Origin of the sequence: Pseudomonas sp. NPDC087817, from assembly GCF_044742875.1 — a bacterium.
Taxonomy (GTDB): domain Bacteria; phylum Pseudomonadota; class Gammaproteobacteria; order Pseudomonadales; family Pseudomonadaceae; genus Aquipseudomonas.
On sequence record NZ_JBIUVJ010000045.1, the window covers coordinates 1 to 44,491 of the forward strand.

Annotated in this window: 41 protein-coding genes; 20 read left to right on the plus strand and 21 right to left on the minus strand. The window is 60.0% G+C overall.

The window, feature by feature from the left end; genetic code table 11:
- The coding region (gene rpsB, locus ACIONG_RS22265; protein WP_401302755.1) for a 30S ribosomal protein S2 at positions 1-178 on the minus strand (178 nt) is incomplete at its 3' end.
- Between the two features lie 373 nt (positions 179-551).
- Here rpsB and map point away from each other — a divergent pair.
- The 4 genes from map to ACIONG_RS22285 all read left to right on the plus strand — a co-directional run bounded on the left by map (position 552) and on the right by ACIONG_RS22285 (position 6,255).
- A complete protein-coding gene (gene map, locus ACIONG_RS22270; protein WP_213027694.1) occupies positions 552-1,334 on the plus strand; it encodes a type I methionyl aminopeptidase in 783 nt (260 codons plus the stop codon).
- A gap of 41 nt (positions 1,335-1,375) precedes the next feature.
- Positions 1,376-4,078 carry a [protein-PII] uridylyltransferase gene (locus ACIONG_RS22275; RefSeq protein ID WP_103303037.1) on the plus strand — a complete coding sequence of 901 codons (2,703 nt, stop codon included), beginning with the start codon at positions 1,376-1,378 and terminating at the stop codon, positions 4,076-4,078.
- A 60-nt stretch (positions 4,079-4,138) separates the two neighbouring features.
- The gene (dapC, locus tag ACIONG_RS22280; RefSeq protein WP_401302715.1) at positions 4,139-5,341 is read left to right on the plus strand and encodes a succinyldiaminopimelate transaminase; all 1,203 of its coding nucleotides are present in this window, start codon (positions 4,139-4,141) and stop codon (positions 5,339-5,341) included.
- Positions 5,342-5,535: 194 nt separating this feature from the next.
- Complete coding sequence (locus ACIONG_RS22285) at positions 5,536-6,255, plus strand: M12 family metallopeptidase (protein WP_401302717.1); 720 nt, start codon at positions 5,536-5,538, stop codon at positions 6,253-6,255.
- Here the strand turns inward: ACIONG_RS22285 and ACIONG_RS22290 are convergent.
- Positions 6,248-7,879, minus strand: a complete 1,632-nt coding sequence (locus ACIONG_RS22290) for a Na+/H+ antiporter (protein WP_401302719.1) — start codon at positions 7,877-7,879, stop codon at positions 6,248-6,250. The genes ACIONG_RS22285 and ACIONG_RS22290 overlap by 8 nt on opposite strands.
- A gap of 293 nt (positions 7,880-8,172) precedes the next feature.
- Here ACIONG_RS22290 and ACIONG_RS22295 point away from each other — a divergent pair, with 293 nt between their 5' ends.
- From ACIONG_RS22295 to ACIONG_RS22310, 4 genes are all read left to right on the plus strand, one after another.
- Entirely contained in the window at positions 8,173-8,535 is a 363-nt protein-coding gene (locus ACIONG_RS22295) for an ArsC family reductase (protein WP_213027693.1), read from the plus strand.
- Between the two features lie 31 nt (positions 8,536-8,566).
- Complete coding sequence (gene dapD, locus ACIONG_RS22300; RefSeq protein WP_401302722.1) at positions 8,567-9,601, plus strand: 2,3,4,5-tetrahydropyridine-2,6-dicarboxylate N-succinyltransferase; 1,035 nt, start codon at positions 8,567-8,569, stop codon at positions 9,599-9,601.
- A gap of 132 nt (positions 9,602-9,733) precedes the next feature.
- Entirely contained in the window at positions 9,734-10,939 is a 1,206-nt protein-coding gene (locus ACIONG_RS22305) for an aminotransferase class V-fold PLP-dependent enzyme (protein ID WP_401302723.1), read from the plus strand.
- Complete coding sequence (locus ACIONG_RS22310) at positions 10,936-11,340, plus strand: SufE family protein (protein ID WP_401302725.1); 405 nt, start codon at positions 10,936-10,938, stop codon at positions 11,338-11,340. The genes ACIONG_RS22305 and ACIONG_RS22310 overlap by 4 nt, the downstream gene beginning before the upstream one ends.
- 115 nt (positions 11,341-11,455) lie before the next feature.
- On the opposite strand, the gene tcdA is transcribed toward ACIONG_RS22310, so the two are convergent.
- The gene (gene tcdA / locus ACIONG_RS22315; RefSeq protein ID WP_401302727.1) at positions 11,456-12,268 is read right to left on the minus strand and encodes a tRNA cyclic N6-threonylcarbamoyladenosine(37) synthase TcdA; all 813 of its coding nucleotides are present in this window, start codon (positions 12,266-12,268) and stop codon (positions 11,456-11,458) included.
- Between the two features lie 220 nt (positions 12,269-12,488).
- On the opposite strand from tcdA, the gene ACIONG_RS22320 reads away from it, so the two are divergent.
- From ACIONG_RS22320 to ACIONG_RS22335, 4 genes are all read left to right on the plus strand, one after another.
- Positions 12,489-15,080, plus strand: a complete 2,592-nt coding sequence (locus tag ACIONG_RS22320; RefSeq protein ID WP_213027690.1) for a glycosyltransferase — start codon at positions 12,489-12,491, stop codon at positions 15,078-15,080.
- Between the two features lie 213 nt (positions 15,081-15,293).
- On the plus strand, positions 15,294-16,445 hold the full coding sequence (gene dapE, locus ACIONG_RS22325; RefSeq protein ID WP_122843241.1) for a succinyl-diaminopimelate desuccinylase: 1,152 nt from the start codon (positions 15,294-15,296) through the stop codon (positions 16,443-16,445).
- The gene (locus ACIONG_RS22330) at positions 16,445-17,254 is read left to right on the plus strand and encodes a putative RNA methyltransferase (RefSeq protein WP_213027689.1); all 810 of its coding nucleotides are present in this window, start codon (positions 16,445-16,447) and stop codon (positions 17,252-17,254) included. Before dapE ends, ACIONG_RS22330 begins: the two co-directional genes overlap by 1 nt.
- A gap of 75 nt (positions 17,255-17,329) precedes the next feature.
- Positions 17,330-17,707, plus strand: coding sequence for a hypothetical protein (locus ACIONG_RS22335; RefSeq protein ID WP_103303048.1), 378 nt, complete (start codon positions 17,330-17,332; stop codon positions 17,705-17,707).
- A 110-nt stretch (positions 17,708-17,817) separates the two neighbouring features.
- On the opposite strand, the gene ACIONG_RS22340 is transcribed toward ACIONG_RS22335, so the two are convergent.
- Positions 17,818-18,027 carry a cold-shock protein gene (locus ACIONG_RS22340; protein ID WP_007908870.1) on the minus strand — a complete coding sequence of 70 codons (210 nt, stop codon included), beginning with the start codon at positions 18,025-18,027 and terminating at the stop codon, positions 17,818-17,820.
- A gap of 238 nt (positions 18,028-18,265) precedes the next feature.
- Here ACIONG_RS22340 and plsB point away from each other — a divergent pair, with 238 nt between their 5' ends.
- The 3 genes from plsB to ACIONG_RS22355 all read left to right on the plus strand — a co-directional run bounded on the left by plsB (position 18,266) and on the right by ACIONG_RS22355 (position 21,991).
- The gene (gene plsB / locus ACIONG_RS22345; protein ID WP_401302730.1) at positions 18,266-20,767 is read left to right on the plus strand and encodes a glycerol-3-phosphate 1-O-acyltransferase PlsB; all 2,502 of its coding nucleotides are present in this window, start codon (positions 18,266-18,268) and stop codon (positions 20,765-20,767) included.
- A gap of 108 nt (positions 20,768-20,875) precedes the next feature.
- Positions 20,876-21,274, plus strand: a complete 399-nt coding sequence (locus ACIONG_RS22350) for a YbaY family lipoprotein (RefSeq protein WP_123465052.1) — start codon at positions 20,876-20,878, stop codon at positions 21,272-21,274.
- 27 nt (positions 21,275-21,301) lie between these two features.
- Positions 21,302-21,991 carry a DUF4197 domain-containing protein gene (locus ACIONG_RS22355; RefSeq protein ID WP_315446075.1) on the plus strand — a complete coding sequence of 230 codons (690 nt, stop codon included), beginning with the start codon at positions 21,302-21,304 and terminating at the stop codon, positions 21,989-21,991.
- A 60-nt stretch (positions 21,992-22,051) separates the two neighbouring features.
- Here the strand turns inward: ACIONG_RS22355 and ACIONG_RS22360 are convergent, their stop codons facing one another.
- The 3 genes from ACIONG_RS22360 to ACIONG_RS22370 all read right to left on the minus strand — a co-directional run bounded on the left by ACIONG_RS22360 (position 22,052) and on the right by ACIONG_RS22370 (position 27,456).
- Positions 22,052-22,309, minus strand: coding sequence for a DUF6124 family protein (locus tag ACIONG_RS22360; protein ID WP_401302733.1), 258 nt, complete (start codon positions 22,307-22,309; stop codon positions 22,052-22,054).
- Positions 22,310-23,280: 971 nt separating this feature from the next.
- Positions 23,281-26,349, minus strand: coding sequence for an efflux RND transporter permease subunit (locus ACIONG_RS22365; RefSeq protein ID WP_401302735.1), 3,069 nt, complete (start codon positions 26,347-26,349; stop codon positions 23,281-23,283).
- 6 nt (positions 26,350-26,355) lie between these two features.
- Positions 26,356-27,456 carry an efflux RND transporter periplasmic adaptor subunit gene (locus tag ACIONG_RS22370; RefSeq protein ID WP_401302737.1) on the minus strand — a complete coding sequence of 367 codons (1,101 nt, stop codon included), beginning with the start codon at positions 27,454-27,456 and terminating at the stop codon, positions 26,356-26,358.
- Between the two features lie 94 nt (positions 27,457-27,550).
- On the opposite strand from ACIONG_RS22370, the gene ACIONG_RS22375 reads away from it, so the two are divergent.
- The gene (locus ACIONG_RS22375) at positions 27,551-28,186 is read left to right on the plus strand and encodes a TetR/AcrR family transcriptional regulator (RefSeq protein WP_103303055.1); all 636 of its coding nucleotides are present in this window, start codon (positions 27,551-27,553) and stop codon (positions 28,184-28,186) included.
- Between the two features lie 178 nt (positions 28,187-28,364).
- Here the strand turns inward: ACIONG_RS22375 and ACIONG_RS22380 are convergent, their stop codons facing one another.
- Positions 28,365-29,147, minus strand: a complete 783-nt coding sequence (locus ACIONG_RS22380) for a class I SAM-dependent methyltransferase (RefSeq protein ID WP_401302739.1) — start codon at positions 29,145-29,147, stop codon at positions 28,365-28,367.
- A gap of 93 nt (positions 29,148-29,240) precedes the next feature.
- Here ACIONG_RS22380 and ACIONG_RS22385 point away from each other — a divergent pair, with 93 nt between their 5' ends.
- Complete coding sequence (locus ACIONG_RS22385) at positions 29,241-29,861, plus strand: energy transducer TonB (protein ID WP_213027682.1); 621 nt, start codon at positions 29,241-29,243, stop codon at positions 29,859-29,861.
- A 3-nt stretch (positions 29,862-29,864) separates the two neighbouring features.
- On the opposite strand, the gene ACIONG_RS22390 is transcribed toward ACIONG_RS22385, so the two are convergent.
- The 7 genes from ACIONG_RS22390 to ppc all read right to left on the minus strand — a co-directional run bounded on the left by ACIONG_RS22390 (position 29,865) and on the right by ppc (position 37,271).
- Positions 29,865-30,557 (minus strand): extensin family protein, encoded by a 693-nt coding sequence (locus ACIONG_RS22390; RefSeq protein ID WP_401302742.1) that lies wholly within the window; start codon positions 30,555-30,557, stop codon positions 29,865-29,867.
- Positions 30,558-30,559: 2 nt separating this feature from the next.
- Positions 30,560-31,396, minus strand: coding sequence for an oxaloacetate decarboxylase (locus tag ACIONG_RS22395; protein ID WP_401302744.1), 837 nt, complete (start codon positions 31,394-31,396; stop codon positions 30,560-30,562).
- Positions 31,397-31,429: 33 nt separating this feature from the next.
- Positions 31,430-32,290 (minus strand): DUF72 domain-containing protein, encoded by an 861-nt coding sequence (locus tag ACIONG_RS22400; RefSeq protein WP_401302746.1) that lies wholly within the window; start codon positions 32,288-32,290, stop codon positions 31,430-31,432.
- Positions 32,290-32,598, minus strand: coding sequence for a hypothetical protein (locus tag ACIONG_RS22405; protein ID WP_103303061.1), 309 nt, complete (start codon positions 32,596-32,598; stop codon positions 32,290-32,292). Before ACIONG_RS22405 ends, ACIONG_RS22400 begins: the two co-directional genes overlap by 1 nt.
- A 324-nt stretch (positions 32,599-32,922) precedes the next feature.
- Positions 32,923-33,597 (minus strand): tRNA (adenosine(37)-N6)-threonylcarbamoyltransferase complex dimerization subunit type 1 TsaB, encoded by a 675-nt coding sequence (tsaB, locus tag ACIONG_RS22410; RefSeq protein ID WP_103303062.1) that lies wholly within the window; start codon positions 33,595-33,597, stop codon positions 32,923-32,925.
- Between the two features lie 94 nt (positions 33,598-33,691).
- Positions 33,692-34,339 carry an adenylate kinase gene (adk, locus tag ACIONG_RS22415; protein WP_103303063.1) on the minus strand — a complete coding sequence of 216 codons (648 nt, stop codon included), beginning with the start codon at positions 34,337-34,339 and terminating at the stop codon, positions 33,692-33,694.
- A gap of 301 nt (positions 34,340-34,640) precedes the next feature.
- Positions 34,641-37,271 (minus strand): phosphoenolpyruvate carboxylase, encoded by a 2,631-nt coding sequence (gene ppc, locus ACIONG_RS22420; RefSeq protein ID WP_401302749.1) that lies wholly within the window; start codon positions 37,269-37,271, stop codon positions 34,641-34,643.
- Between the two features lie 215 nt (positions 37,272-37,486).
- Between ppc and ACIONG_RS22425 the strand changes: the two genes are divergently transcribed.
- The 3 genes from ACIONG_RS22425 to ACIONG_RS22435 all read left to right on the plus strand — a co-directional run bounded on the left by ACIONG_RS22425 (position 37,487) and on the right by ACIONG_RS22435 (position 39,446).
- Complete coding sequence (locus ACIONG_RS22425; RefSeq protein WP_103303065.1) at positions 37,487-37,831, plus strand: pilin assembly protein; 345 nt, start codon at positions 37,487-37,489, stop codon at positions 37,829-37,831.
- A 366-nt stretch (positions 37,832-38,197) separates the two neighbouring features.
- Positions 38,198-38,602 carry a DUF4398 domain-containing protein gene (locus ACIONG_RS22430; RefSeq protein ID WP_103303066.1) on the plus strand — a complete coding sequence of 135 codons (405 nt, stop codon included), beginning with the start codon at positions 38,198-38,200 and terminating at the stop codon, positions 38,600-38,602.
- Positions 38,603-38,657: 55 nt separating this feature from the next.
- Complete coding sequence (locus tag ACIONG_RS22435) at positions 38,658-39,446, plus strand: OmpA family protein (protein WP_016983302.1); 789 nt, start codon at positions 38,658-38,660, stop codon at positions 39,444-39,446.
- A 391-nt stretch (positions 39,447-39,837) separates the two neighbouring features.
- Here ACIONG_RS22435 and ACIONG_RS22440 read toward each other — a convergent pair whose 3' ends face one another.
- From ACIONG_RS22440 to ACIONG_RS22465, 6 genes are all read right to left on the minus strand, one after another.
- On the minus strand, positions 39,838-40,167 hold the full coding sequence (locus ACIONG_RS22440) for a hypothetical protein (protein ID WP_401302751.1): 330 nt from the start codon (positions 40,165-40,167) through the stop codon (positions 39,838-39,840).
- The gene (locus ACIONG_RS22445) at positions 40,164-41,069 is read right to left on the minus strand and encodes an alpha/beta hydrolase (RefSeq protein ID WP_315448822.1); all 906 of its coding nucleotides are present in this window, start codon (positions 41,067-41,069) and stop codon (positions 40,164-40,166) included. Before ACIONG_RS22445 ends, ACIONG_RS22440 begins: the two co-directional genes overlap by 4 nt.
- Positions 41,070-41,222: 153 nt before the next feature.
- On the minus strand, positions 41,223-42,500 hold the full coding sequence (locus tag ACIONG_RS22450) for a flavohemoglobin expression-modulating QEGLA motif protein (RefSeq protein ID WP_103303069.1): 1,278 nt from the start codon (positions 42,498-42,500) through the stop codon (positions 41,223-41,225).
- 32 nt (positions 42,501-42,532) lie between these two features.
- Positions 42,533-43,087, minus strand: a complete 555-nt coding sequence (locus ACIONG_RS22455; RefSeq protein ID WP_103303070.1) for a hypothetical protein — start codon at positions 43,085-43,087, stop codon at positions 42,533-42,535.
- Positions 43,088-43,249: 162 nt separating this feature from the next.
- On the minus strand, positions 43,250-43,963 hold the full coding sequence (locus ACIONG_RS22460; protein ID WP_401302757.1) for a TetR/AcrR family transcriptional regulator: 714 nt from the start codon (positions 43,961-43,963) through the stop codon (positions 43,250-43,252).
- Between the two features lie 105 nt (positions 43,964-44,068).
- On the minus strand, positions 44,069-44,491 hold a 423-nt coding region (locus ACIONG_RS22465; protein ID WP_401302753.1), incomplete at its 5' end, for an amino acid--tRNA ligase-related protein.

The following is a 44,491-nucleotide window of genomic DNA, read 5'->3' on the forward strand; positions in this document are numbered from 1 at the left end:
GACGCTCTCCGAAAGTCAGAGCTTCGTTGAACATTGGCAGGGTTTTTTCAAGGTTGATGATGTGAATCTTGTTACGCGCGCCGAAAAGGTACTTACCCATTTTCGGATTCCAGTAACGGGTTTGGTGACCGAAGTGCACACCGGCCTTCAGCATATCGCGCATGTTGACTTGGGACATGATAGTTCCTTAATAAGTCGGGTTTGGCCTCCACGTATCCCAATGACCAACCAGTGGCATAAAGCCAAAAGCACCCAGGTCATCGTGTCGACACGTGTGTGGATTTAAGCCTTTCGGGGTATCCCCGGAAAGCGGCGCATTTTATATCACAGGGAAGGCAGAAACGGAACCCGAAATCTGCAATCGCACCAAGGACATGGGCTCGGCCCCCTTGGAATCGGCCCTGGGCGCACCATTGTATAGAGACAAGCGATACACGCAGGCGCGGATTTGCTCCTTCCGTCTGGTAGAATCGCGTTTTTCAGGGTCGCAAAACGCACAGCTGCCACCCTATCCGTATCAGCAAGCGCCGCCGAGCGCAGAGAGAGCCTGTATGACCGTCAACCTCAAAACCCCCGAGGACATCGCTGGCATGCGTGTCGCCGGCAAACTGGCCGCCGATGTGCTGGAAATGATTGCCGAACATGTCAAACCGGGCGTTACCACCGATGAGCTGAACCAGATCTGCCACGACTACATCGTCAACGTGCAGCAAGCCATCCCTGCCCCGCTCAACTACAAAGGTTACCCAAAGTCGATCTGCACCTCGATCAACCATGTGGTCTGCCACGGCATCCCGAATGACAAGCCGCTGAAAAACGGCGACACGCTGAACATCGACGTCACCGTGATCAAGGACGGTTACCACGGCGATACCAGCCGCATGTTCCACGTCGGCACCGTGCCAGTCTGGGCCGAGCGTCTGTCGCAGATCACTCAGGAATGCATGTACAAGGCCATCGAAATCGTCAAACCCGGCTGCCGTCTGGGTGACATCGGTGAAGTCATCCAGAAACACGCCGAGAAGAACGGCTTCTCGGTGGTTCGCGAGTTCTGCGGCCACGGCATCGGCAAGGTGTTCCACGAAGAGCCGCAGATCCTGCACTACGGCCGCGCCGGCACCGGCATGGAACTCAAGGCCGGCATGACCTTCACCATCGAACCGATGATCAACCAGGGCAAGGCCGACACCAAGGTATTGGGCGACGGCTGGACCGCGATCACCAAGGACCGCAAGCTTTCGGCGCAGTGGGAACACACCCTGCTGGTCACTGACACCGGCTACGAGATCTTCACCCTGCGCGCCGACGACACCATCCCGCGCATGTCGGCCTGACCCCCAGAACGCTCCCAGCCTTATAGAAGGAAAGCCAATCGATGCCGCAGGTGGATCCCGAACTCTTCGACCGCGGCCAGTTCCAGGCTGAACTGGCCCTGAAAGCGAGCCCTATCGCCGCATTCAAGAAGGCGATCCGCCAGGCCCGCGAAGTGCTCGACGCACGTTTTCGCAACGGCCGTGATATCCGTCGGCTGATCGAGGACCGTGCCTGGTTCGTCGATAACATCCTGCAAAAGGCCTGGGAGCAGTTCAACTGGAGTGAAGACGCCGACATCGCGCTGGTTGCGGTCGGCGGCTATGGCCGTGGCGAGTTACACCCCTATTCCGACATCGACTTGCTGATCCTGCTGGACAGCGCCGATCACGAAGTTTTCCGCGATTCCATCGAGCGTTTTCTGACGCTGCTGTGGGATATCGGCCTGGAAGTCGGCCAGAGCGTGCGCTCGGTCGACGAATGCGCCGAAGAGGCCCGCGCCGACCTGACAGTCGTCACCAACCTGATGGAAAGCCGCACCATCTGCGGTCCCGAGCGCCTGCGCCAACGCATGCTCGACGTCACCAGCACCGCACACATGTGGCCGGCCAAGGAGTTTTTCCTGGCCAAGCGCGCCGAACAGAAAGCTCGCCACCACAAGTACAACGACACCGAATACAACCTGGAACCCAACGTCAAAGGCTCGCCCGGCGGCCTACGGGATATCCAGACGATTCTATGGGTTGCCCGTCGCCAGTACGGCACCCTGAACCTGCGCGCCCTCGCTGGCGAAGGCTTCCTGGTCGAGAGCGAAAACGCCCTTCTCGCCTCCTCTCAGGAATTCCTCTGGAAAGTCCGCTACGCCCTGCACATGCTTGCCGGTCGCTCGGAAGACCGCCTGCTGTTCGATCATCAACGCACCATCGCCGGCCTGCTCGGCTTCGAAGGTGACGACGCCAAACAGGCTGTCGAAAACTTCATGCAACAGTATTTCCGCGTGGTGATGAGCATCGCCCAGCTAAGCGACCTGATCATCCAGCACTTCGAAGAAGTCATCCTCGCCCCTGAGGACGAAGCGCCGCCGCAGCCAATCAACTCGCGCTTCCAGTTGCACGATGGCTATATCGAGGCGCGCAACGACAACGTGTTCCGCCGCACGCCGTTCGCCATGCTCGAGATCTTCGTGCTGATGGCCCAGCAGCCGGAAATCAAAGGGGTGCGCGCCGACACCATTCGCCTGCTGCGCGAAAACCGTCATTTGATCGACGACAATTTCCGCAATGACATCCGCAACACCAGCCTGTTCATCGAGCTGTTCAAGTGCAAGATCGGCATCCACCGCAACCTGCGCCGGATGAATCGTTACGGCATTCTCGGGCGTTATTTGCCGGAGTTCGGTTTCATTGTCGGGCAGATGCAGCACGACCTGTTCCACATCTATACGGTCGATGCGCACACGCTGAACCTGATCAAGCACCTGCGTAAGCTTCAGTACACCCAGGTCTCGGAAAAATTCCCGCTGGCCGCCAAGCTCATGGCCAAACTGCCCAAGCCCGAGCTGATCTACATGGCCGGCCTGTATCACGACATCGGCAAAGGCCGGCATGGCGATCACTCGGAGATCGGCGCCGTCGATGCCGAAGCGTTCTGCCAGCGCCATCAATTACCGGTGTGGGACAGCCGCTTGATCGTCTGGCTGGTGCAAAACCATCTGGTGATGTCGACCACCGCGCAGCGCAAGGACTTGTCCGACCCGCAGGTGATTCATGACTTCGCACAAGCCGTCGGCGACGAAACCCGCCTCGACTACCTGTACGTGCTGACCGTGGCCGACATCAACGCAACCAACCCGACGCTGTGGAACTCGTGGCGTGCCAGCCTGTTGCGCCAGCTCTACACCGAGACCAAGCGTGCCCTGCGCCGTGGCCTGGAGAACCCGGTGGATCGCGAAGAGCAGATTCGCCAGACCCAGAGCGCGGCGCTGGACATTCTGGTGCGCGGCGGCACCGACCCGGACGATGTCGAACAATTGTGGGCGCAACTGGGCGATGACTATTTCCTGCGCCACACCGCTGGCGATGTGGCCTGGCACAGCGACGCGATCCTCCAGCAGCCGGCCGATGGCGGGCCGCTGGTGCTGATCAAGGAAACCACCCAGCGCGAGTTCGAGGGCGGCACGCAGATCTTCATTTACGCACCGGATCAACACGACTTCTTCGCCGTAACCGTGGCCGCAATGGATCAGCTCAACCTGAACATTCACGATGCCCGGGTCATTACCTCAAGCAGCCAATTCACCCTCGACACCTACATCGTGCTCGACAACGACGGCGAATCCATCGGCGACAACCCGGCACGGATCAAGCAGATCCGCGAGGGCCTGACCGAAGCCCTGCGCAACCCGGACGACTACCCGACGATTATTCAGCGCCGGGTACCGCGCCAGCTGAAGCACTTTGCCTTCGCACCGCAGGTGACGATCCACAACGACGCTCAGCGACCGGTGACTGTGCTGGAACTCACCGCGCCGGATCGCCCGGGACTGCTGGCGCGAATCGGCGGGATCTTCCTCGAGTTCGACCTGTCGCTGCAGAACGCCAAGATTGCGACATTGGGCGAACGGGTAGAGGACGTGTTTTTCATCACTGATGCCCACAACCAGCCGTTATCCGACCCCTTGCTGTGCAGTCGCTTGCAGGATGCGATCGTTGAACAGTTGAGCGTCAATCAGGAACCCGATATCAAGCTTTCGCGCATCAGTATCTGATCCAACAACTTCCCCCCTGTGGGAGCAGGCTTGCTCGCTCCCACATTGAACGAGGCCCCCATGAACAACGCTCTGAACCAGCTCCAGCCCTACCCGTTCGAGAAGCTCCGCGCCCTGCTCGGCAGCGTGACGCCAAACCCGGAAAAGCGTCCGATCGCGCTGTCGATCGGTGAGCCGAAACACCGTTCGCCAAGCTTCGTCGCCGAGGCGCTGGCGAACAGTCTGGATCAGATGGCCGTGTACCCGACCACCCTTGGTATTCCCGCCCTGCGCGAAGCCATCGCAGGCTGGTGCGAACGCCGCTTTGGCGTGCCAACCGGCTGGATCGATCCGGCGCGTAACGTGCTGCCGGTCAACGGTACCCGCGAAGCGTTGTTCGCGTTCACCCAGACCGTGGTCAACCGTGGCGACGACGCACTGGTGGTCAGCCCCAACCCGTTCTATCAGATCTACGAAGGCGCCGCGTTTCTCGCCGGAGCCAAGCCGCATTACCTGCCATGCCTTGATGAAAACGGCTTCAATCCTGACTTTGACGCGGTGTCGCCGGATATCTGGAAGCGCTGCCAGATCCTGTTTCTGTGCTCGCCGGGCAACCCGACCGGCGCACTGATCCCGGTCGAGACCCTGAAAAAGCTCATCGCCCTGGCCGACGAATACGACTTCGTCATCGCCGCCGACGAGTGCTACAGCGAACTGTACTTCGACGAACAGACCCCGCCACCGGGTTTGCTCACAGCCTGCGTCGAACTGGGCCGCAAGGACTTCAAACGCTGTGTGGTGTTCCACAGCTTGTCCAAGCGTTCCAACCTGCCGGGCCTGCGCTCCGGTTTCGTCGCCGGCGACGCCGACATCCTCAAGGGTTTCCTGCTGTATCGCACCTACCACGGTTGTGCGATGCCGGTACAAACGCAACTGGCCAGCGTCGCTGCGTGGAATGACGAAGTGCATGTACGCGCCAACCGTGCGTTGTATCGCGAGAAGTTCGACGCGGTGCTGGAGATTCTCAGCCCGGTGATGGACGTACAACGTCCGGATGGCAGCTTCTACTTGTGGCCGAATGTACAAGGCGACGATGCGGCGTTTTGCCGGGATCTGTTTGCCGAAGAACATGTGACTGTCGTGCCCGGCTCCTATTTGTCTCGTGACGTGGATGGGGTCAATCCGGGGGCGGGTCGAGTGCGGATGGCGTTGGTTGCGCCACTGGCGGAATGCGTTGAAGCCGCCGAACGCATTCGAAACTTCATTACCCGTCATCGCTCGTAAAACTTACATCCCGCACGGTGCAATGCCGTGCGGGAATACCCTGCTCGCTGTTTCACTCAGACGGGGATTTGTTATCAGTATCAAGTTACAACTTCGACCAGCCAAAAAAGTACAAAGCCTATTACCTTCCCTTTTCCAAACGCGACGCCTTACGGATCAAGGCACGACGTTCACAATCAATAAGGATATTGACCATGCACACCTGTCATTTTGTGAGAATGCTGGAGCCCGGCACTCGCCAGGAACAAGCCCGACAGAACCTCCCTCCGCAAACGCGCCACAGGCGTTCAGTCGCTTACTCAAACAGCTTCTGGGAAAACGCCAGTACGGTGACCTTCTCGTTCAAAGAGGACGTACCGGCCAATCTAAGGGTAAGGATAGAATTCTGCCTCAGGCGATGGGAGCCCTTTATCAGCCTGGCGCTCGAACTGGTCGATGACGGCGACGGCCAGATACGCATTGCAGTGGAAGGCAACGACAGTTACTCGGCCATTGGCACGTGGGCCCTGCAAGAGGATCCGGACGAGCCCACCCTGGTGATAGGCAAAAGCCCTGATGATCGTTTTTTTGAGCAAACGATCCTGCATGAATTCGGCCATGCGCTGGGATTTCATCATGCGCATCTGCATCCCGACGCTAACATCCCGTGGGACAAACCCGCCGCCTATGACTTTTTCAAAAAGAACCATGGCTGGAGCAAAGCCCAGGTTGATCACAACTTCTTCAACCTTGACTCCAGGCAGTCGGCATTCCTCGGCAGCTACGACAGACACTCGATCATGCATTACCCGACTCCTGAATTTCTCACCTACAAGAAATGGGATATCGGCGACAACATGACCCTCAGCGAAGGGGACAAACTCTTCGCCAGACAAGCTTATCCCGCCCTTGACTACTGGCAACTGCCTACTTGACCTGCCCCAGATTCGCTTCACTCAGGTCAAGGTCAGCCAATACTTCCCTGAGCACGTCATCACCAATCTCATGTTGACGGCTGAGGCTGTACAGCTCCAGGCGTTGCGCGCGCAGCGCCTTCAAGCGTAAACGGCGTTCCAGCAGATCCATCTGGAACGCCAGCGCCTGGGCTTCGGCGGAATCGTTGAAGACGTCGAGTTGATGGCGGTACTCGGACATGATCCGCGCCTTCAATTCTGCCGACAGCGCCGCTTGCGCGGCATCCTGCGGGCCGACCTCTTCGGTTTCCAGCGCATGGATCGCCGCTTCGGCGGTCTTGCGCCAGGCGTCGCGAACTTCCTGACGGCGTTTATCGTCAGGGCTTTTTTCGATGCCGCGCAACAGCAATGGCAAGGCGATACATGCCGAGACCAGTGACAGCAGAATCACTCCGGCGGCAATGAAAATCAGCAGGTCACGCTCGGGAAATGCCTCACTCCCCATCAACATCGGCACCGACATCACACCCGCCAGCGTTACCGCGCCGCGTACACCGCCGACTGTCAGCAGCCAGCAGGAGCGGGCGGTCGGGACTTGCGTCAGATCTCCCTTGCCGCGCAATCGTCGCAACAGCACTGACAAACGCCAGATGCTTTGCACCCAGATAAATCGCAGCAGCACTAACGCGAGGTAAATCGCCAGCACATCGAGGCAGCGATACAGCAGCGTTGGCCACAGCGTCGGCTCATGGCTGACCACGGCTTTGATGATGTCCGGCAGTTGCAGACCCAGCAACAGAAAAATCAAACCGTTGAAAGCAAACTCCAGCAGCGACCAGACGCTCCGGTTAAGCAGGCGCGTGCTGGTCTGGCGCGGCAACAGATCGAGCCAGCTCTGCATCATTCCCGCCGCGACCGCCGACAGGATGCCCGATACACCGAGACGCTCGGCCAGTACATAGGCGGCAAACGGCAACAACAGCATGAACACCACGTGAGTCGCCGGGTCATCCCAGCCTCGGGCGATCATCCATGCCCGCAATCGCCCGACCAGCCAGCTCAACGCGACGCCGACCGCCAAGCCTCCAAGTGCCACGACCACAAAGGTCAGGCTGGCGTTGGTCAGCGAGAAAACGCCCGTCACGGCGGCAGCCAAGGCAAACTTGAACGTCACCAGACCGGACGCGTCGTTCATCAACGCCTCGCCTTGCAACATATGCATCAACGGCGTGGGCAAACGGTTTTGCGAGATGGCCGACACCGCCACAGCGTCCGTTGGCGACAGCACAGCGGCCAACGCGAAAGCCACCGGCAGTGGAATTGTCGGCAGCAGCCAATGGATGAAGTACCCGGCGCCCACCACCGTAAACAGCACCAGCCCGACCGCGAGCGTCAGAATCGGTCCGCGCAAATGCCAGAGTTCACGTTTGGGCATGCGCCAACCGTCGGAAAACAGCAGCGGCGGCAAGAACAGAAACAGGAAAAGTTCGGGATCAAGGGCGACATGCAGACCCAGCGTCGGCCAGGCCAGCAAGGCACCGGCGGCGATCTGGACCAAAGGCAGCGGCAGCGGGATGACCCGTCCGACCAGACGGGAGACGCTGACCAGCATCAGCAGGATCAGGACGGTGTAGGCAGTTTGCATAAAGCGGAAATCTCAGACAATCGACAGCGTTGAACTGCCATATTAGCCGCTTAGGCTGTGCCTGACCGTTGCACCTATGTCGCAGCCCTGCCACAAATCCCTTCTAGGAGTGAGCCTGCTCGCGATAACGGTTTAACATTCAACAATGCCAGTGGCAGGTAAATCGCCATCGCGAGCAGGCTCACTCCTACAGGGTTTTGCGGTGGGAAATCGACCTCAGGCGCCGCGAAACCGTTTGGTCATGGCATAATCCGACACCATTTTTCTCCAGCACCTGTAAAGGGGGCGATTCCTTGACGGTTTCAAGTAAAACGTTGCACCTTTTCGGCATCAAAGCCTGCGACACCATGAAAAAGGCGCGCACCTGGCTCGATGAACACGCTGTCAGCTACGACTTTCACGATTACAAAACCGCCGGTATCGACCGTGAACACCTGACCCAATGGTGTGACGAGCACGGCTGGCAAACGGTGTTGAACCGTGCAGGCACGACCTTTCGCAAACTCGACGACGAACGCAAAGCCGATCTCGACCAAGCGAAAGCCATCGAACTGATGCTCGCTCAACCCTCGATGATCAAGCGCCCGGTGCTCGATCTCGGTGACCGAACCCTGATTGGCTTCAAGCCAGATATCTACGCGGCCGCTCTGAAGTAAGCAGCCCGTCACTCTTTGTAGAGGTATTCACATGTCCAACTCCCTGTTCAGCATCGCCTTCGGTGTCGGCACGCAAAACCGTCAAGGCGCCTGGCTCGAAGTGTTCTACGCACAGCCACTGCTCAACCCTTCGGCCGAACTGGTCGCCGCCGTTGCGCCGATCCTCGGCTACACCGAAGGCAACCAGGCCATCACCTTCACCACCGCACAGGCTGCGCAACTGGCTGAAGCAGTGAAAGGCATCGACGCCGTTCAAGGCAAATTGCTGACCCGCCTGGCCGAGAGCCACAAGCCGCTGGTCGCCACCCTGCTGGCCGAAGACACACAGCTGACTTCCACGCCTGAGGCGTACCTGAAGCTGCACCTGCTGTCCCATCGCCTGGTCAAGCCGCACGGCGTGAGCTTGGCCGGGATCTTCCCGCTGCTGCCGAACGTAGCGTGGACCAGCCAGGGTGCGATCGACCTGAGCGAACTGGCCGAGCTGCAACTCGAAGCCCGTCTGCGTGGCGAGCTGCTGGAAGTGTTCTCGGTGGACAAGTTCCCGAAAATGACTGATTACGTTGTCCCTGCTGGTGTGCGTATCGCTGACGCCGCGCGTCTGCGTCTGGGCGCCTACGTGGGCGAAGGCACCACCGTGATGCACGAAGGCTTCATCAACTTCAACGCCGGCACCGAAGGCCCGGGCATGATCGAAGGCCGCGTATCGGCTGGCGTTTTCGTCGGCAAGGGTTCGGACCTGGGCGGCGGTTGCTCGACCATGGGCACCCTGTCGGGCGGCGGCAACATCGTGATCAAGGTCGGCGAAGGCTGCCTGATCGGCGCCAACGCCGGTATCGGTATTCCGCTGGGCGACCGCAACACCGTCGAGTCTGGCCTGTACGTGACCGCCGGCACCAAGGTGGCGCTGCTGGACGAGAACAACAATCTGGTCAAAGTTGTGAAAGCGCGTGAGCTGGCCGGTCAGACTGACCTGCTGTTCCGTCGCAATTCGGAAACCGGTGCCGTGGAATGCAAAACCCACAAATCGGCGATCGAACTGAACGAAGCGCTGCACGCTCACAACTGAGTGCTTGGATAATCCATTGTAGGAGTGAGCCTGCTCGCGATGCTTTTAGCGCCCTCACGGACGCCATCGCGATCAGGCTCACTCCTACAGGATTTGGCGTACATCCCGCCCATTTCACCAGGGCTATAAACCGTGATGATTCCCTCCCCCTGGCGTGCCGATTTCCCGGCCATCGCCGCCCTGCAACGGCAAGACCAGACCTATCTGGACAACGCCGCCACCACGCAAAAACCCCAGGCCCTGCTCGACGCGCTGGCGCATTACTACGCCAACGGCGCGGCCAATGTGCATCGTGCGCAACATTTGCCCGGCGCCCACGCCACGCAAGCGTTCGAAGACAGTCGACTCAAAGTCGCGCAGTGGCTCAATGCCGGTGACAGCGGGCAAATCATCTTCACCCACGGCGCCACCAGTGCGCTGAATCTCCTGGCTTATGGCCTGGAACATCTTTTCCATCCGGGCGATGAAATTGTCATCAGCGCCTTGGAGCATCACGCCAACCTGCTGCCGTGGCAGCAACTGGCGCAACGTCGCCAGCTGAAACTGGTGATCCTGCCGCTGGATGACGACGGTGTGATCGACCTCGCCGCCGCTGTCCATCTGATCGGCCCGCGCACGCGTTTGCTGGCGGTCAGCCAGTTGTCCAACGTGCTCGGCGCCTGGCAACCACTGCCTGCACTGCTTGGCATGGCCAAGGCGCAGAACGCGCTGACCGTGGTCGATGGCGCCCAAGGCGTGGTGCACGGTCGGCATGACGTACAGGCGCTGGGCTGCGATTTTTATGTGTTTTCCAGCCACAAACTGTACGGCCCCGATGGCCTCGGTGTGTTGTTCGGCCGCAATGCCGCGCTTGAACAGCTGAAGCCGTGGCAGTTTGGCGGTGAGATGGTGCTGGAAGCCAACTACCACGACTCACGCTTTCGTCCTGCCCCGCTGGGTTTCGAGGCAGGCACGCCACCGATTGCCAGTGTGATCGGCCTCGGCGCGACCCTTGATTATCTCGCCGGGCTTGATCAGGACGCGGTGTCTGCTCACGAAGCCGCGCTACATGATTACCTGCTGCGCGGCCTCGCCGCCCGCAATGGCATTCGCCTGCTGGGCAAGCCGCAACTGGCGCTGGCGAGTTTTGTTGTCGAGGGTGTGCACAACGCCGACCTCGCGCATCTGCTGACCGAGCAAGGCATCGCCGTGCGCGCCGGGCATCACTGCGCCATGCCGTTGCTGAAAAGCTTCGAACTGGCCGGGGCGATTCGGGTGTCGCTGGCGCTGTACAACGACTCCGAAGATCTGGAGCGGTTTTTTGAAGCGCTGGATCAGGCACTGGAGTTGTTGCGATGAAATTGCCGGCTGAAGCCGCCGATGCGCTGCACACCTTTCAGAATGCCGCAGGCTGGGAACAGCGGGCGCGGTTGCTGATGCAGTTTGGTGATCGTCTGGCGCCGTTGAATGTCTTGGACAAGTGCGAAGCCAACCGGGTGCATGGGTGTGAAAGTCAGGTGTGGCTGGTTGGGGAATTGCGTGATGGTCACTGGCAGTTCGCGGCGAGCAGCGATGCGCGGATGATTCGCGGGTTGGTGGCGTTGCTGTTGTTGCGGGTCAATGGACTGAGCGCTGATGAATTGCAGGAAGTTGATTTGCCGGACTGGTTCAATCAACTCGGCCTGTCGCGCCAGTTGTCGCCGTCGCGCAGCAATGGCCTGAATGCCGTGCTCCAGCGGATGAATGAGTTGGCAGGTTGATCGCTATCGCTGGCAAGCCAGCTCCCACAGGGTCCATGGTGTTCACAAATGCAGTGAACCTGCCAAATACCTGTGGGAGCTGGCTTGCCAGCGATGAGGTCATCAACTCCACCGATCAAACCTGAGGTTTCACTCGGTCAGCCGGGCGCCGAACACCCGCCACAATCTTGTCCACAGCCTTGGTCGCCGCGACCATGCCGAACGTCGCCGTGACCATCATCACCGCGCCAAAACCGCCCGCGCAGTCGAGCTTCACGCCATCACCGACAAAACTCTTCTGCAAACAGATGCTGCCGTCCGGTTTCGGATAGCGCAGTTGCTCGGTGGAGAACACACACGGCACGCTGTAATGACGGGTCACGGTGCGTGAGAAGCCGTAGTCACGGCGCAACGTCGAGCGCACTTTCGACGCCAGCGGATCGTTGAACGTACGGTTCAGATCGCAGACCTGAATCAGCGTCGGATCAATCTGCCCGCCCGCGCCGCCGGTGGTGATGATCTGGATTTTGCGGCGCTTGCACCAGGCGATCAGCGCAGCCTTGGCGTTGACTGCGTCGATGCAGTCAATCACGCAATCGATGTTCGGCGTGATGTACTCGGCCATGGTCTCGCGGGTCACGAAATCCGCCACAGCGTGCACGGTGCAATCCGGGTTGATCCCGCGCAAACGCTCGGCCATCACGTCGACCTTGGGTTTGCCGACGGTGCCGTCCAGCGCGTGCAACTGCCGATTGGCGTTGCTGACACAGACATCGTCGAGGTCGAACAGCGAAATTTCGCCGACACCACAACGGGCCATGGCTTCCGCCGCCCAGGAACCGACGCCACCGACGCCGACGATCGCCACGTGGGCGGCGCGCAAGCGCTCCAGGCCTTCGATGCCATACAAACGGGCGATGCCTGCAAACCGCGGATCTTCTGTACTCATGACCATTACCCCAAAAACCGGCGCGCATTATAGGGCTACGCAGCGACAAGTTTTAACCTTCGATCTACAAGTGTAAGAACTTAAGTCAAAGAGGATTGCCCAATATCGGGCATTTCCCTGTCTGTTGTACGACTTGTGAACTACCGGTGTAGGATGCGCGCCCCTTTGGCGTATAGCCTACCGATCCTCCGTTCCACAGCCTTTGGAACCTGAAACAGCTATGTCATCGCGTAAATTTGGACTCAACCTGGTGGTGGTTCTGGCAATCGCCGCCCTGTTCACCGGCTTCTGGGCGCTGATCAATCGCCCGGTCACCGCGCCGAACTGGCCGGAGCAGATCTCCGGTTTCTCCTATTCGCCGTTCCAACAAGGACAATTCCCGCAGAAGGATCAGTTCCCATCTGACGAGGAAATGCGCCGCGATCTGGAGATCATGAGCAAGCTGACGGACAACATCCGTATCTACTCGGTCGACGGCTCTTTGCAAGACATCCCGAAACTGGCGGAAGAGTTCGGCCTGCGCGTGACCCTCGGGATCTGGATCAGCCCCGACCAGGAGCGCAACGAACGAGAAATCACCCGCGCCATCGAACTGGCCAACACCTCGCGCAGCGTGGTTCGCGTGGTAGTCGGCAACGAGGCGATCTTCCGCAAGGAAATCACCGCCGAACAACTGAGCGTGCTGCTAGACCGGGTTCGCGCCGCGGTGAAAGTGCCGGTGACTACCTCCGAGCAGTGGCACGTCTGGGAAGAACACCCGGAACTGGCCAAGCACGTTGACCTGATCGCCGCCCACGTTCTGCCGTACTGGGAATTCATCCCGGTCGACAAGGCTGGCCAGTTCGTTTTCGACCGTGCCCGCGACCTGAAAAAGCTGTTCCCGAAAAAACCGCTGCTGCTGTCCGAAGTGGGCTGGCCGAGCAACGGCCGTATGCGCGGTGGTGCTGATGCGTCGCCGGCAGATCAGGCGATCTACCTGCGCAACCTGGTGAACAAGCTCAATCGCCAGGGCTTCAACTACTTCGTGATCGAAGCGTTTGACCAGCCGTGGAAGGCCAGTGACGAAGGGTCGGTTGGCGCCTATTGGGGCGTGTTCAACGCCGCGCGTCAGCAGAAATTCAACTTCGAAGGCCCGGTGGTAGCGATTCCGCAATGGCGCGTGCTGGCGGTCGGTTCGGTGGTGCTGGCGTTGTTGTCGCTGACGTTGCTGATGATCGACGGCTCGGCGCTGCGCCAGCGCGGCCGGATCTTCCTGACCTTTATTGCATTCCTGTGTGGTTCGGTGCTGGTGTGGATCGGTTACGACTACAGCCTGCAATACAGCACGTGGTTCAGCCTGACGGTCGGTTTCCTCCTGGCACTGGGTGCGCTCGGCGTGTTTATCGTCTTGCTGACGGAGGCGCATGAATTGGCCGAAGCGGTGTGGATTCACAAGCGTCGACGGGAATTCCTGCCGGTCGAAGGCGACTCCAGCTATCGCCCGAAGGTGTCGATCCACGTGCCTTGCTACAACGAGCCGCCGGACATGGTCAAACAGACCCTCGACGCCCTGGCCGCGCTCGATTATCCGGACTATGAAGTCCTGATCATCGACAACAACACCAAGGACCCGGCGGTCTGGGAACCGGTGCGCGACTACTGCGCAACCCTCGGCCCACGCTTCAAGTTCTTCCACGTTGCGCCATTGGCCGGTTTCAAGGGCGGTGCGCTGAACTACCTGATCCCGCACACCGCCAAGGACGCCGAAGTGATCGCGGTGATCGACTCCGATTATTGCGTGCACCCGAACTGGCTCAAGCACATGGTGCCGCACTTCGCCGACCCGAAAATCGCCGTGGTGCAGTCGCCTCAGGACTATCGCGACCAGAACGAAAGCACCTTCAAGAAGCTCTGCTACGCGGAATACAAAGGCTTCTTCCACATCGGCATGGTCACCCGCAATGACCGTGACGCGATCATCCAGCACGGCACCATGACCATGACCCGCCGTTCGGTTCTGGAAGAATTGGGTTGGGCTGACTGGTGCATCTGTGAAGACGCCGAACTCGGTCTGCGCGTGTTCGAGAAAGGCCTGTCGGCGGCGTATTACCACGACAGCTACGGCAAGGGTCTGATGCCGGACACCTTCATCGACTTCAAGAAGCAGCGTTTCCGTTGGGCTTACGGTGCGATCCAGATCATCAAGCGCCACACCCGCAGCCTGCTGCGCGGCAAGGACACCGAACTGACTCGTGGCCAGCGCTACCACTTCCTCGCGGGCTGGTTGCCGTGGGTCGCGGACGGTATGAACATTTTCTTCACCGTCGGCGCGCTGTTGTGGTCGGCGGCAATGATCATCGTGCCGCAACGGGTCGATCCGCCGCTGCTGATTTTCGCGATCCCGCCGTTGGCGCTGTTCGTGTTCAAGGTCGGCAAGATCATCTTCCTGTATCGCCGCGCGGTTGGGGTGAACCTGAAGGATGCGTTCTGTGCGGCACTGGCCGGTCTGGCGTTGTCGCACACCATCGCCAAAGCGGTGTTGTACGGCTTCTTCACCAGCAGCATTCCGTTCTTCCGTACGCCGAAAAATGCCGACAACCATGGCTTCTGGGTGGCGATTTCCGAAGCGCGGGAGGAGCTGTTCATCATGTTGCTGTTGTGGGGCGCGGCGCTGGGGATCTTCCTGGTCAACGGCATGCCGAGCAATGACATGCGTTTCTGGGTGGTGATGCTGCTGGTGCAGTCGCTGCCGTACCTGGCGGCGTTGATCATGGCGTTCCTGTCGTCGCTACCGAAACCTGCGCCCGCGCCTGAACCGGCGCCGGTCGTCTAAATCCTCATCGATGCACTAAACGGCGGCCAATGGTCGCCGTTTTGCTTTAAGATAACCGCCATTTTGCGGGGCTCAGCTCTAATCCCTGTGGGAGCGAGCCTGCTCGCGAAGGCGTTGTAACAATCACCAACTATGTTGACTGACACACCGCATTCGCGAGCAGGCTCGCTCCCACATTGGTCCCTGCTCAAATTCATGATCCCGGAGTTTTCCATGACGGCCCACGCCGACCTTTCGCCGACCCTCCAACTCGCCATCGATCTGATCCGCCGTCCGTCCGTAACGCCGGTCGATGCCGATTGCCAGAAGCAGATGATGCAGCGCCTGGGCGATGCCGGTTTCACCCTCGAACCGATGCGCATCGAGGATGTGGATAACTTCTGGGCCACCCACGGCAACAACGACGGCCCGGTGCTGTGCTTCGCCGGCCACACCGACGTGGTGCCGACCGGTCCGGTAACGGCGTGGCAGATCGACCCGTTCAACGCGGTGATTGATGAACACGGCATGCTCTGCGGTCGTGGCGCGGCGGACATGAAAGGCAGCCTGGCGTCGATGACCGTTGCCGCCGAACGCTTTGTCACCGACTACCCGAACCACAAGGGCAAGGTCGCGTTCCTGATCACCAGCGACGAAGAAGGCCCGGCGCATCACGGCACCAAGGCTGTGGTTGAACGCCTGGCCGCGCGCAACGAGCGTCTGGACTGGTGCATCGTCGGCGAACCGTCGAGCACCACTTTGGTTGGCGACGTTGTGAAAAACGGCCGCCGTGGCTCGCTCGGTGCCAAGCTCACCGTCAAAGGCATTCAGGGCCACGTCGCCTACCCGCACCTGGCGAAAAATCCGATCCACCTTGCTGCTCCGGCGCTGGCCGAACTGGCCGCAGAGCATTGGGATCACGGCAACGATTTCTTCCCGCCGACCAGTTTCCAGATTTCCAACGTCAATTCCGGCACCGGCGCGACCAACGTGATTCCGGGCGATCTGGTGGCGGTGTTCAACTTCCGCTTCTCCACCGAATCGACCGTCGAAGGCCTGCAGAAACGTGTCGCCGACATCCTCGACAAGCACGATCTGGACTGGCACATCGACTGGGCGCTGTCCGGCCTGCCGTTCCTCACCGAGCCGGGCGCGCTGCTCGACGCGGTATCGGCGAGCATCAAGGACATCACCGGCCGCGAGACCAAGGCATCCACCAGCGGCGGCACTTCCGATGGCCGTTTCATCGCGACCATGGGCACGCAAGTGGTTGAACTGGGCCCGGTCAACGCGACTATCCACCAGGTCAACGAACGCGTATTGGCGGCCGATCTCGACGTGCTGACCGAGATCTACTACCAGACCCTGATCAAGTTGCTCGCCTGATGCTTGCTTGCCCCATTTGCAGTGAACCGCTGAACACAGTGGACAACGGCGTGGTCTGCCCCGCCGGCCATCGCTTCGACCGTGCGCGGCAGGGTTATCTGAACCTGCTGCCGGTGCAGCACAAGAACAGCCGCGACCCTGGCGACAACCAAGCCATGGTCGAGGCGCGCCGTGACTTTTTGAACGCCGGCCATTACGCGCCGGTGGCCAAGCGTCTGGCCGAACTGGCGGCGAGCTATGCGCCAGATCGCTGGGTCGACATCGGTTGTGGCGAGGGTTATTACACCGCGCAAATCGCCGAGGCCCTGCCGGACGCCGATGGCTACGCGCTGGACATCTCGCGTGAAGCGGTCAAACGCGCCTGCAAGCGCAACCCGGCGCTGACCTGGTTGATCGCCAGCATGGCTCGCGTGCCATTGGCGTCGGGCAGTTGCCAGTTTCTCGCCAGCGTTTTCAGTCCTTTGGACTGGGAAGAAGCCAAGCGTCTGCTCAGCGTTGGCGGCGGTCTGATGAAAGTCGGCCCGACCAGCGGCCACCTGATGGAATTGCGCGAACGCCTGTACGACGAAGTGCGCGAATACACCGACGACAAGCATCTGGCCCTGGTGCCCGAAGGCATGGCGCTGGCGCACAGTGAAACCCTGGAATTCAAACTGACGCTGGACAAGCCCGAGGACCGCGCCAACCTGTTGGCGATGACACCTCACGGCTGGCGTGCCAGTGCCGAGCGTCGCGCGGCGGTGATCGAGCAGGCAGAGCCGTTCGAGACCACCGTGTCGATGCGCTACGATTATTTCGTTCTTCAATAACTTTTGGTCTCGGGCCAATGCCCGGGGCCGGCTAAATCCGCGAATGGATTTTTCAGACCCGCAGTGAGGACATCCATGCGCCAACCGGATATCGAGATTTACCTGAAAGACGCCGACGTCGACCACAAGGCCATTTCGGCCTGGCTGGGCGAAGCGTTGGGCCCATGCAGCGACTGGGTGCAGAAAGGCCAGACCTACAAGTGCAAGGCCGGCAACGTGCCGGTGACCTGGCTGCCGAAAGCCGTCGGCAAGTGGAACAGCCTGTACCTGGAAAGCGACCAGACGCCTTGGGACGACGACATCGCCTGCGCTCGCGCAGCCTTTGCTGCGCTGAACGTCGAAGTGCGTTGTGCGCCGGGGACGTGGGTCGAGGAAGAAGGCGAAGAGACAGCAGATCGCTGGATTCGCATCAGCGAAGACGGTGAAGAAGAGATCACCTGGAAAACCGCCTGATACTGATCGTTCCCACGCTCCGCGTGGGAATGCAGCCCGGGACGCTCTGCGTCCAATGCGGACGCGGAGCGTCCATTGAGGCATTCCCACGCAGAGCGTGGGAACGATCATCACAGACCTACAACATCCTCAGCCTGCAAACCCTTCTCGCCGGTGATCACCGCGTACTCGACCTGCTGACCTTCCGTCAGTGACCGATGCCCTTCGCCACGAATCGCGCGGTAGTGCACGAACACGTCCACCCCGTCCTCGCGCTGAATGAAGCCGTAGCCCTTGGCGTCGTTGAACCACTTCACGTTGCCGGTTTCACGTGTTGCCATCTGTTCATACTCCTTTTTTATTATTGAACAGGCTTTTCGCAGGAAAGCCTTTGAGGAACGTCAGCCTGCGTCCGACGTCCATAAAAGGGCCCCGGCGGCAGATCGCCGAGTATATGACAGGCGGCAAAACTCTCAACAGGAGATTACTTCGCCGCTTTTTTGCCGATTTTCGATGAATCCGGCACACTAGCCACCGCCCGAGCACCTGCTCGGTTTTATCCACTCACGCAGAAGCCGTATGACCCGTTCCCCGTTCCGCCGTCTTGTGTTTGGCACCTTGCGCCGACTGTTGTATCTCTGGGTTCGCTCCGAGACGATCAACCAGTCGTCGTTCACCCTCAACCTCGACCGCAGTCGTCCGGTGTTCTACGTCCTGCAAAATCCATCGCTGACCGATCTGGCGGTGGTCGATACCGAGTGCACCAAGGCCGGCCTGCCGCGTCCGGTGCTGCCGGTGTCAGTGGGTTCGCTGATCGAGCCCGCCGCGTTCTTCTATCTGACCCCGGACCCGGACTGGCTCGGCCGTCAGGACAAACGCGGTGCGCCGCCGACCCTGACACGGCTGGTCAGCGCGCTCACGCAGAACGCTGCCGAAGACGCACAGATCATTCCGGTCAGCGTGTTCTGGGGCCAATCGCCGGACAGTGAAAACAGTCCCTGGAAATTGTTGTTCGCCGACAGCTGGGCCGTCACCGGCCGTCTGCGTCGACTGCTGAGCATCGTCGTCCTCGGGCGTAAAACCCGCGTGCAATTCTCCGCGCCGATCCACCTGCGCGAGCTGATCGAACACAACAAGGGCCACGAACGCACCGTGCGCATGGCCCAGCGCATCCTGCGCGTACACTTCCGCAATCTGAAAGCGGCAGTGATCGGTCCGGACATTTCCCACCGCCGCAACCTGGTCAAAGGCCTGCTCAACCAGCCGCTGGTCAAGCAAGCGATCCTCGACGAAGCCGAGCGCGAAAACATCTCGCCGGAAAAAGCCAAAGCCCAGGCCCTGCGCTACGGCAACGAGATCGCCTCGGACTACACCTACACCGCGATCCGCTTCCTTGAAGTGGTGCTGAGCTGGTTCTGGAACAAAATCTACGACGGCATCAAGGTCAACCACATCGAAGGCGTGCAAAAGGTCGCCCAGGGTCACGAAGTGATCTACGTGCCGTGCCACCGCAGCCACATCGACTACCTGCTGCTCTCGTATTTGCTGTTCCGCAACGGCCTGACGCCGCCGCACATCGCCGCCGGGATCAACCTGAACATGCCGGTGATCGGCAGCCTGCTGCGCCGTGGCGGCGCGTTCTTCATGCGCCGCACGTTCAAGGGCAATCCGCTGTACACCTCGGTGTTCAACGAGTACCTGCACACCCTGTTCACCAAAGGTTTTCCGGTCGAGTACTTCGTCGAGGGCGGTCGCTCGCGCACCGGGCGCATGCTGCAACCGAAAACCGGGATGCTCGCCATTACCATGCGCAGCTTCCTGCGTTCGTCGCGGATGCCGATCGTGTTTGTGCCGGTGTACATCGGCTATGAGCGCGTACTTGAAGGTCGCACCTACCTCGGCGAACTGCGTGGCGCGAGCAAGAAGAAAGAGTCGATCTTCGACATCTTCAAAGTCATCGGCGCGCTCAAACAGCGCTTCGGTCAGGTCGCGGTGAACTTCGGCGAGCCGATCAAACTGGCGGAGTTCCTCGACGCCGAACAACCGGACTGGCGCCAGCAGGAACTTGGCCCGCAGTACAAACCGGCGTGGCTCAACGAGACCACCAACCGCCTCGGCGAGAAAGTCGCGCAGCATCTGAACGAAGCGGCGGCGATCAACCCGGTCAACCTGGTGGCCCTGGCGCTGCTGTCGACCAGCCGTCTGGCGCTGGATGATCGGGCGATGGCGCGGGTACTGGATCTGTATCTGGCCCTGCTGCGCAAGGTCCCGTACTCGCCGCACACCACATTGCCGGAAGGCGATGGTCGCGCGCTGATCGAGCATGTGAAGGACATGGATCTGCTGTCCGAACAAAACGATGCGCTGGGCAAGATTCTCTATCTGGACGAGCAAAATGCCGTCCTGATGACCTACTACCGCAACAACGTGCTGCACATTTTCGCCCTGCCATCGCTGCTGGCGAGCTTCTTCCAGAGCACCTCGCGCATGAGCCGCGAACAGATCTTGCGCTACACCCGCGCGCTGTATCCGTACTTGCAGTCGGAGCTGTTCATCCGCTGGAGCCTCGACGAACTCGACGCGGTGGTCGATCAATGGCTGGAAGCGTTCGTCGAACAAGGCCTGCTGCGCTTCGAGAAAGACGTGTACCTGCGTCCGGCACCGAGCTCGCGGCATTTCGTGCTGCTGACCCTGCTGTCGAAGAGCATTGCGCAGACCCTGCAACGCTTCTACATGACCGTCTCGCTGCTGCTCAACGCCGGCCAGAACAGCGTCAGCGCCGAAGAACTGGAAGACCTGTGCACGGTCATGGCCCAGCGCCTGTCGATCCTCCACGGCCTGAATGCCCCGGAGTTCTTCGACAAGAGCCTGTTCCGCCACTTCATCCAGACCCTGCTCGACCTCGACGTGCTGCGTCGCGACGAGGCCGGCAAACTGAGCTACCACGAACTGCTCGGCGAACTGGCCGAAGGCGCGGCCAAACGTGTGTTGCCGGCGGAGATTCGTTTGTCGATCCGTCAGGTCGCGCTGCATCGCAGTGAAGATGCGGCCGATCAACCGGCCATACAGCCCGAAGCCTGATGAAAACCTGTAGGAGTGAGCCTGCTCGCGAAAACGCTGGGTCAGACAACAGAGATGTTGAACCGCCATCGCGAGCAGGCTCACTCCTACATTGAAAGGAGATTTGCCATGAAAAAACTGACCGTTCTCGCTGCCGCTGCCCTGCTCAGCGCCTGCCAATCCACCACCCCCGCCGGCAAGGTCGGTCTCGATGGTGAAGTGTTCTATCTGCAACGCATCGCCCTGCCACCGAGCGCGACCCTGAGCGTAAGCCTGCAAGACGTTTCACTGGCCGACGCACCAGCCGTCGTACTCGACGAACAGAAAGGCCCGGTCAAAGGCCAGGTGCCACTGCCGTTCCACTTGAGCTACGATCCGGCGCAGGTCAAACCCGGCCACCGCTACTCGGTCAGCGCGCGCATTGAGGTCAACGGTGAGTTGATGTTCATCACCACCGAAAACCACGCCGTGCAACTCGACGGCAACGATCCGCAGCCGCTGAAAATCCGCGTCGACGCCGTTCGTTAATTCATTTTCTGCAACAAGGAAGCCGCCATGCTCCGCCCTACCCTTCGCTTCGCCGGCCTCTGCGCGGGCCTGATGATCTCCGCCAGCGCCATGGCCCTGTCGCTCAACGATCTGTCGCAACAAGACGCCACCGGCGGCCTCAAGGACGCCCTGACCCAAGGCGCGCAACTGGCCGTCAAACAACTGGGCACCCCGGGTGGCTTCAGCAACAACCCTGAGGTGAAGATCGAACTGCCGGGCAAACTCGGTAAAGCCGCCAGCAAAATGAAAGCCTTCGGCATGGGCGCCCAGGTCGAAGAACTGGAAACCGCGATGAACAAGGCTGCGGAAACCGCCGTGACCCAGGCCCAGCCAATCCTCGTCGACGCCGTGAAGAAAATGAGCGTTGCCGACGCCAAAGGCATCCTCAGCGGCGGCAGCGACTCGGCCACCCAATACCTCGACAAATCCAGCCGCGAACAGATCCGCGCCAAGTTCCTGCCGATCGTCAAACAAGCCACGGACAAGGTCGGAGTAGCGCAGAAATACAACGCCTTCGCCGGCCAGGCCGCGACCTTTGGTGTGGTGGACGCGAAGAGCGCCAACGTCGAAAACTACGTGACCGAACAAGCGCTCAACGGCTTGTTCGAAATGATCGGCAAACAGGAAGAAACCCTTCGCAAAAACCCGGCCGCTGCGGCGACGAGTCTGGCGAAGAAGGTGTTTGGGACGTTGTAATGTTCTGAACGACAAAAAGCCCGCTGAACCTTTGGGGTTCAGCGGGCTTTTTGTTGGGCGTCAGGTTTGCGGATCGACTTGATCGAGGACGCGGTTCACCGATAGCTCTGCGAGGGAGATCATCTGCTGAATACCCAGAAGATGATTACACGTCGGGCCCATCAGGGTGAACGCCAGTTCCGTGGCCATGATGTTGGCTGAGGCCAGCGTTTCACAGGCGTGAGCGAGTAATGTTTCGGAATCGACCTCGGGAAGGACGGTGAAGATTGTGCTGGGATGATTGACGGGTTTGGGCGGGTTTGGCGTGGGTTTGAACATGGCGAAATCTCCTGAAGTAATGGAGCCGCCACCGTTCGCTGCGAAACGAATGTTAGGTGGCAGCTGTACGCAGGTTCGCAGACCGGGACTTCAGGCACCCGGCATACCCGAAGGTATCCCGCGCACAACCGCCATGACACAGGCATAAAAAAGCGCCCGTTTTCGGATGGTGGACGCTGTGCGTCTGAAGTTTAACCGGGCTGCGAAACCCGGTCGCTGATTTTTGCAGCGACAGCCTAAGGCTAGAGATCGCACGTCCGACGGACAACCTGAAAAACATGTGGGAAGGTTCTGAGTTTTTGTCACACCGTTAAACAACTTCGCCTTTCAGATCGTCTTCGCCAGCAGGCTGGCTCCCACATTTGGATCGAGTATTTTCAGTTCAAGGCTTGGTCGGCTGTCAGGCCGCCATCGCTGGCAAGCCAGCTCCCACAGTTTCGGCGCGTGCATTCAAGCAGAAATTGGGTGGCTGTCAGGGCGTCATCGCGAGCAGGCTCACTCCTACAGTTGGATGGCGTACATCTGCAAGCAACAGGTCGGCTGTCAGGCCGCCTTCGCGAGCAGGCTCGCTCCCACAGAAGAGCAAGAACAGATCGCTTCTGCTCCTCACCACTCAACAGGATGAGCGTTAGCTCGGCTGCGGCTTTTGATCTTAGAGCCCGTCGGCAGGCTGAGTGGAGGGATTGATCCGGGGTGGGAGCGCAGCGACCGTTCGACGAAGTCGAACACATCGAGAGGAGGTGCAGCGAAGCAAACCGGAGGCGATGCCCCCGGATCAATCCCGTAACGAAGGGACCCGAGCCACAGCGAGGGCCGAACGTCAGGGCAAAGCCTTTTGGGTTACCTTTTCGGCGTTTGGAAAAGGTGACTCGCTGTAAGAGCGAAACCGCCAGCGGCAACACCCGCAGAAACGGATATTCACCCAAAACCCAAGAAACTGGTCGGCCCGAAGGCCGCCAAGCCAAAAAAAATCAAGCCTCCCGCCGAACCCTGAACCAAGCCGCATACAAAGCAGGCAAAAACAACAGCGTCAGCGCAGTCGCAACAATCAACCCCCCCATGATCGCCACCGCCATAGGCCCAAAAAACACACTCCGAGACAACGGAATCATCGCCAAAACCGCCGCCAGAGCCGTCAACACAATCGGCCGAAAACGCCGCACCGTAGCCTCGATAATCGCCTGCCAAGGCTTAAGCCCAGAAGCAATATCCTGCTCGATCTGATCCACCAGAATCACCGAATTACGCATGATCATCCCGGACAACGCGATCGTCCCCAACATCGCCACAAACCCGAACGGCTGCCGGAACACTATCAAAAACAACGTCACCCCGATCAACCCCAACGGCGCCGTCAAAAACACCATCGCCGTACGCGAAAAACTGCGCAACTGCACCATCAAAAGCGTCAGCACCACGACAATGAACATCGGCACCCCGGCATTCACCGACTTCTGCCCGCGCTCCGAATCCTCCACCGTGCCGCCGACATCCAGCAGATAACCATCCGGCAACTCAGCGCGAATCGAATCCAGCGTCGGCATGATCTGCTTGACCAGCGTCGCCGGCTGCTCCTTGCCATAAATGTCCGCCCGCACAGTCACGTTCGGCAGACGATTACGGTGCCAGATAATGCCTTCCTCAAAGCCGTATTCCAGCGTGGCAATCTGCGACAACGCCACACTGCGACCGTTATCCGTCGGCACCGCCAGACTCGGCAACAACGACAGCTCGGTGCGCTCATGCACCGTGCCGCGCAGCAGAATCTCGATCAACTCATTGTCTTCGCGGTACTGACTGACGCTGGACCCGGTCAACGAACTCTGCAGGAATTTCGCCAGATTGGCCGTGCTCACGCCAAGCGCCCGGGCGCGATCCTGATCAATGTTCAGGTAGACAACCTTGCTCGGCTCCTCCCAATCCAGATGCACGTTAACCACATGCGGATTCTCGCGAACCTTGGCCGCAACCTTGCGCGCCAAAGCACGGACTTCCTCGATGTGCTCGCCAGTGACACGGAACTGCACCGGATAGCCAACCGGCGGACCGTTTTCCAAGCGCGTGACCCGCGAGCGCAGCGCCGGGAATTGTTCGTTGAGGGTGTCGATCAGCCAGCTGCGCAAGGCTTCACGCTCCTCGATGTTTTTCGCCAGCACCACAAATTGCGCAAAGCTCGCTGCGGGCAACTGCTGATCGAGCGGCAGATAAAAACGCGGCGAGCCCGTACCGACATACGCCACATAATTGTCGATACCGGCGTGCTCCTTGAGCATCGCTTCAAGGCGCTTGACCTCAGCCGTGGTGTTCGCCAGCGAAGCGCCTTCAGCCAGTTTCAGATCAACCATCAGTTCCAGCCGATTTGAAGCCGGGAAGAATTGCTGCGGCACGAAGCGGAACAACATCACCGAGGCGATAAACAGCCCGACTGTCAGCACGATGACGGTCTTGCGATGCGCCACGCACCACTCGACCAAACGACGAACCCGCTGATAGAACGGCGTGCCGTAAGGATCCGGCTGACCATCAGCCGTGCCGTGTTTGGCCGCATGAATTTTCGCCAGATCCGGCAGGAGCTTTTCCCCCAGATACGGCACGAACATCACCGCCGCCACCCATGACGCGAGCAGCGCAATGGTCACTACCTGAAAGATCGACCGGGTGTATTCGCCGGTGCCCGACTGCGCCGTGGCAATCGGCAGGAAACCTGCGGCGGTGATCAGAGTACCGGTGAGCATAGGAAACGCCGTGCTGGTCCAGGCATAGCTCGCCGCGCGGATCCGGTCGAAGCCCTGCTCCATTTTGATCGCCATCATTTCCACGGCAATGATCGCGTCGTCCACCAGCAGCCCCAGCGCCAGCACCAACGCGCCAAGGGAAATCTTGTGCAGGCCGATGCCGAGGTAATACATGCAAGCGAAGGTCATCGCCAGCACCAGCGGAATCGTCAGCGCGACGACCATGCCGGTGCGCACGCCGAGTGAGAAAAAGCTCACCAGCAACACAATCGCCAACGCTTCGACCAGCACCTGGACGAACTCGCCAACCCCGGTTTTCACCGCCGCTGGCTGGTCGGAAACCTTGCGCAACTGCATGCCGGCCGGGAGGTTTTTCTGGATGCGCGAAAACTCGCCTTCCAGCGCTTTACCCAACACCAGAATGTCGCCGCCGTCCTTCATCGCCACGGCCAGACCGATCGCGTCTTCGCCCATGAAACGCATGCGCGGCGCCGGTGGATCGTTGAAACCGCGACGCACGTCGGCGACATCGGAGATGCGGAACGTACGATCGCCGACCCGGATCGGAAAGTTTTTTATCTCATCGACTGTCTGAAAATTCCCCGAAACCCGTAGCTGCAATCGCTCGCTGCTGGTTTCGAAGAAGCCGGCAGTGGATACCGCGTTCTGCTCTTCCAGCGCCTGCTGCACCGCCGCCAGCGGCAAGCCGAGGGTGGCGAGTTTGACGTTGGACAGTTCGACCCAGATCTTTTCGTCCTGCAAGCCGAGCAGATCGACCTTGCCGACATCCTTGACCCGTTGCAGCTGAATCTGGATGCGATCGGCGTAATCCTTGAGCACGGCGTAGTCGAAACCGTCGCCGGTCAACGCGTAGATATTGCCGAACGTGGTGCCGAATTCATCGTTGAAGAATGGTCCCTGAATGCCCGGCGGCAAGGTCTGGCGGATGTCGCCGACTTTCTTGCGCACCTGATACCAGAGGTCGGGGATTTCCTTGGAATGCATCGAATCGCGGGCAATAAAGGTGACCTGCGATTCACCGGGACGCGAGAACGAAACAATACGTTCGTACTCACCGGTTTCCATCAGCTTCTTTTCGATACGCTCGGTGACCTGGCGCGAAACTTCCTGCGCGGTCGCACCCGGCCAGCGGGTCTGGATGACCATGGCCTTGAAGGTGAACGGCGGGTCTTCACTCTGACCCAGTTTGGTGTAGGACAACGCTCCGACGATCGCCAGCAAAAGCATCACGAACAGTACGATCTGGCGATTACGCAACGCCCATTCGGAAAGGTTGAAGCGCATCGGGACTTACTCCTTGTCCGCCAGCTTGACGACACGGTTGGAGCGATCCACGGGACGCACCTGCTGCCCTTCGAGCAACACATGCACGCCAGCGGCGACCACCCAATCGCTGGCGTTCAAACCTTCAAGCACCGGCACGGTTTTCTCGCCGAACGGGCCGACGCGCACGGGCGTTTTCTTCAGCGTGTTGTTGGCGTTGACGACCCAGACGTAGGTCGCGCCGTTTTCAGCGGTCAGCGCAGACAGTGGAACGGACAGCGGCACGACATCGGCAGACTGCACGAACACCCGGGCACTCTGGCCGAGCTCGGCCGGGACTTTGCCGCTGGTGAAGGAAATGCGTGCGGCGAAGGTGCGAGAGCGCGGATCGGCGGCGGGAGACAGCTCGCGGATCTGCCCGGCAAAACGCTGGTTCTGCTGCGTCCACAACTCGACCGTCACCGGTTGCCCGACCTTGAAGCGGCCAAAACTCTGCTCCGGCAGGCTGATCAACACTTCACGTTCGCCGTCTGTGGCGAGGGTGAATACAGTTTGCCCGGCCGCGACGACCTGGCCGACTTCCACCGAACGCTGGGCCACCACGCCATCCTGTGGCGCACGCAAAACCGCGTAACTGGCCTGATTGGTCGACACGTTGAATTCGGCTTTGATTTGCTTGAGACGGGCTTCGCCGGAGCGGTAGAGATTCTCGGCGTTGTCGTACGCGGAGCGGCTGACCATCTGCCGATCCATCAAGGTCTTGTAGCGATCACGCTCGGCGCGCACCAGATTCAGATTGGCTTCGGCAGCAGCGACTTGGGCGCGAGTGGCTTCCAGTTGCAGGCGCACATCCTGCGGATCGAGTTCGGCGAGTGGCTGATCGGCCTTCACGCGCTGGCCTTCGTCAACCAGTCGTCGGCTGACTTTGCCACCGATGCGGAACGCCAGACTCGGCTCGTAACGGGCGCGGACTTCGCCCGGATAACTTTCCATCGCCTGCGCCGAAGGCTCTGGCTGAACCACCATGGCCGGTCGCACGGCCACTTGCGTCACCTCTTCCTGACCGCATGCCGATAATAAAAATGCCAGACCGGCTGGCAACGCAAAGGACAACGCATGGCGGAACATGGTGACGGACCTTTCGCTAATGGTGCTTGGAATAATTATACTGGCCGGTATGTTATTAATAGCAAACTCACCAGTCCAGTATTAAAAGCGAAGAATGTCGAACAATCTTTCAGCTCCAAACGGCCCGGGCCGCCCCAAGGATCTGGCCAAGCGCCAGGCGATCCTCGACGCGGCGAAAATTCTTTTTCTGAGTCACGGCTATGCCAACACCAGCATGGACGCGGTCGCTGCCGAGGCCGGCGTGTCGAAGCTGACGGTCTACAGCCATTTCAACGACAAGGAGACGCTGTTTTCCGCCGCCGTGATGGCCAAATGCGAGGAGCAACTGCCACCGCTGTTCTTCGAATTGCCGGAAGGCATTGCCGTGGAAAATGTGTTGCTGAACATTGCGCGAGGCTTTCACCAACTGATCAACAGCGATGAGTCGGTGAATCTGCATCGTTTGATCATGGCGCTCGGCAGTCAGGATCCGAATCTGTCGCTGATCTTCTTTGAAGCGGGCCCGCAGCGCATGGTGCAGGGCATGGAGCGGTTGTTGACGCGCATCCACGAGACGGGCGCACTGAGCATCGACCTGCCGCGTAATGCGGCCGAGCATTTCTTCTGCCTGATCAAAGGCGCGGGGAATTTTCGTCTGTTGTATGGCTGCGGCGAGCCGCTGAGCGAAGAGGCTTCAGAGAGCCATGTGCAGGAAGTGGTGGGGTTGTTTATGCGGGCTTACAGACCCTAGTTTCTGCGGCGTCTGTACTGACGCCATCGCTGGCAAGCCAGCTCCCACAGGGATCAGAGTGTGATCACCAATTGTGTGCACATCCAAATCTCTGCGAGAGCTGTGAGTGATCACATATTGTGTGCACACCACCAAAACCTGTGGGAGCTGGCTTGCCAGCGATAGGCGCGACTCGGTCTCAAGGCTTGAGCGCTTTCTTCGGGTAGATGTCATACCGGCTGGATTTACCATCCAGCGCATGACTCGGCTTAGGCCCTTCAATACACGGCGCCTTGCGCGGGCGTTTGACCACCACACGATGGGTCGCCAATGCCAGTGCCGCTGCCAGCAGCGCCGGGGCATCCGGATCATCCCCGACCAGCGGGCGGAACAGGCGCATTTCCTTCTTCACCAGCGCGGTTTTCTCACGATGCGGGAACATCGGGTCGAGATAGATCACCTGCGGCGGCTCGCCTTCCCAGTTGCGCATGACCTCGATGGAGTTGCCCTTGAGCAATTTCATCCGCGCCACAATCGGCGCCACATCGAAATCTTCCGCGCCACGCGCCAGACCATCCTCCAGTAACGCACCGATCAGCGGTTGGCGCTCGATCAGGCTCATCTCGCAACCAAGACTGGCCAGCACGAACGCATCCTTGCCCAACCCCGCCGTGGCATCCAGTACCCGCGGACGCACGCCTTGGGCGATACCGACAGCCTTGGCGATCATCTGCCCGCTACCGCCGCCATACAACCGCCGATGCGCCGCGCCGCCCTCGACGAAGTCCACGCGCACCGGCCCCGGTGCATCCGGGCCGAGTTGCTGGAGCTGCAAACCCTGCTCACCGACCTGCAAGGCGAACTCGCCGTCGGCCATTTGCAACGGCAGGCCCAGGCGTGCGGCCCACTGCTCGGCTTGCGCTTCAAACGTCGGGCCGAGGGCTTCGACATGGATGCGGCAGGCCGCGGGTTGCTCAATCATGGAAAACACGCTCAAAAAAGTTAAGGATCGGCAAAAACCGCCGATAACCCAATCAACGCGCATTTTGCCAGAGCTGAGCGTCAACCGAAAAAAATGTCAGGCATTCTTCCCACATCGATTGGCTACATTTCGCCCCATGGCGATTTCAGCCGTCAAAACACTCAAGCACTGAGCGGCGTCAGTCACCTGTGGCAGGATTTCTTTGCCCAGGCGCTGGCCGAACAGACGAGTGAAGTGGTGCCTGCCTGCGGCAAGTTTCCTCCGGTTGACCTGAACAGCACTGAAGAGCCGACCGTGGGCAGCGAGTTGCACGCGCACATCATCGAGCAGCGCGAATGCAATGTCGTCGAAACCGAAGTGCGTCCGCCAGAGCCGTTGTTCCTGCCGATCGCCGAGTTCGAAACGGAGCTGCTGGACAAGCCGTTCCCACCGTTCCCGCCAGAAGAGCTCAAGGCTCAACAGTCGCAGCAGGATTTCGACAGCAGCTGGGTTCGCCCGATCGTGATGAACAACGGCCAACCGATTCCGGAACCGGGTGCTGCGCCGCAAAAGCGTCCGCTGTACCTGCCGATTGCCGAATTCGACCTCGATCTGCTGCAGAAGCCGTACCCACCATTCCCGCCGGAAGAAATCGTCGAGCAGCAGAAAGCCCTGGACTTCGATAACGGCTGGGCGCGCCCGATCGTTTTGCAAAACCTGCGCATCGCCGCCTGACCCTCAGCGACACACGCTCCAGCGCCCGACATCGACATGAAAATGATTGCGATGGGCAGCGTTGTAATCCGGACTCAACACCACACTGAACGCTTCGCAGGCGCCGTCGCGCACCTTGCGGAGAAATTGCGCGTCCTGATTCTGCTTCGGCCAGTCCTTGAGCACGCTGATGGTTCGGCCATCCGCCAGCCGAAAGCCAGCGATATCCAACGCATCGGCACTGGCATGACGACTCAGTGCGCCGCTTTCGCGGTTGTAGATATTGCGGCAGGCGAAGCTGCCGAGGTGATCGAGGCGCACGACTTTCTCGCCGTAAACGGACTGTGCGGCGGGTTGCAGGGTATGGCGTTCGAACAGAGCGTAGGCGACTGCCAGCGGGCAACTGGCGAGGAAGCTGCTGCTGAACGCGACTTCGCCGCCCTGCACGCGCAAGGCGCCGATCAGCGGACACTTGGCATCCGGGCTGTCGGACTGCGGCGTCACGCGCAACGCCGAGCTGCGCAGTGCCTGGGCGCAGAGTTCGGGGTCGCTGCGTAAACGCATCAGCTTGTAACCGGTCAGCCAGTTGGGCGTGGCTTTCACATCCAGCGGCGCCCACGGATTCCACTGCGGCGGCACTTCCAGCCAGCCGCGCCAGACACTGACCATGGCAGCGCCAAACATCAGCAGAACGACCAGCGCAATCCACCGCGCCATGCTCAGCCTTTGAAAAACTGGTTGGCCTTGGCGTAAGGCATCGACTTTGAAGTGAAGCCGAAAGTGCCGGACTGCTGAATTTCTTCGGCGGCGCGGAAGAACTCACCGAACGCCGCGAGCGCCAGCGCCGAACCGGTGCTGATCCGCCGCACACCGATTTCTTCAAGTTGCTGCACGGTCAGTTTCAGCCCGCCGGACATCAACACGTTGACCGGTTTCGGCGCGACTGCGCGCACCACTGCCAGGACTTCTTCAGCACTGCGCAAACCTGGCGCATATAGCACGTCGGCCCCGGCCTCGGCGAAAGCCTGCAAGCGGCGAATGGTGTCGTTGATGTCAGGATTGCCGTGCAGATAGTTCTCCGCGCGGGCGGTCAGCAGGAAGGGAAATGGCAGCGTGCGCACAGCGGCAACGGCCGCTTCGATGCGCGCCACGGCGTGTTCGAAGCAATAGATCGGCGCGTCTGCACGTCCCGTGGCGTCCTCGATCGAACCACCCACCGCGCCCGCCTCGGCCGCTCGCAGCAAACTCTTCGCGCACTCGGCCGGGTCATCGGCGAAACCGTTTTCCAGATCCACCGCCACCGGCAAATCGGTCGCCGCGACAATCGCGCGAACGTTGGCCAAGGTGTCATCGAGACTCAAGGCTCCATCGGCCTTGCCCTGGGAAAACGCATAACCGGCGCTGGTGGTCGCCAATGCTTGATACCCCAGATTGGCGAGCATCTTCGCCGAGCCGGCATCCCACGGATTGGGAATGACGAAAATCCCCGGGCGCTCATGCAGGGCTTTGAAGGCTTGGGCTTTACGGACTTGTTCTTGAAGGGCAGTGGCATCCATCGGCAGGCTCCCGGGCAGAAAAACGAGTTCGCCTCAGAGCAGGCCAAGTTGCTCCGCGGCGGGTTCTCTGTATAGCTCAGGCAGAGATGGCAGGCCAGGCAAACGTTGCATCAGTTGTGCGTGAAATCGTTGCGCCAGCTTCGCCGCCAACAGGTTGTCGGCGGTGTGCAGGAAGATGTAGGGCGTGCGGCCCTCTTCGATCCACTCGGCGATTTTCGCCACCCACGGCACCAGGAACGGATCGTTGGCTTCAAGTTCGGGATGGCCGATGAAGCGCACTTGCGGGAACTGCGTGAACGCCGCCGGACGCGTCGGCACCCGCGGCTTTTTCGATTGTGCGTGGATCACCGAAGACTCGGTCGACAGGCAACTGAACAGCGCACGCGGATCGAGGCAGATACGCTCGACGCCACGGTCCAGCAGCAGGCGATTGAGCAGCCGCTCGCTCTCGCCCTTGGCGAAGAACTGTTCATGCCGCACTTCGACCGCCAACGGGCAATCCAGCGCATCGATGAACGCCGCCAGCTCCGGCAGCCGATGCGGCGTGAAGCTTTTCGACAGTTGCAGCCACAGCGGCGCTACACGCTCGCCGAGGGGTTTGAGCAATTGCACAAAGGTGTCGGCGGCGGTCAGTTGATCGCGCAAGTCGCCACTGTGGCTGATGTCACCGGGAAACTTGGCGGTAAAGCGAAAATGCGCAGGCATGATTTCGGCCCAACGCTGCACGGTGGTCGGCGAAGGACTGGCGTAGAAAGTCGTATTGCCTTCAACGGCGTTGAACACCTGGCAGTAGAGGCCCAAAAAGTCGGAGGTTTTGGCGTCTTCCGGGTACAGATACTCGCGCCAGGCGTTTTCGCTCCAGGACGGACAACCGAGGTAGTAAGGCAGATCCATCAGATGTACAGATCGAGGCCCAGCACGTCCGCATCCCAATCGACAAATCCGGCGGTGCTCAGATAGCTGGCGAGGGCCATGGCTACGCTCTTTTTCATCGCGCGGTGATAAATCATGTCTTGCTGACGGGCAGGCAGATTGGACAGGCGTTGGGCAGAGGCTTTGGCAGCGCGGGCGGCCAGTTGCTCTTCAGTCGGGAATTCCACCTCGCCATCGATATCGTCGACGGATTCATCCAGCGCCGGATTGCCTTTGCGAGGCTTGCGCTTGATCGGGTAGGACTGAGAGGAGAGGCCGTCTATACGCATAAATTCATGCTCGGTATCGATGATGGCAATTTAGCGGCACTTGACCGACTTAGCAAACTGCCGAGTGATAACTAGAACACATAAAGCGCAAAAGGTTTAAAGCGCGGGGTTGGAAACTGACGATTGGCAGAATTTGGAAAAGGCATTCATTCAGGGAAAAGCTTGTGGAGGCTTTTTGTGGTGAGGGGATTTATCCCCGACCGGCTGCGCAGCAGTCGTAAATGCTGATAATGCAGTTTCACTGGAGGAATGCAGAGGGAGCGCTGCGCACTCCATCGGGGATAAATCCCCTCGCCACAAGTGAACAGCAAAGATCCGGGTGAATCAGCGGGCTTTGGGGGTGGCGACTTTGTCGCGCAGGTAAACCGGCTGTGCATCATCCGCGGGAATCGACTCGCCGCGCTCCCAGGCGAAACGCGCCAGGGTCAGCAAGTCTTCAGCGTGGGGCAGCATGCCGGCGTCGGAGCCGGTCAGGTTGACGGCGATGCGCTCACCGTAGCCCCAACCAGTGCCCGCACCGAACCAGTCGCCGCTGGCATCGGTCGGCAGCGCGGCAACTTCCGGCGGTAACACCGCTTCGGCGCCGACCAGACGCATTTCGCCAGCCGTCTCGCGGTAGCAACCCCAATACACTTCATCCATGCGCGCATCGATCGCGGCCGCGACCTGACTCACGCCATGCTCACGAAATGCCCGCTGCGCGAGCACCGCAAGATTGGACACCGGCAACACCGGACGATCCAGCGCGAACGCCAGACCCTGCACCACACCAATGGCGATCCGCACACCCGTGAACGCGCCCGGGCCGCGACCGAAAGCAATCGCATCCACCGCTTGCAGCGTAGTGCCGGCGTCGGCCAGCAGTTGCTGGATCATCGGCAACAACTTCTGCGCATGCAGGCGCGGGATCACCTCGTAATGGCTCGTGACCTTGCCGTCATGCAGCAAAGCAACGGAGCAAGCTTCAGTCGCGGTGTCCAGGGCCAGCAAGGTACTCATCGATGTATCCAGAACAGGGTGGGGAAAAAAGTGCGTCAGTATAAACAACTACGGCCCGCAAGCGGGCCGTGGATGATGCAGCCGATCAGCTTTTTCAGCTCAGCGCTTCAAGCACCTTGGCGGTGATCGCTTCTACCGAACCGACGCCAGGAATGTGGCTGTACTTCGGCTTGCCGTTGGCAGCCGACAGCTTCTGGTAGAAATCCACCAGCGGCTTGGTCTGCGAGTGGTAGACCGACAGGCGATGACGCACGGTTTCTTCCGTGTCGTCCTTGCGCTGTACCAGCTCATCGCCGGTGATGTCGTCTTTGCCAGCGATTTTCGGCGGGTTGTAGACGATGTGGTAAACGCGGCCGCTGGCCTCGTGCACACGACGACCGGCGATACGCTGAACGATTTCTTCGTCTTCAACGGCGATTTCGACCACAGCGTCCAGCTCGACACCGGCAGTCACCAGTGCTTCAGCCTGCGGAATGGTGCGCGGGAAGCCGTCGAACAGGAAACCGTTGGCGCAGTCTGGCTGGGCGATACGATCCTGGACCAGTGCGATGATCAGGTCATCCGACACCAGGCCGCCGGCATCCATGATGCTCTTGGCTTGAACGCCCAGCGGAGTACCGGCCTTGACCGCTGCACGCAGCATGTCACCGGTGGAGATTTGCGGAATGCCGAATTTTTCGGTGATGAACTTAGCCTGAGTACCTTTACCGGCCCCGGGAGCTCCCAGCAGAATGACGCGCATTAGATGTGCTCCTCAATTTTTTTATAAAAAGCTTTTACAAAACAAAGGACTCGCCGCTTGGGACGAATCCTGAAAAATACGGGTCGTGGCCGCACAAACGGCCAAAGGCTGATCAAGATACACAGCAGGCTGCGCCCACACAAGACGCCAAAAGTCGGAGAAACCGACGCCCGCCGAGCCCCCGCGACAAGGTGACCCAAGTCGCAACCCCATCATTAACTGTCGCCTTGCGGCACATTCCCCCTCAACGCGAAGCGGCACCCGAGGTTGACTGCGGGTGCCGCGCGCCACAGCAAAAACCTTAGCCGGTATTTCGCAAACCGGCGGCAATCCCCGCCACAGACACCAGCAGCGCTTGCTCCACCGGGCTGCCCTGCTCGACATTCTGCTGCCGTGAACGGGCCAGCAACTCGGCCTGCAATAGATGAAGCGGGTCGAGGTAGGTGTTGCGCAGACGGATGAATTCCAAGGTATCGGGGCTATGTGCCAGCAGCTGCGACTGGCCGGTCAGGCCAAGCACCACCGTGCACGCCTGCGACAATAGGTCGCGTAAGTGCGCGCCCAACGGCAGCAACGCCGGCTCGACCAGACGCTGGTCATACGACAGCGCAATATCGGCGTCTGCCTTGGCCAGCACCATTTCCAGCATGTCGATGCGCGTGCGGAAAAACGGCCACTGTTCGCGCATCTGCCCGAGCAGTTCGCCCTCCCCGCGCGCCAATGCCTTGCTCAACGCGGTTTCCCAGCCGAGCCAGGCGGGCAGCATCAGGCGCGTTTGCGTCCAGCCGAAGATCCACGGAATCGCCCGCAGGCTCTCGATGCCGCCGGCACGCCGCTTGGCCGGACGACTGCCGAGCGGTAAACGACCCAGCTCCTGCTCCGGCGTGGACTGGCGGAAATACTCGACGAACTGCGGATTTTCCCGCACCACCTGACGATAAGCGCTGACGCCGTCGGCGGCCAATTCGTCCATCAGATGACGCCACTCGGGCGTAGGCGGCGGTGGTGGCAGCAACGTCGCTTCAAGCACCGCCGCGAGGTAAAGATTGAGGTTTTGCTCGGCAATGTCCGGCAGGCCGAATTTGAATCGAATCATTTCCCCTTGCTCGGTGGTGCGGAACCGCCCTGCCACCGAACCCGGTGGCTGCGACAGGATCGCCGCGTGGGCCGGACCACCGCCACGCCCCACAGTGCCACCGCGACCGTGGAACAACAGCAGCTCGACTTGCTGCTCGCGGCAGATTTCCACCAGCCGTTCCTGCGCGCGGTATTGCGCCCATGCCGCTGCGGTCGTGCCGGCGTCCTTGGCCGAGTCGGAATAACCGATCATCACTTCCTGCGGGCCTTGCAACCGCGCGCGGTAACCCGGCAACAGCAACAGCCGCTCGATCACCGGGCCGGCGTTATCGAGGTCGGCGAGGGTTTCGAACAGCGGCACCACGCGCATCGGCCGCATTACACCGGCCTCTTTGAGCAGCAGCTGCACGGCCAGCACATCGGAAGCCGCGCCGGCCATGGAGATCACGTAGGAACCCAGCGAGGCACCCGGTGCGGCGGCGATTTCCTTGCAGGTGTTGAGCACTTCCGCCGTGTCGGCGGAGGGTTTGAAATGCGCTGGCAGCAATGGGCGACGATTGGCCAACTCTCGACTCAGGAAGGCAATGCGGGCGTCTTCGTCCCAGTCTTCGTAACGACCGAGGCCCAGATAATCGGTGATTTCCGTCATCGCCGCGCTGTGCCGCGATGAGTCCTGGCGCACATCGAGACGCACCAGGAACAAGCCGAACGTCACCGCCCGGCGCAGACAATCGAGCAGCGGCCCGTCGGCGATCACGCCCATGCCGCACTCGTGCAGCGAGTTGAAGCACAGTTCCAGCGGATCGAGCAGATCGCGATTGTTGTGCAATACATCGGCAGGCGCCGGCGTTGTCGCCGTCAATGAAGCATGCGCCCAGTTGCGCGTGGCGCGCAGGCGTTCACGCAATTGCTTGAGCACTGCGCGATACGGCTCGGCACTGTCGCCAGCCTTGGCTTTCAGCGCATCGCTGGCCTGTTGCATCGACAGTTCGGCGGCGAGGTGATCGACATCGCGAAGGTACAAATCGGCGGCCATCCAGCGCGCCAGCAGCAGCACTTCGCGAGTCACGGCAGCAGTGACATTGGGGTTGCCGTCACGGTCGCCGCCCATCCACGAGGCAAAGCGAATCGGTGCGGCCTCCAATGGCAAACGAAGGCCGGTCGCGGCATGCAGCGCTTGGTCGGCCTTGCGCATGTGGTTGGGAATCGCCTGCCACAGCGAATGCTCGATCACCGCAAAACCCCACTTGGCTTCATCTACCGGAGTCGGTCGCGTGCGGCGAATTTCTTCGGTGTGCCAGGCTTCGGCGATCAGCCGTTGCAAGGTGTTCTGGATCTGCTCGCGTTCGGCCGTGGTCAGGTCGCGATGATCCTGTGCGGCAAGTTGCGCGGCGATCGCGTCGTACTTCTGGATCAGCGTGCGGCGCGCCACTTCGGTCGGGTGCGCGGTCAGCACCAGCTCGATTTCCAGTCGCGCCAGTTGCCGGGCCAACGACTCGGCGCTGTGGCCTTCGTTGCGCAAGCGCGCAAGCAATTCCGGCAGGACACGGGATTCGAACGGCGCCGGCTGCGACTCTTCGCGACGATGGATCAATTGATACTGCTCGGCGATGTTCGCCAGATTCAAAAACTGGTTGAACGCCCGCGCCACCGGGAGCAATTCGTCTTCGCTCAATTGATTGAGGCTGGCGCTCAGTTCGGCGTCCATCGAGCCGCGGCGATCGGCCTTGGCGCCCTTGCGAATCTGCTCGATCTTGTCGAGAAAGTCCTCGCCGTACTGGTCTCGAATGGTGTTGCCCAGCAGCTCTCCGAGCAGGTGAACATCTTCGCGCAAGCGTGCATCAATATCGGTCATCAGCAGTTCTCCAGCGGTAATCCGGGCGGCCTAGAAACGAGTGCATGGCCTAGAGAGTGCCGCTCTGCGCCGCTTCTTACAAGCCGGCCGACGAAGGGACTTTAAACCTTGTCACCGAAAGCTAGTCTCAACAGTAAGCCGCACAACGGCTTGCCGCCGGCCCCGGCCGGACACTCACCAAGGCCTGCCACCCGCAGGCGCGACATGAGGTTTTTATGAAAATTCGTGAACTCGCCCAGCATTGGGAAGAAAACGCCAAGGGTCGCCTGACCGACACTGGCTACACGATTCATCTGGATGTCGAAGCGGCTGCGCGCCTGGCGGCGATTGCCGAGATGTACCCCAAACGCCACCCCGAAGAGCTGCTCGGCGAACTGATTGGCGCCGCGCTTGAAGAGTTCGAAGCGAGCCTGCCGTATGTGAAGGGGTCGACCGTGGTGGCGACGGATGAGGAAGGTGATCCGCTGTATGAAGACGTCGGGCCGACGCCGCGGTTTCTGGCGTTGTCGCGCCGACATTTACATGACCTCTCGGCCGCAGACGGCAAACAGAAACACTGATCCGAAATTGCGTTAAACCTGTGGGAGCGGGCTTGCCCGCGATAGCGCCACTTCAGTCAAAGATGCGTTGAATACGGTGGCCCCATCGCTGGCAAGCCAGCTCCCACAGGGGCTTTATTTTTCCTGTAGCACTACGTCGTATTCCCCCGCGCGTACCACTCCAAACCGTCAAAGTTCCCGCTTTAGAGCCTTGTCCATTCGGTCAAAGTTTTTTTTGGCGATAGGCCATCTTTTCTGAACTTTTGAAAATCGCCTCCGGTCGGAAGCTGTAACCACTCCTGGAACGAGCGTTTCAAAAACGCGCTTTCACACGACGCTTTCGGCTCCTCGACCAGGATGGATTTAGATGTTTTCAGGAGATGCCTAATGGAGTTGAAGACCATGAAAAACCAAACCTCGTTTACCCACCTGCGCGGTCTGAAACTGGCGGCCCTGGCAATCGGCACCAGCTTCGTACTGGCCGGTTGCGCCGGTAACCCACCAACCGAGCAGTACGCTGTGACCCAATCGGCGGTCAACAGCGCGGTCAGCGCCGGTGGTACCGAGTTCGCCGCAGTCGAGATGAAGCAAGCGCAGGACAAATTGAAACAAGCCGAAATCGCCATGCACGACAAGAAGTATGACGAGGCCCGTCGCCTGTCCGAACAGGCCGAGTGGGACGCTCGTGTAGCCGAACGCAAGGCTCAAGCCGCCAAGGCCGAACTGGCTGTGAAGGATTCCCAGAAAGGTGTTCAGGAACTGCGTCAGGAAAGTCAGCGCCCAGTGCAGTAAGCGCGCATCCCGACCGCAAAGCTGAAACTTTTATTGATAGAAAGGACGACAAATTATGCGTAAGCAACTGATGATCCCCGCTCTCCTGGCTGCAAGCGTTGCCCTGGCTGCCTGCTCCACCCCGCCTAACCCGAATCTGGAACAGGCACGCACCAACTACGCCGGCCTGCAAGCCAACCCGCAAGCGAGCAAAGTAGCCGCTCTGGAAACCAAAGACGCCAGCGACTACCTGGACAAAGCCGACAAGGCTTATCTGGACAAGCAAGACGCCGCCAAGGTTGACCAACTGGCCTACCTGACCAACCAGCGTGTGGAAGTGGCCAAGCAGACCATCGCGCTGCGCACCGCTGAAAACAACCTGAAGAACGCCGCAGCGCAACGTGCCCAGGCCCGTCTGGACGCTCGTGATCAGCAGATCAAACAGCTGCAGGACAGCCTCAACGCCAAGCAGACCGATCGCGGTACGCTGGTGACTTTCGGTGACGTGCTGTTCGCCACCGACCGTGCCGACCTGAAATCCAGCGGTCTGGTGAACATCAACAAACTGGCGCAATTCCTCCAGGAAAACCCTGATCGCAAAGTGATCGTCGAGGGTTACACCGACAGCACCGGTACCGCCAGCCACAACCAGTCGCTGTCCGAGCGTCGCGCCAACTCCGTGCGCACTGCGCTGGTGAAAATGGGTGTTGATCCAGCGCGTATCGTCACTCAAGGCTACGGCAAGGAATATCCGGTTGCCGAGAATGGCAGCGCTTCGGGTCGTGCGATGAATCGTCGTGTGGAAGTGACCATTTCCAACGACAACCAGCCTGTGATGCCACGTTCGGCTGTGAGCTCGAACTAAGCATTACTCGGTAATGTAAAAGCCCCGCCTGAGTGATCAGGCGGGGCTTTTTTGTGGGAGCTGAAATCGCGGCCCCTCACCCCAGCCCTCTCCCGAGGGAGAGGGAGCCGAATGGGGGATGCTCAAGAAGTACATCGACCTGAAAGTGCTTGGCCGAATCGATAATCGACACAATCTTTCAGGTCGGTGTATAGCGAAAGACAACTCGGTCAGTCCCCTCTCCCGAGGGAGAGGGAGCCGAATGGGGGATGCTCAAGAAATACATCGACCTGAAAGTGCTTGGCCGAATCCATAATCGACACAATCTTTCAGGTCGGCGTATAGCGAAAGACAACTCGGTCAGTCCCCTCTCCCGAGGGAGAGGGTTAGGGTGAGGGCTGAACCTGCAGAATCACTTCTCCAGCTTCTGCGGCGTCTCCTGCCCCATGCAACGCACGGCTTTTTTCTGCGCATTGATCAGTACACCGGTCAAACCCTTTTGCTCGGTATCGAACAACACCAGCACGCCATCGATGCACTGCGCCACTTGCGGTGCCGGGTCGAGCGAAACCTTGTAGTCCTCACCCGGCACCGTCTTGAGCATGGTGAATTCGTTGAGCAGCAACGCATCCTCAGGCTTGGCGAAATGCAGGTAACCGTAGTACCACAGCGCCCCGACGGTGCCGAGGATGCTGCAGATACCGGTGATGATCAGTGGGATGGCGTTACGTTCTTCAGTCATTGCGGACTCTCGTCTTCAGCATTCGGGGGTGTCGGGTAATTGGGGATTTCGCCGAGGCGGCGCAAGCCGTTGAAGTGCTCGGGATCGTCGAGGTAACGCAGCATCACCTGGCGCCAGATCGGGTCGCCGAAAGTCTGCACATGACCGCCACGGGTCAATTGCAACACACGCGGCGGCGGCGCAGCTTGATACAAGCGGATGCCATTGGAAAGCGGCACCAGTGGATCATCGATGCTGTGGAAGATCAGTTTGGGCACGCCATTGAGCTGCGGCATCGAGTTGATCGCACTGTCGCCATCCGGCACCAGCCACGACAGCGGTACCTGAAACGGCCAGGTCAGCCACGAGGTGCTAAGGGCATATTGGCCGACGCTGCGGTAACTGGCGGGCACGCCGTCAAGAACCAAGGCTTTTAGTTGTTTCTGCCGCTCTGGATGCTGCACCAGCCAATGCACGGCCATCGCGCCGCCAAGGCTTTGGCCGAGCAGGATCAACGGCTTGCCTTTGACCTCAGGGGCCTTGTCGAGCCAGGCGAACGCGGCATCGATATCCTGATAAATCGCCGGCAGGCTAGGCTCACCCTCGGACAAGCCATAACCGCGATAGTCCACCAGCAACACTTGATAGCCGTTTTTCGGCAACCACCAACTGCCACCCAAGTGCATCGGCAAATTGCCGCCGTTGCCGTGCAGGTGCAGGACCGTGCCTTTGACTTCCACACCCGGTTTGGCCGGTAGCCACCAGGCGTTGAGTTTCAAACCGTCCGCCGTTGTCAGGGTAACGGTGCGGTATTCGAGTTTGGCTTTTTCCGGGGTGAAGATCTGCCCGGGCTCGGGGTAGAACAACAGCGAACTGCAACCGCCGAGGGTCAGGAGCAGGCAAAAGATGCCGAGGATTCTCATCCGGTGAAACCTCGCAAAAGATTCGGGTTGGAATACAGTCAAAAACTGTAGGAGTGAGCCTGCTCGCGATAGCGGTGAATCAGACAACATCAATGTTGAATGCTCAATTGCTATCGCGAGCAGGCTCACTCCTACAGGGGGTTTGTGTGTGGTCTAGAGGATGTTGGAGTAATCCGCTTCGATCCGGTCCAGGCTCAAATGGTTGAGGAAGTTGGAGAAACACATCCACGCCGATAACGCGTTCAGGTCGCGGAACTGGTCCGGCAGATACTTCGGCGGCACGACAAGCCCCTCATCGACCAACTGACGCAGGGTACGCATGTCTTCCAGCGTGGTCTTGCCGCAGAACAACAGCGGGATCTGCTCAAGCTTGCCCTTACGCACGGCCAACTGAATGTAGTTGTAAACCATGATAAAGCCCTTGAGGTAGGACAAGTCTTTGGTGAATGGCAGACCGGTCGGCGTCGATCCACGGAAAACCCGACTGGCGTTGCCGTAGCTTTCCGCCATTTCGAAGCCCTGTTCGCGGAAGAACTCGAACACCTGCAAGAAGTCCGCGCCCTCCTCGACCATGTGGATGGCGCGGGTACGGTTGGTCAGTTTGCGCAAGCGGCTCGGGTAGGAGGCGAAGGTGATGATTTCCATCAGAATCGCCAAGCCTTCCTGAGTCACCGTCGACGAGGGCGGGCCCTTGGACAGGAAGGTGCAGATCGGCTGGTTCAGACCATTGAGTGTGGTGCCGACGTGGACCAGGCCTTCATGCACCTCCAGCGCACGCACGTCGCGGTCGTTGAACAGCGCATCGGTGCGGATCTTGATGTAGTCGGCGCCCGCCGCCGCGTCGGCAACGATGCCGTCGGACTCGAACACGCGGATGGTTTCCTCGGCCTCGCCGAACACCTTGTTCAGGCGGGTTTGCAACAGATGCACGGCATCTTTGGCGGTGAGGATTTTCGGCTCGTCCTTCAGATCGCCACGGCCATCGATGTTGTTCAGATAGTCGGACATCATCAGGCCGAGGTCGGCCAAGGTCGGATCACCGGCGTGAAACGCATCGGACGCGGCGCCGTACAGCTCTTGCGAGATCAGGCCGAAATCCTCGGTGCCGCGCGCTTCGAGCATGCGCACCACCATGCGGTACTCCTTGCACATGCGCCGCATGATCTGTCCGACCGGGTTGAACTGGCCGAGTTGGCGGGTGATGTCGCGCTCGATGTTCTGGAATTCCAGTTTGACCTTGCTTGAATCGAACGACAGCGGCCGATTGAGGTAGTAGTCGCGATCCACCGCCGGCATTTCCTTGCCCTTGCCCTTGAGAAAGCCCTTGCGGATGTTCTCGTCCCACTTGACGGCATCGAGGACGCGGATCGGCGTCTGCGCCAGCACGATGCGATCAGACAATATGCGTATCGACTGCTGGTAATCGTCCACCCGAAACTCCTGTAGAAAACCTGACCTGTGAATTATTTGGCGCGAGCCTGGCGCTGATAGCGCGCCGCTTCAACAAAAACATCGGAATTAGCCGGATCATCGAGGTAAGCGAAGACCTTGTCGAGGCTGCTGTCGACCTCCACGCCGTCGCCATCGTCGGTCTGGAAGGACCGACCGTCGAGGGCTTTTTGCTGGATCGCTTGATTGATCTGTTCGAGATCGAGGTTGTACACCACCAGTTCGTGCTTGTCGGTGAGTTCGAACCCGGCGATGGTGTAATGGCCACCGTAGCGGGCCGGCACTTTCGCTGACAGATACCAACGGCTGCCATGGCGCGAGACGGTGAACGGATAGGCTTCGCGTTCGCGGGGTTTGGCCTTGAAGTACGTGACGGCCTGATAGCGATCGTTACCGACGCGGGTCAGTTCAAGGTTCATCGGCTCGCCCCAGGCATTGATGCTCGACCACTTGCCGAGCAGGCCCTTGGGCGCCGGATCACTGGCGGGCAGAGGCTCCCTGAAAGTCACCAGACAGCCACTGAGCAGCAGGAACGACAAGGCGATCAGCACGCCACGCCAGGCTTTCATTCAAAACTCCCTATGAACATTCGCCGCCCTCATGGTGATCGATCATTCCCACGCTCTGCGTGGGAATGCATCCACTGACGCTCTGCGTCATGTCGGCAAGGGACGCAGAGCGTCCCACGCGGCATTCCCACGCAGAGCGTGAGGAACGATCAGCGCAGCGGATTACACCGACGCGAGCACCAGGTGCATATACCGCGTCAGAATGCCGAGCATGTCCTGTTCGGCCAAAGGCTCGGCGTCGTTGAGCAGGCCCTGATATTCCATCCGTCCGATAATCGCCGTCAACACCTTGGCATCCTGCTGCGGTTCACGCGAGCCCAATACCTGGAACAACTGGCAGGTGCCCTGCAACAGAATCTGCTGATGGGAACGCACCAGAATCGCCAGACGCGGGTTAAGCAGCGCTTCCTGACGGAAGGCCTGTTCGGCCATCAGATGCTCGCGCCGATTAACCAGTTGCCGATGCACGTAATCGGCCATCAGCCGCGCAATATCGTCCGCCAGTTGTGAGCGCGACTCGGGGCTGCCGTCACCGCTGACGACCATTTCACGCAACAGACCTTCGTTGTTGATCCACAGCTTGGCCATGTAAGCCGCACTGCGTTCGACGTATTGAGCGAAGGTATCGGTGAGCAGGTCATCGATGTCCTTGAAGTAGTACGTGGTCGCCGACAGCGGCACACCGGCCTCGGCGGCCACGGCGCGGTGACGCACGGCGCGCACACCATCACGCACGACGATGCGCATCGCCGCATCGAGAATATCCTGGCGACGCTGTTCGCTGCCCTGTCGGCTGGCCTTGCGGCCCTGGTACTGAACACTTTCAGCGACCGCAGTGGCGATACCCGCTGCACCTTCTTGAGCGATTGCAACCATCACGACAGGACTTCCTCTGCTATTTCAAAAGTAACCAATTGATACATTTGTACCAGACAGGCAATAAAAAGCCGCCTGTTTTAGGCGGCTTTTTAACTGAAACGTTTACGCTTGCGGTCGCATGTGCGGGAACAGGATCACATCGCGGATCGACGGCGAGTTGGTCAGCAACATCACCAGACGGTCGATGCCGATACCTTCACCGGCCGTTGGCGGCATGCCGTACTCCAGCGCGCGCACGAAGTCGGCGTCGTAGTGCATGGCTTCGTCGTCGCCGGCGTCCTTGTCCGCCACCTGCGCCATGAAGCGCTCGGCCTGGTCTTCCGCGTCGTTCAACTCGGAATAGGCGTTGGCGATCTCACGGCCGCCGATGAACAGCTCGAAACGGTCGGTGACGTTCGGGTTGTCGTCGTTGCGACGGGCCAGCGGCGACACTTCGAACGGGTACTGAGTGATGAAGTGCGGCTGCTCGAGTTTGTGCTCGACCAGTTCTTCGAAAATCATCACCTGCAGCTTGCCCAGACCTTC

Excerpts from the sequence above, each read along its gene's own strand:
- map (WP_213027694.1), top strand. The coding sequence starts at position 552 with ATGACCGTCAACCTCAAAACCCCCGAGGACATCGCTGGCATGCGTGTC.
- ACIONG_RS22275 (WP_103303037.1), top strand. The coding sequence starts at position 1,376 with ATGCCGCAGGTGGATCCCGAACTCTTCGACCGCGGCCAGTTCCAGGCT.
- dapC (WP_401302715.1), top strand. The coding sequence starts at position 4,139 with ATGAACAACGCTCTGAACCAGCTCCAGCCCTACCCGTTCGAGAAGCTC.
- ACIONG_RS22285 (WP_401302717.1), top strand. The coding sequence starts at position 5,536 with ATGCACACCTGTCATTTTGTGAGAATGCTGGAGCCCGGCACTCGCCAG.
- ACIONG_RS22290 (WP_401302719.1), bottom strand. The coding sequence starts at position 7,879 with ATGCAAACTGCCTACACCGTCCTGATCCTGCTGATGCTGGTCAGCGTC.
- dapD (WP_401302722.1), top strand. The coding sequence starts at position 8,567 with ATGTCCAACTCCCTGTTCAGCATCGCCTTCGGTGTCGGCACGCAAAAC.
- ACIONG_RS22310 (WP_401302725.1), top strand. The coding sequence starts at position 10,936 with ATGAAATTGCCGGCTGAAGCCGCCGATGCGCTGCACACCTTTCAGAAT.
- tcdA (WP_401302727.1), bottom strand. The coding sequence starts at position 12,268 with ATGAGTACAGAAGATCCGCGGTTTGCAGGCATCGCCCGTTTGTATGGC.
- ACIONG_RS22320 (WP_213027690.1), top strand. The coding sequence starts at position 12,489 with ATGTCATCGCGTAAATTTGGACTCAACCTGGTGGTGGTTCTGGCAATC.
- dapE (WP_122843241.1), top strand. The coding sequence starts at position 15,294 with ATGACGGCCCACGCCGACCTTTCGCCGACCCTCCAACTCGCCATCGAT.
- ACIONG_RS22330 (WP_213027689.1), top strand. The coding sequence starts at position 16,445 with ATGCTTGCTTGCCCCATTTGCAGTGAACCGCTGAACACAGTGGACAAC.
- ACIONG_RS22335 (WP_103303048.1), top strand. The coding sequence starts at position 17,330 with ATGCGCCAACCGGATATCGAGATTTACCTGAAAGACGCCGACGTCGAC.
- ACIONG_RS22340 (WP_007908870.1), bottom strand. The coding sequence starts at position 18,027 with ATGGCAACACGTGAAACCGGCAACGTGAAGTGGTTCAACGACGCCAAG.
- plsB (WP_401302730.1), top strand. The coding sequence starts at position 18,266 with ATGACCCGTTCCCCGTTCCGCCGTCTTGTGTTTGGCACCTTGCGCCGA.
- ACIONG_RS22350 (WP_123465052.1), top strand. The coding sequence starts at position 20,876 with ATGAAAAAACTGACCGTTCTCGCTGCCGCTGCCCTGCTCAGCGCCTGC.
- ACIONG_RS22355 (WP_315446075.1), top strand. The coding sequence starts at position 21,302 with ATGCTCCGCCCTACCCTTCGCTTCGCCGGCCTCTGCGCGGGCCTGATG.
- ACIONG_RS22360 (WP_401302733.1), bottom strand. The coding sequence starts at position 22,309 with ATGTTCAAACCCACGCCAAACCCGCCCAAACCCGTCAATCATCCCAGC.
- ACIONG_RS22365 (WP_401302735.1), bottom strand. The coding sequence starts at position 26,349 with ATGCGCTTCAACCTTTCCGAATGGGCGTTGCGTAATCGCCAGATCGTA.
- ACIONG_RS22370 (WP_401302737.1), bottom strand. The coding sequence starts at position 27,456 with ATGTTCCGCCATGCGTTGTCCTTTGCGTTGCCAGCCGGTCTGGCATTT.
- ACIONG_RS22375 (WP_103303055.1), top strand. The coding sequence starts at position 27,551 with ATGTCGAACAATCTTTCAGCTCCAAACGGCCCGGGCCGCCCCAAGGAT.
- ACIONG_RS22380 (WP_401302739.1), bottom strand. The coding sequence starts at position 29,147 with ATGATTGAGCAACCCGCGGCCTGCCGCATCCATGTCGAAGCCCTCGGC.
- ACIONG_RS22385 (WP_213027682.1), top strand. The coding sequence starts at position 29,241 with ATGTCAGGCATTCTTCCCACATCGATTGGCTACATTTCGCCCCATGGC.
- ACIONG_RS22390 (WP_401302742.1), bottom strand. The coding sequence starts at position 30,557 with ATGGCGCGGTGGATTGCGCTGGTCGTTCTGCTGATGTTTGGCGCTGCC.
- ACIONG_RS22395 (WP_401302744.1), bottom strand. The coding sequence starts at position 31,396 with ATGGATGCCACTGCCCTTCAAGAACAAGTCCGTAAAGCCCAAGCCTTC.
- ACIONG_RS22400 (WP_401302746.1), bottom strand. The coding sequence starts at position 32,290 with ATGGATCTGCCTTACTACCTCGGTTGTCCGTCCTGGAGCGAAAACGCC.
- ACIONG_RS22405 (WP_103303061.1), bottom strand. The coding sequence starts at position 32,598 with ATGCGTATAGACGGCCTCTCCTCTCAGTCCTACCCGATCAAGCGCAAG.
- tsaB (WP_103303062.1), bottom strand. The coding sequence starts at position 33,597 with ATGAGTACCTTGCTGGCCCTGGACACCGCGACTGAAGCTTGCTCCGTT.
- adk (WP_103303063.1), bottom strand. The coding sequence starts at position 34,339 with ATGCGCGTCATTCTGCTGGGAGCTCCCGGGGCCGGTAAAGGTACTCAG.
- ppc (WP_401302749.1), bottom strand. The coding sequence starts at position 37,271 with ATGACCGATATTGATGCACGCTTGCGCGAAGATGTTCACCTGCTCGGA.
- ACIONG_RS22425 (WP_103303065.1), top strand. The coding sequence starts at position 37,487 with ATGAAAATTCGTGAACTCGCCCAGCATTGGGAAGAAAACGCCAAGGGT.
- ACIONG_RS22430 (WP_103303066.1), top strand. The coding sequence starts at position 38,198 with ATGGAGTTGAAGACCATGAAAAACCAAACCTCGTTTACCCACCTGCGC.
- ACIONG_RS22435 (WP_016983302.1), top strand. The coding sequence starts at position 38,658 with ATGCGTAAGCAACTGATGATCCCCGCTCTCCTGGCTGCAAGCGTTGCC.
- ACIONG_RS22440 (WP_401302751.1), bottom strand. The coding sequence starts at position 40,167 with ATGACTGAAGAACGTAACGCCATCCCACTGATCATCACCGGTATCTGC.
- ACIONG_RS22445 (WP_315448822.1), bottom strand. The coding sequence starts at position 41,069 with ATGAGAATCCTCGGCATCTTTTGCCTGCTCCTGACCCTCGGCGGTTGC.
- ACIONG_RS22455 (WP_103303070.1), bottom strand. The coding sequence starts at position 43,087 with ATGAAAGCCTGGCGTGGCGTGCTGATCGCCTTGTCGTTCCTGCTGCTC.
- ACIONG_RS22460 (WP_401302757.1), bottom strand. The coding sequence starts at position 43,963 with ATGGTTGCAATCGCTCAAGAAGGTGCAGCGGGTATCGCCACTGCGGTC.